Origin of the sequence: Aliikangiella maris, assembly GCF_040719265.1 — a bacterium.
Lineage (GTDB): Bacteria > Pseudomonadota > Gammaproteobacteria > Enterobacterales > Kangiellaceae > Aliikangiella > Aliikangiella maris.
Genome location: NZ_JBFDAH010000008.1, coordinates 173,014 through 225,430, shown reverse-complemented (window position 1 = coordinate 225,430; position 52,417 = coordinate 173,014). Strand labels below are relative to the sequence as shown.

The 52,417-nt window shown below is 38.1% G+C and carries 51 protein-coding genes and 1 CRISPR repeat array; of the genes, 20 read left to right on the top strand and 31 right to left on the bottom strand.

Features of this window, described 5'->3' with window-relative positions; all coding sequences use genetic code 11:
- Positions 1-306 precede the first annotated feature (306 nt).
- Positions 307-874: direct repeats of the CRISPR family, unit length 28 nt; unit sequence TTTCTAAGCTGCCTGTGCGGCAGTGAAC.
- Positions 875-1,004: 130 nt separating this feature from the next.
- The 10 genes from cas6f to cas1f all read right to left on the bottom strand — a co-directional run bounded on the left by cas6f (position 1,005) and on the right by cas1f (position 10,600).
- Positions 1,005-1,586, bottom strand: coding sequence for a type I-F CRISPR-associated endoribonuclease Cas6/Csy4 (gene cas6f, locus ABVT42_RS10070; protein ID WP_353874443.1), 582 nt, complete (start codon positions 1,584-1,586; stop codon positions 1,005-1,007).
- 18 nt (positions 1,587-1,604) lie between these two features.
- Positions 1,605-2,627, bottom strand: coding sequence for a type I-F CRISPR-associated protein Csy3 (gene csy3, locus ABVT42_RS10065; protein WP_353874444.1), 1,023 nt, complete (start codon positions 2,625-2,627; stop codon positions 1,605-1,607).
- A gap of 17 nt (positions 2,628-2,644) precedes the next feature.
- The gene (gene csy2, locus ABVT42_RS10060) at positions 2,645-3,568 is read right to left on the bottom strand and encodes a type I-F CRISPR-associated protein Csy2 (RefSeq protein WP_353874445.1); all 924 of its coding nucleotides are present in this window, start codon (positions 3,566-3,568) and stop codon (positions 2,645-2,647) included.
- Entirely contained in the window at positions 3,568-4,884 is a 1,317-nt protein-coding gene (gene csy1, locus ABVT42_RS10055; protein ID WP_353874446.1) for a type I-F CRISPR-associated protein Csy1, read from the bottom strand. Before csy1 ends, csy2 begins: the two co-directional genes overlap by 1 nt.
- A gap of 55 nt (positions 4,885-4,939) precedes the next feature.
- Complete coding sequence (locus ABVT42_RS10050; protein ID WP_367023742.1) at positions 4,940-5,167, bottom strand: hypothetical protein; 228 nt, start codon at positions 5,165-5,167, stop codon at positions 4,940-4,942.
- 34 nt (positions 5,168-5,201) lie between these two features.
- A complete protein-coding gene (locus ABVT42_RS10045; protein ID WP_353874448.1) occupies positions 5,202-5,513 on the bottom strand; it encodes a nucleotidyltransferase in 312 nt (103 codons plus the stop codon).
- 12 nt (positions 5,514-5,525) lie between these two features.
- Positions 5,526-5,936, bottom strand: coding sequence for a hypothetical protein (locus tag ABVT42_RS10040; protein WP_353874449.1), 411 nt, complete (start codon positions 5,934-5,936; stop codon positions 5,526-5,528).
- Between the two features lie 12 nt (positions 5,937-5,948).
- The gene (locus tag ABVT42_RS10035; protein ID WP_353874450.1) at positions 5,949-6,122 is read right to left on the bottom strand and encodes a hypothetical protein; all 174 of its coding nucleotides are present in this window, start codon (positions 6,120-6,122) and stop codon (positions 5,949-5,951) included.
- Between the two features lie 222 nt (positions 6,123-6,344).
- Positions 6,345-9,629, bottom strand: coding sequence for a type I-F CRISPR-associated helicase Cas3f (cas3f, locus tag ABVT42_RS10030; protein WP_353874451.1), 3,285 nt, complete (start codon positions 9,627-9,629; stop codon positions 6,345-6,347).
- A complete protein-coding gene (gene cas1f / locus ABVT42_RS10025; protein WP_353874452.1) occupies positions 9,626-10,600 on the bottom strand; it encodes a type I-F CRISPR-associated endonuclease Cas1f in 975 nt (324 codons plus the stop codon). The genes cas3f and cas1f overlap by 4 nt, the downstream gene beginning before the upstream one ends.
- Before the next feature lie 518 nt (positions 10,601-11,118).
- Between cas1f and ABVT42_RS10020 the strand changes: the two genes are divergently transcribed.
- Complete coding sequence (locus tag ABVT42_RS10020) at positions 11,119-11,892, top strand: substrate-binding periplasmic protein (protein ID WP_353874453.1); 774 nt, start codon at positions 11,119-11,121, stop codon at positions 11,890-11,892.
- 39 nt (positions 11,893-11,931) lie between these two features.
- Here ABVT42_RS10020 and ABVT42_RS10015 read toward each other — a convergent pair whose 3' ends face one another.
- A complete protein-coding gene (locus ABVT42_RS10015) occupies positions 11,932-13,509 on the bottom strand; it encodes a cation:proton antiporter domain-containing protein (protein WP_353874454.1) in 1,578 nt (525 codons plus the stop codon).
- 380 nt (positions 13,510-13,889) lie between these two features.
- The gene (locus ABVT42_RS10010) at positions 13,890-14,177 is read right to left on the bottom strand and encodes a hypothetical protein (protein WP_353874455.1); all 288 of its coding nucleotides are present in this window, start codon (positions 14,175-14,177) and stop codon (positions 13,890-13,892) included.
- A 279-nt stretch (positions 14,178-14,456) separates the two neighbouring features.
- Between ABVT42_RS10010 and rhlP the strand changes: the two genes are divergently transcribed.
- Together rhlP and ABVT42_RS10000 are read left to right on the top strand one after the other, a co-directional pair.
- Positions 14,457-15,341: a rhombotarget lipoprotein gene (gene rhlP / locus ABVT42_RS10005; RefSeq protein ID WP_353874456.1), complete on the top strand. Its 885-nt coding sequence runs from the start codon at positions 14,457-14,459 to the stop codon at positions 15,339-15,341.
- Between the two features lie 156 nt (positions 15,342-15,497).
- Entirely contained in the window at positions 15,498-15,869 is a 372-nt protein-coding gene (locus ABVT42_RS10000) for a hypothetical protein (protein ID WP_353874457.1), read from the top strand.
- 188 nt (positions 15,870-16,057) lie between these two features.
- Here ABVT42_RS10000 and ABVT42_RS09995 read toward each other — a convergent pair whose 3' ends face one another.
- The 3 genes from ABVT42_RS09995 to ABVT42_RS09985 form a co-directional block, all read right to left on the bottom strand.
- Complete coding sequence (locus ABVT42_RS09995; RefSeq protein WP_353874458.1) at positions 16,058-16,213, bottom strand: hypothetical protein; 156 nt, start codon at positions 16,211-16,213, stop codon at positions 16,058-16,060.
- A gap of 3 nt (positions 16,214-16,216) precedes the next feature.
- On the bottom strand, positions 16,217-16,678 hold the full coding sequence (locus tag ABVT42_RS09990; RefSeq protein ID WP_353874459.1) for a regulatory protein GemA: 462 nt from the start codon (positions 16,676-16,678) through the stop codon (positions 16,217-16,219).
- Between the two features lie 74 nt (positions 16,679-16,752).
- Positions 16,753-17,094 (bottom strand): hypothetical protein, encoded by a 342-nt coding sequence (locus tag ABVT42_RS09985; protein WP_353874460.1) that lies wholly within the window; start codon positions 17,092-17,094, stop codon positions 16,753-16,755.
- 751 nt (positions 17,095-17,845) lie between these two features.
- Here ABVT42_RS09985 and ABVT42_RS09980 point away from each other — a divergent pair.
- The 3 genes from ABVT42_RS09980 to ABVT42_RS09970 are packed head-to-tail and all read left to right on the top strand — an operon-like array spanning position 17,846 to position 21,560.
- A complete protein-coding gene (locus ABVT42_RS09980) occupies positions 17,846-18,298 on the top strand; it encodes a helix-turn-helix domain-containing protein (protein WP_353874461.1) in 453 nt (150 codons plus the stop codon).
- Between the two features lie 18 nt (positions 18,299-18,316).
- Positions 18,317-18,835, top strand: a complete 519-nt coding sequence (locus ABVT42_RS09975) for a hypothetical protein (protein ID WP_353874462.1) — start codon at positions 18,317-18,319, stop codon at positions 18,833-18,835.
- A 28-nt stretch (positions 18,836-18,863) separates the two neighbouring features.
- Positions 18,864-21,560 carry an ATP-binding protein gene (locus ABVT42_RS09970; protein WP_353874463.1) on the top strand — a complete coding sequence of 899 codons (2,697 nt, stop codon included), beginning with the start codon at positions 18,864-18,866 and terminating at the stop codon, positions 21,558-21,560.
- Positions 21,561-21,789: 229 nt separating this feature from the next.
- Here ABVT42_RS09970 and ABVT42_RS09965 read toward each other — a convergent pair whose 3' ends face one another.
- The gene (locus ABVT42_RS09965; RefSeq protein WP_353874464.1) at positions 21,790-22,188 is read right to left on the bottom strand and encodes a hemerythrin domain-containing protein; all 399 of its coding nucleotides are present in this window, start codon (positions 22,186-22,188) and stop codon (positions 21,790-21,792) included.
- Positions 22,189-22,556: 368 nt separating this feature from the next.
- Here ABVT42_RS09965 and ABVT42_RS09960 point away from each other — a divergent pair, with 368 nt between their 5' ends.
- The 3 genes from ABVT42_RS09960 (at position 22,557) to ABVT42_RS09950 (ending at position 25,499) form a co-directional block, all read left to right on the top strand.
- Positions 22,557-23,522 carry a DUF1722 domain-containing protein gene (locus tag ABVT42_RS09960; protein ID WP_353874465.1) on the top strand — a complete coding sequence of 322 codons (966 nt, stop codon included), beginning with the start codon at positions 22,557-22,559 and terminating at the stop codon, positions 23,520-23,522.
- A gap of 59 nt (positions 23,523-23,581) precedes the next feature.
- Entirely contained in the window at positions 23,582-25,015 is a 1,434-nt protein-coding gene (locus tag ABVT42_RS09955; protein ID WP_353874466.1) for a cryptochrome/photolyase family protein, read from the top strand.
- A gap of 196 nt (positions 25,016-25,211) precedes the next feature.
- Positions 25,212-25,499 carry a BlaI/MecI/CopY family transcriptional regulator gene (locus tag ABVT42_RS09950; protein ID WP_353895596.1) on the top strand — a complete coding sequence of 96 codons (288 nt, stop codon included), beginning with the start codon at positions 25,212-25,214 and terminating at the stop codon, positions 25,497-25,499.
- Positions 25,500-25,564: 65 nt separating this feature from the next.
- Here ABVT42_RS09950 and ABVT42_RS09945 read toward each other — a convergent pair whose 3' ends face one another.
- From ABVT42_RS09945 to ABVT42_RS09935, 3 genes are all read right to left on the bottom strand, one after another.
- The gene (locus ABVT42_RS09945) at positions 25,565-26,344 is read right to left on the bottom strand and encodes a ChrR family anti-sigma-E factor (protein WP_353874467.1); all 780 of its coding nucleotides are present in this window, start codon (positions 26,342-26,344) and stop codon (positions 25,565-25,567) included.
- Positions 26,341-26,988: an RNA polymerase sigma factor gene (locus tag ABVT42_RS09940; RefSeq protein ID WP_353874468.1), complete on the bottom strand. Its 648-nt coding sequence runs from the start codon at positions 26,986-26,988 to the stop codon at positions 26,341-26,343. The genes ABVT42_RS09945 and ABVT42_RS09940 overlap by 4 nt, the downstream gene beginning before the upstream one ends.
- A gap of 115 nt (positions 26,989-27,103) precedes the next feature.
- A complete protein-coding gene (locus ABVT42_RS09935; protein ID WP_353874469.1) occupies positions 27,104-28,474 on the bottom strand; it encodes a DUF4397 domain-containing protein in 1,371 nt (456 codons plus the stop codon).
- Positions 28,475-28,782: 308 nt separating this feature from the next.
- On the opposite strand from ABVT42_RS09935, the gene ABVT42_RS09930 reads away from it, so the two are divergent.
- The 11 genes from ABVT42_RS09930 (at position 28,783) to ABVT42_RS09880 (ending at position 41,147) form a co-directional block, all read left to right on the top strand.
- Positions 28,783-29,361 (top strand): DUF3833 family protein, encoded by a 579-nt coding sequence (locus ABVT42_RS09930; protein ID WP_353874470.1) that lies wholly within the window; start codon positions 28,783-28,785, stop codon positions 29,359-29,361.
- A 6-nt stretch (positions 29,362-29,367) separates the two neighbouring features.
- Positions 29,368-30,420: an acyl-CoA desaturase gene (locus tag ABVT42_RS09925; RefSeq protein ID WP_353874471.1), complete on the top strand. Its 1,053-nt coding sequence runs from the start codon at positions 29,368-29,370 to the stop codon at positions 30,418-30,420.
- 13 nt (positions 30,421-30,433) lie between these two features.
- Complete coding sequence (locus ABVT42_RS09920) at positions 30,434-30,847, top strand: nuclear transport factor 2 family protein (protein WP_353874472.1); 414 nt, start codon at positions 30,434-30,436, stop codon at positions 30,845-30,847.
- The gene (locus ABVT42_RS09915; RefSeq protein ID WP_353874473.1) at positions 30,844-31,029 is read left to right on the top strand and encodes an SDR family NAD(P)-dependent oxidoreductase; all 186 of its coding nucleotides are present in this window, start codon (positions 30,844-30,846) and stop codon (positions 31,027-31,029) included. The genes ABVT42_RS09920 and ABVT42_RS09915 overlap by 4 nt, the downstream gene beginning before the upstream one ends.
- Positions 31,014-31,607 carry an SDR family NAD(P)-dependent oxidoreductase gene (locus tag ABVT42_RS09910; protein WP_367023747.1) on the top strand — a complete coding sequence of 198 codons (594 nt, stop codon included), beginning with the start codon at positions 31,014-31,016 and terminating at the stop codon, positions 31,605-31,607. Before ABVT42_RS09915 ends, ABVT42_RS09910 begins: the two co-directional genes overlap by 16 nt.
- Positions 31,604-32,887: an NAD(P)/FAD-dependent oxidoreductase gene (locus ABVT42_RS09905; protein ID WP_353874474.1), complete on the top strand. Its 1,284-nt coding sequence runs from the start codon at positions 31,604-31,606 to the stop codon at positions 32,885-32,887. The genes ABVT42_RS09910 and ABVT42_RS09905 overlap by 4 nt, the downstream gene beginning before the upstream one ends.
- Positions 32,850-33,623, top strand: a complete 774-nt coding sequence (locus tag ABVT42_RS09900; protein ID WP_353874475.1) for a DUF1365 domain-containing protein — start codon at positions 32,850-32,852, stop codon at positions 33,621-33,623. The genes ABVT42_RS09905 and ABVT42_RS09900 overlap by 38 nt, the downstream gene beginning before the upstream one ends.
- A gap of 9 nt (positions 33,624-33,632) precedes the next feature.
- Positions 33,633-34,967, top strand: coding sequence for a class I SAM-dependent methyltransferase (locus tag ABVT42_RS09895; RefSeq protein ID WP_353874476.1), 1,335 nt, complete (start codon positions 33,633-33,635; stop codon positions 34,965-34,967).
- 81 nt (positions 34,968-35,048) lie between these two features.
- Positions 35,049-35,645 carry a DUF2878 family protein gene (locus tag ABVT42_RS09890; protein WP_353874477.1) on the top strand — a complete coding sequence of 199 codons (597 nt, stop codon included), beginning with the start codon at positions 35,049-35,051 and terminating at the stop codon, positions 35,643-35,645.
- Positions 35,646-35,854: 209 nt separating this feature from the next.
- Positions 35,855-40,531, top strand: a complete 4,677-nt coding sequence (locus ABVT42_RS09885) for a Calx-beta domain-containing protein (protein ID WP_353874478.1) — start codon at positions 35,855-35,857, stop codon at positions 40,529-40,531.
- A 28-nt stretch (positions 40,532-40,559) separates the two neighbouring features.
- Positions 40,560-41,147, top strand: coding sequence for a hypothetical protein (locus tag ABVT42_RS09880; RefSeq protein ID WP_353874479.1), 588 nt, complete (start codon positions 40,560-40,562; stop codon positions 41,145-41,147).
- 398 nt (positions 41,148-41,545) lie between these two features.
- Here the strand turns inward: ABVT42_RS09880 and ABVT42_RS09875 are convergent, their stop codons facing one another.
- The 12 genes from ABVT42_RS09875 to ABVT42_RS09820 all read right to left on the bottom strand — a co-directional run bounded on the left by ABVT42_RS09875 (position 41,546) and on the right by ABVT42_RS09820 (position 52,157).
- Complete coding sequence (locus ABVT42_RS09875; protein ID WP_353874480.1) at positions 41,546-41,674, bottom strand: hypothetical protein; 129 nt, start codon at positions 41,672-41,674, stop codon at positions 41,546-41,548.
- Positions 41,675-41,938: 264 nt separating this feature from the next.
- On the bottom strand, positions 41,939-42,295 hold the full coding sequence (locus ABVT42_RS09870) for a hypothetical protein (RefSeq protein WP_353874481.1): 357 nt from the start codon (positions 42,293-42,295) through the stop codon (positions 41,939-41,941).
- Between the two features lie 75 nt (positions 42,296-42,370).
- The gene (locus ABVT42_RS09865) at positions 42,371-42,685 is read right to left on the bottom strand and encodes a hypothetical protein (RefSeq protein ID WP_353874482.1); all 315 of its coding nucleotides are present in this window, start codon (positions 42,683-42,685) and stop codon (positions 42,371-42,373) included.
- A 98-nt stretch (positions 42,686-42,783) separates the two neighbouring features.
- The gene (locus ABVT42_RS09860) at positions 42,784-43,125 is read right to left on the bottom strand and encodes a hypothetical protein (RefSeq protein WP_353874483.1); all 342 of its coding nucleotides are present in this window, start codon (positions 43,123-43,125) and stop codon (positions 42,784-42,786) included.
- Between the two features lie 11 nt (positions 43,126-43,136).
- Entirely contained in the window at positions 43,137-43,688 is a 552-nt protein-coding gene (locus tag ABVT42_RS09855; protein ID WP_353874484.1) for a GNAT family N-acetyltransferase, read from the bottom strand.
- Positions 43,689-44,556: 868 nt separating this feature from the next.
- Positions 44,557-46,677 carry a polyphosphate kinase 1 gene (gene ppk1 / locus ABVT42_RS09850; RefSeq protein WP_353874485.1) on the bottom strand — a complete coding sequence of 707 codons (2,121 nt, stop codon included), beginning with the start codon at positions 46,675-46,677 and terminating at the stop codon, positions 44,557-44,559.
- Between the two features lie 329 nt (positions 46,678-47,006).
- Complete coding sequence (locus ABVT42_RS09845; protein ID WP_353874486.1) at positions 47,007-48,335, bottom strand: tetratricopeptide repeat protein; 1,329 nt, start codon at positions 48,333-48,335, stop codon at positions 47,007-47,009.
- Positions 48,336-48,381: 46 nt separating this feature from the next.
- Positions 48,382-48,990 carry an energy transducer TonB gene (locus tag ABVT42_RS09840; protein ID WP_353874487.1) on the bottom strand — a complete coding sequence of 203 codons (609 nt, stop codon included), beginning with the start codon at positions 48,988-48,990 and terminating at the stop codon, positions 48,382-48,384.
- A 1-nt stretch (position 48,991) separates the two neighbouring features.
- The gene (locus ABVT42_RS09835; RefSeq protein WP_353874488.1) at positions 48,992-49,402 is read right to left on the bottom strand and encodes an ExbD/TolR family protein; all 411 of its coding nucleotides are present in this window, start codon (positions 49,400-49,402) and stop codon (positions 48,992-48,994) included.
- 67 nt (positions 49,403-49,469) lie between these two features.
- Positions 49,470-49,997, bottom strand: coding sequence for a MotA/TolQ/ExbB proton channel family protein (locus tag ABVT42_RS09830; protein WP_353874489.1), 528 nt, complete (start codon positions 49,995-49,997; stop codon positions 49,470-49,472).
- A 2-nt stretch (positions 49,998-49,999) separates the two neighbouring features.
- On the bottom strand, positions 50,000-51,364 hold the full coding sequence (locus tag ABVT42_RS09825; RefSeq protein WP_353874490.1) for a MotA/TolQ/ExbB proton channel family protein: 1,365 nt from the start codon (positions 51,362-51,364) through the stop codon (positions 50,000-50,002).
- A 13-nt stretch (positions 51,365-51,377) separates the two neighbouring features.
- A complete protein-coding gene (locus tag ABVT42_RS09820) occupies positions 51,378-52,157 on the bottom strand; it encodes a DUF3450 domain-containing protein (RefSeq protein WP_353874491.1) in 780 nt (259 codons plus the stop codon).
- Between the last annotated feature and the right edge of the window lie 260 nt (positions 52,158-52,417).

The following is a 52,417-nucleotide window of genomic DNA, read 5'->3' as shown; positions in this document are numbered from 1 at the left end:
AAACTGCTTGATAAAAATATCATCACGAGTTTTACATTCGGTATTAATTTCAAATTCGAGCGGGTTAGCTTCAAAAAAATAAGGGGCAAATAAAAAGCGCCTGCGGCTGCGTGATCTGACATAGAATGGGTCGAATAACATGGAACAAATCCCTTTAATATGTTTTTACTTTTCTTGCTAGCTTTAAATTTAATCGATAGTTTGGTAGAAAGTTGAATAGCTCATTATCGTAACAAGCTGATATTGCCGTGTCGATAAGCAAACTGTGAATCCGGTTGCAAAAATAAGCTTTGAATAACCTGATAATTTTTAAGCTGCCTGCGTGGCAGTGAACGGGGCGCGGATATTTACCGAGCGACCCGGCATTTTCTAAGCTGCCTGCGTGGCAGTGAACTACAGAAGAAATCAAAATCGGATGTAGTCCTATTTCTAAGCTGCCTGCGTGGCAGTGAACAGTTGGCGGCGGTAATATTGGCAATTTGCGCGTTTCTAAGCTGCCTGTGCGGCAGTGAACGATGATTTAAACTCAATTGGTTTGGGTTATGATTTCTAAGCTGCCTGTGCGGCAGTGAACTAGCCCCTATTGCAGATCTAACCCATTTGTTTTTTCTAAGCTGCCTGTGCGGCAGTGAACCAAAACGAGCAGAAGTCTTCTTGCCTTTAGCATTTCTAAGCTGCCTGTGCGGCAGTGAACTTTCTCAGCGAATAAAAATATATGCAGGCTTTTTTCTAAGCTGCCTGTGCGGCAGTGAACATTTGATACGAGCATGGCCGATTGATTCATTCTTTCTAAGCTGCCTGTGCGGCAGTGAACCCTCAGGTGATATAGTAATCAGAGGGACAGGATTTCTAAGCTGCCTGTGCGGCAGTGAACTACAGTATAAACGTAAAAAAATAAGTTACAACAATAACTTAGAATAAAATCAGGCAAAATACCTTCTTTTTTAAGCACTATTGTAACTTATTGATAAATAAGCAAATTTTTAAAGAGCAAAAATAAAGGGTTAAAATAGGGGTAAGCTAGCGTCCTTACTTAGCCCATAGCAATTAAAGCCTCGGCTGGATGAATTAAGTTCACCTTCCTTTTGTTCAATAAACAATGGAAATAGCTCTCCCGTACTACTACTTTTAATCCTTACAAATGGTAACTTCACTCGCTTAACCAAAGACTCAGGATACAACCTTTCTGCCTCTTCATATGTAACATTATGACGAGACATATAACGCCTTCGTAATTTTTCAATATTACTATACTTGTTTTGAGCACGTCGTACTGAAATAAATTTAGATGTATCTGGAACCTTGGTAATCTCACTTTTAAAAATATGATCACTCATTCCTTTTAGCCAGTTTTTATCCATCAAAAGCTCAAGCGATATTTTCTCTCCATGGATTCGCATCACATTACCTAAACATTGATCCTTTTTACCTATTTCATTAATTCCATAATTAGGAAAACTAACCGCAATATTAGAACTTTCAATTTCAACTAGCACTCGATGAAATTTACTAAATAAAGCATTCATCAGCATTGATGTTTTAAATTCAAAATCAGGCAATATTTTTAAATCTATATAATTATCCATTATCGTTTGCCTCTAAAGCTATTCAGATTTCTCTCCGTAAACTCCACCACGAATTAAGTTTGCAATGACATAATGTTGTTGTTCAAGCTCTGGCTTTTTCTCTTTTATAACCCAATTGTCAAGCAATGTATAAAAGTCCATTTTCTGTTTAGGTTGTCGATAAGCTTTTCCCCGATTAGTCACTGAGCCAAAAGGTTCAACAGATATAGGTCCAAGCCCTAACTCAACAGCATCAGGATACCAACTATCAATTGTTCTTAATGCATTACCGATTTTCTGTGAGTGCATTGCAGCGGTATCATTCACCGAATATAACTCTTTGCTTTTTTTACTTTTAGCAGTACTACTATCAAGCACAAGCTCTTGAGATGGAAAAACTTCTTGACCCTCACCTAATTTAACATAAGCTTCAACTTGCAAAAATGAAAAGCTATCACCTGCTAAACCTTTTTCTATTGCTTTAGATAAATCACGCAATTGTTCATTTTGATGATCAAAGTGGCGCAGTTGAAAATCGAAGCCATTAAATAACCAGCTTTTTTCTGTTGATGGTTCAAATATTTTTACTTCTACTTTTTCAGCTCCAACTCGGTTACGCCATAAAAAACGACCACTAGCAATATTAGTTGCATAACGATAAGCTAACTCAGTAAAACCATTTTCTGAAATATAGCTGGTAATCACATTTTGAAGTGCTTGCTGATAATCCTGATTATTACAAGTAGATGGTGTCTGTAAGTCACCTAAAACTCTTAGCGTAAAAGTAACTTTTAAAGTATCGCAATCAAAAGGCAACGCAGAAACATCTACTTTTTGCAAATTAGCTTTCTGGACTTCTGCATCGAGTTTTGTGGGGTCACTTTGAATCGCATTTTTCTGACGATTAGAAATTGTTCCTCTGATCGCTTTTTCAGTCACTTTAATTGCACACCATTTACTGACTTGCTCTCTACTTTCCCATAGCCCCGCAAACATTAATCCGTCAGAGTTGGAAAGTTTACGTTCAAATGCGAGTACAGAAGCTGTTTTTAATGTTGTCATTGTATTTTCCTTGAAAGCTAAATTGACTGTTCTAATTGAGATTGATAGTTGTTTTGGCACAAATATGTGCCTTTTTCCAAATCGGTTTGGTAGTACCACATGATATCTTCAAATTTTTTTATTCGATGAGGACTTAACCACTCCCCTAGTGAATAAATATTTTCAACAAATTGCACAGGGGTCGTTTCATCTCTGCACTTTGCAATCTCTCCTGCTTTGTAAAGTGGCGATATTGCATTAAACCCAATCGCTATTGGCTTTATCCAGCCAGAATAAGGCTTTGTTTTTATTTGATTATCTAAATCAAAGTTCAAACTGGCTGCATCTAACCATGCATCTAATTGCGGTGTTTTTGACTCTGCAAACCGCTTAGAATGCTCAACTAACAAATCTGTACGATTGACTAGAGCAAAACCTGGTAGCAGTGTTCTTAACCAAAAGTTAGCCTGTTGTTCTTGCTTCTCGCTACCGTCTGGTATTTCTTTAATTTTGACGCTGGTTAGTCCAGTAATAGTTCCACCAGCCAAACGCTGAGTCACAGCAAAGCTTTTAACTTTTTGTTCTAACTGCTGAATTTCTAACTCGCTTAAGTCAGGAAACTCATCAATACCAATAACCAAACTTACCGTCATATGCATACGCCCCTCTTCAACAAATGATGGTGATTTCGCTTCCTTGGTTAACGGGTTACGAGTTAAGGAAAAAACGTACTCTGAATAGCCAGAAGCCTGATAGGCATGAACCTGTGATTGATGACAGATAACACCACAACCGTTTAGTTTAAGGTTAGAAAAATCCGACTCAGTCAATGTTGATAGTTTTCTTTGTAGTGCATGAACATAACCTAAAAAGTTAGAAATGGCGGGAAACCCCCAAGTTTGCCCTGCTATCGCATTAGCATTCTCAACCATAATATTTCTAATAACAATAATCCCTTCCATTAGTAAAACTCCTTTCTAGCTCGTTCGGTTAGACGTAACTGTCGAGCGACTAATACAGTCCACTCTTTATGCTCTACATCACCAAGTGCCAGCTTTTTGCTTTCTAACATCGCATTCAACCAAGAAGCAAATCTCGCAGCGACTTTATCGTGCCATTCTTTCTTCTCCATTTCCTCTTTGAAACCTTGATCAAACTCAGCACGCTTGGGGTCAAGCCACAGTTGCTCTTCTAGAGATAGCTGGCATTCTTCACTCATGCTCCAACCTGCTGGTTGAGCATGAATGCTTGCCGCTAATGACAATAAAATTTCAATCAGATCATCAACTCCAGATCTTCGATATTCTCTTATTTCTATAGTGCTATCACGCTCAAACTTTAACTCTAGATATTTTTGTAATTTCTTAACTCTTTTATAAGCTTTATTTCGATAGACACTTAAAAATATTGACTCTGTATTGAACGGTGGTTTTTCAATGGTATTCCATGTTGGCGGCCTGGCATCTAGCAAATAATTTTTACCTCCTCGCTGAGAATTTAACTGAGAAATATTTTGCGGCTTAGTTCCGCCAAAAGTCTGTACAGCCAAGTTTGAAAAAACAGAGAAACCATTATTTTTAACCGTTTCATCTTTATTAAACTGAACTTCTCTTAAATCTTTTCTTTTATCATAAATACTTTGGGCAAAAGAACTAGCAAATAAAGGTGATAACAAATGATAGCAATCATCTATTGGCCAATAGACTTGTTTAGCCAATTTGTGAGAGGCTAATACATCACTAGAAAATACTTGCTTAAAACCCTCAAACCATTGCTCAGCTTGTTGTTGATTTTCTGCAATCGGCATTAATGGTGAAATATCATTGGATAAAATATAATCCACAAGATTTTTACCTTCATGTGTGACCTGCATTAATAGACGCCCAACATCTAAGGCGGCGGCATTACCAACAATATCAATAACAGGATTATTGAGTGAAGCGGTACTCACAAAATTATGTGAAGGCAAAGAATTGTCTGTCTGATAAAAAATATTACTTCCTTTCGCATCACCATGAATATACTTTAATGCATGAGTCACTAATTGAATTTGTTTAGCTCGGCTTGCTGCATCAGTTAGCCAATTAGCCGGTTTAAACTTTTCTTGTTCGTCTTTATATTTTTGTTGAAGATTTTCTAGTTTACTTTGTTCAATATTTTTTTCTGAATTAGTTAATTTATTGATTTCTTTTTCCAGCTTTTCCAGTTTATCACTAGCTCTAATTTGGATGTAGTCCACTATTTTAGTAGATAAACTTTCCTCTAATTGAGTTTGCACTCTCAGTTACCTCCTTATAGTTTATTTTCACTTTAAAAAATTTATTTATTAACTTTTAGTTGAAAGCATCACTCCATGTACGATCAAATCGCTTTATAAACGTTTGATCATCAACAAAGGGAGAGAAATTCCTAAATGACATCGACTTTTTAAGTGTGTCACTTCTATTTTTATCTCCTATCTGTCGTAAAATATGAATAGCATCATGATAATCAGCATCACGCCGCCATGCGCCACTGAGCTTCATACCAAGTAACTCATACCAACTTGCTGTGAAAACCATTAAATTAGCATGAGAAAATATTGGTTTATTACTTTTAGTTTGCAGACCAAAAAAAAGAAACTCCGTCATTAAGCCAGGCGTGTTTACCTTTTGGTAAGTTCTGCTCATCAGCTACTTGGTCAACTAGACTTTCAATCAGATCTTTTTCTTTCTTTGGAATAATGACATCAATATCCCTTGTCATCTGCCTACTTCCAAACATTAAAACACTGATAACGCCACCAGCAGCTACCAGTTCTACACGCTTATTTTTTTCTGTTAATAGTTGCGCTAGTCGATATAGTGCCTTTTCGATCACCGCTTTTGAAAGTGTGCCATTGCCTAGATCATAATATTGTTTTGACATAAATACTCCTTGTTAAATAAAAAACATAAAGTTACTGACAACAAGCAGATTTCTTTTCTGAAATGCTTTACAGTATTGCTCATCCTCTAATAGTCTATCGCTCTGCAATCTGACAGGGTGACTTAAGGCACCAATACCTTTACACCACTGAGGAGTTTTTTGCGAGCCATTATGGGGAGGCGAATTTAAAACTTCTGTTAATCTTTCTAGCAGGCTGGCTTTAATCGCCAAACGCAACTCATCAATATCAACAGGAAGAGAAACAGAGCTACACTCTAGATCCATTCTATACCAATCAAGAATCAAATCAGAAAAGGCAATTTCATCGCCAGACAAAAGGAGATTAGTCATTTCATCCAACAACTTTTCAGCCTGTTGCTGTTTTTCACTCACTTTTGTGTTATTTTTATTTACCTTATCCATTTATATTCCCATTTAACGAATCAATTCATAAATCACTAATAAAGCTGCCGTGATTACACCAACCATTAAAGTAGTCATAGGTACTTTTTTACTGGTTTCATTAGTCACAGAAACATTGATCTGTATATTTTTGTCATGGTTTTGTCGATCGTTCAATTTATCATTACTTTCATCTCTCTTATTCACCCTCTTTCCCCACTATCAAATCATCAGTAGATAAAGCATAAAATAAAAAAACACCCAAGTAAACACCATATTATAGAAACAATTATAAAACAATTCTTATTATCCTCATCATATAGTTTCAGTTATAATGTTTTTACTGCCGCGTAGGCAGCTTAGAAAATATTTTAGAACCAATTAACTAAAATATTCACTGCCGCATAGGCAGCTCCTATCAGGCGCTTATCAAAGCGCCTGATAAACCCCACAAGTACTTGAATAGAGCCAGGTTTTCTCGGAATCTCTTAACCTTATGGCTCCAAACTTGATACTCGTACTGAGCAAGCTTTCACCATTTTGCTCAGCCATATTCTCTAGTAATTCTTGCACCTGATAATCTCCCCAAATAGAAATACCATTATTCAATTCCACCTCAACCGCTTTAAACTGAGCTTGAGCAGACTTATATTCCCCATTTCGATGCCAGCGATAAAACTCGGTCTCGCTACCAGAATCATCAGCTCTTAAGAAGTACTCACTATCAGGTATTGATCGACGAAATGGCGTTTCCCGCTGTAATTCGTAAGTCCAACTAGCAGGTGACCGCCACCAATTATGTGCACCTATCCTAGCCGCTTTATCAAACAGCGCAGCTTGTAAATGCCCATGTTCCAAATCGACTAAATTGTCATGAATATTTAGTGGGTTATTGGGCTTTATTCGTGGAATAGAGCTTATAACGTCATATTGCGACTTATCTAAAATAGCGTTTAAACTATGATTGTTTAACTGAAACTCTCCAGACTCAAACCCTGGTTGAGAAAATGCAAGTTTCTTATTCATTAACCCTTTGTAGTTTGTATCAAGCAAAATGAGATTTTCTGTCTCTGCCGGTTTTTGCCTATGCCGTTGAATACGCCCCGCCAGTTGAATGATTGAGCGCATGGAAGAAGGCTCTGCGATTGCCCAGTCATAATCATGATCACGCCCAACCTCGGCAACCGCACTGGCAATCACAATAAATATATGATGAGTGGCTTCACTTTTTTTCAGCGATTGTTGAATGATCGGTTGTTTCCAAATAGCAGTTTCGTCATTGCGAGTTAATACTTTATCGAGTTGTTTCTCCATTTCTGAACGTACAATAAGCGGATGTTGGCTGTGATAAATACAAAAATGAAGATGATAATTTTCATTAACAGGTGAACTCATTAAATTTTTTGCTACCGCAACTAGCGGATTGATGTTAGCCATTCTGACTAAACCAATACTAATTTTTTTATAACACTCTTTTTTATTAAACTCTGTAGCGCTGATGTAGTGTTTTTGGTGTAATTGGTAAATGTTATCTCGAATAGTTTCACTGAGTACTTCAATAGCGACTTCTGCTTTTTGCTCGCATGTATTAACCGAAGCGATAACAGCTTTATGAATAGGTGTTTTTTTGTTGAGTTCTTGTACTCGTTTATCAGCAAATACAGTTTGCTGCTGCTGAAAGCTTTCCAAATCATAACATTGTTCACTCACTGAGCGATATTCGTCAAACCACGCGCAACTGATAGGTGGCTGAGCGCTCTGCTCACCTCTCGCCTTATGGTAATGTTCTCTACCTTCTCGATAGGCATCGAATAGTGCACTCACAATTGCAGGTGGTAAAGTCGCTGAAGAAAGTAAAACTTTTGAGCCTAATAAACCAGCCCAGTTCACCAATCGAGTCAATGCAGGCAAATCGGCAATATCAAAATCATCTGGCTCATCCAGTACCAGATCAGAAGTCATTAGCCTTAACATGGGCGCAATTTGTCTGCCTCCTCTGGCTGATTCTGTTGCAGGCATCAAATGGTCAATGGTGCTGACAAGAATAGGCGCATTAATTAACTGATTTAATTTAGGCTGCTTTTCTAACCAATTTTTTAACGGGCTATCAGAAATGGCTCCATCATAAAAAATGTGTTGAGTTTCATCAGTGAGTTCATCAGCTGACTCTGAACCAGGTACTTTTTCTTCATCTCGCTCATTGTTATCTTGCTCACTATTATTTCTTTCATGTAACTGTTTGACCGTTTGAGAACCAATTAATACAGCAATATCTTCTTCTGATAACATTAATCGTTCTTTTAAAGCATCCCCAGTTTGTAAAGTCAAAGTTCGCAAGCCAAGTGCGATACTTAGTCGCCACCCATCTTCTGGTTTAGTTAACGCATACATAATACGGACATTAGCAAAAGTTTTTCCTTTGCCTGTTGACGCCATGTTAACGCCGAAGAAGCCACACTTTTCACTGCTTTCTTGCAAAGCTCTTGCAATATCATAGGCTTTATCTTGCCACTGAAAACGCTTTATTGATGTTCGCTTTTTTAAAAGTTGAAGCTTGGTAATTGCAGGAAGCTCATCTTTAAGTGCAGGTAGTGCTCGAACCAGTTTTAATGTATTTTGATAAACACCCACTAAATGTTCATCTAATTTCTGCTTAAGGACTTTTGTTTTCCGATCGCTATTGGCATAAGCTTTATATTTTTGATCAGTTAAAGCTTCATTAGCCGGTAAAGATGAATAATAATGATCAGCTAACATTAGACTCATGCGAGCAACATGCAAAGTATATTTGTCATAAAGCCAATTGTTTTGTTGAAAAAAGCAAGCTCTTTTCAGAGCTCTTTTAGCAACGCTTCTTGCTCTGTAACACCATAATGAACTTTTAAAAGCGGTTCCTTTCGGGAAGGACCATACCTCTTTTAGTTCAGCCGACTTCCACTCTTTGTCTATTTGGGGAGAATTCCAAAGTGCTGACACATGTTTGTTAAGTAACCCCTCAATAAACTTAGCTCTTAGGCCAGATTCGCCGGGCTTCACTTTACGTTGTGGCAGTTTATGATGAGTTAATATAAGCCAGCCGATTGTTTTAGCCAAGGGAGGTAAATCCTGTAAAGGGCAATATGAATGAACTTTTAGGTAAGTCGATTGTTTGATTTTATCTTTTATTTTTTTATCTTCACTCGTTTGAATTTCACTTAATTTTTTTAACCATGCTTCATCATTTAAATCACCAACAAAGGCGCAAAATATAATGAGCGAAATCCATTCATGACGAAAAGGCTCTGATAGTTTACTCTTTTTATCAGGATCAATTTTATTTTGAAAAAGCTGATTAGCTTTGCCAAAATCATGAAATAATGCGGCGATTGCTGCAAGCAGTGTGATATCTTCAGCGGTGTTCCACTGACTTTTAGGGTTGTTTAAAAAGTTTCGCCGAGTACTATTCACCGGCACAACACCCTCAGCATTAAACTTATTCCTATTCCCCACAACCCAAACCAACTCACTCCTCGCCCGACTCCTAATCCAATGACAACTCACAGCCGTACTCCGTGAAGCCGTTCTTTTCAACAACTTCCTCACTGCGTTTAATCCTTCTTGAGTAATCACCGTCTGCCAAACATTATCCCCAATACGATTAGCAAAGGCATCTAACACTCGCCGAGTTTTCTTCAGCGCGTTCTTCTCACACTGGCTGACAAAGGTAACCATCATGGTTGTGCAACACCTTGATTGGCGTCATCCCAATCAGTCTTAAGCGCGATTTGCTTCACCACATCAAACATAAAATCCAACACCTTGTGATCAGTAAAGGCCTGCAAACACTGTTGCCTGAATTCCTGTTCTGTGGCATTCTCTTTGGCACAAATAAAAGCCCAAGGCAGCACCACGGAATCTTTAATTAAATCGGCAATATCGAATACCAACGCACCACGACGAGTTTTCCCATGCATCACCGCAAAGCCATGCGGAATACCTAATACCCACAAAGTCGTTGCTGCTAATCCATAGGCTAGATAATTACCATGATTTAAAAAATCATTGGCTAAATCGGTTGATTCTCGGCTGCGGACAAAGTCGGGAAGTTTGGTATTGGTTGCAGCTAATTTGTAAAGTCGTTTAGTAAACTCAGCTTCGAGTTGCAGTAATTTACCCACGTTAGCGGCTTGTTCAACTCTGTTACTCATTGCGCTAAACGCGGTTTGAATCAATTCATCCTCAAAGTGAAATCCTTCATTTATTAAGTCTCTATCTTTTGACCAAACCCGTTTTAAAAAGGCAATACGCGATTGTTGAATATGTTTTGCCGCAATCAATCGCTTAGCATCATCAAACCAAAACCCCATCCACCCCTGCATATACTCAGTCGGCCGATACTCACTTTGTGGTGTTAACCACTCAATTTCACTCGCCATTAACAATGGCGTTCCACCACCACCGCAAAAACCAACTAACACTCCCGCTTGTGCCAGCATACGCATTGCCGCTTGTGTTATTGACGTTCCTGTTCCTAATAACAGACAAGTGGTATTGGCGATGGGAATATTCCAGAATAAATTTTGATTCTTCTCTTCAGTTAAATACAAAACTCGGCCATCTTTTTGCATTACCCGGCATTTTTCCAAATAATAGATGTTAGCTCTTTTAGAATGCAAAATGGCTTTTAGATCGGTTAACTGTTCCATGTTTTCATGTTCCAGGTGAAAAAAATTCGTTAAAGGTTGATTTTAGTTATTCATAATAAGATAAAAAATTTAGTGTTAAGATTATTTTTTTATTTCAAACATAAAGGTTGGGGTCGCAACCAAAAAATTAAATCATAATTCTTTTTATAATTCATCTTTTTTTAGAAAACTTTTTTCAATAAACCCATAAAATTAAAATGGAATAAAGTTCAAATTAATCATTAACTTATTGAAAAATAAAAGTCATTATGCCAAAACAAATTTCATTGCCCACACTGATTTATTTGGTTCAATGAAATATTGTCGCCATTACCATTTCTGTTGACACGATAAAACCGCCACCTATTCCAATTAGCCATGTGACCCGCAAATTTTGTGTATATCTCAATCAGTGCTATATCCATTTAAATGTCTATACTTAACTTACCTTTTAACTAAAATCTGTTTATTAAAGGACGTAATTAAACAATAACATTGAGTATTAAGCAGTTTTGAAAAAATTTAGGCATGATTTAATTTTGAAAAATAGCATTCGCTACATTGTTACTCTAGTCATTTACCTTGTTTATTGTCAGTCCAGCATTGCTTGTCACATCCGGTTGCGTGTTCCAACAATACCTTACCCACCAACATTTATGCTTAATCAACAAAAGCAATGGACAGGCGTATCAATTGAAGCCGCTCAAATGCTAATGAAACAAGCGAACTGCCGTCTTATTTATGTTGAGCTGCCATTTAAACGAGCCTTGGAACTTATGCGTAGTGGCCAAATCGATATGATGCTCAACTTATCCAAGCAAGCCGATAGAGAAAGTTACATTCATATGATAGGGCCGCAAGGTTTTGAAGATGTTGTGTTAGTCACTTTGCGTAATGATAAAAATCCGGTGAATCAACTCGAAGATATTAAAATTTTTTCAAAACCGGTGGCCATTGAGTTGGGTATGTATTATGGCGAAAACTTTACTACATTATTTCAAAATAATGCTGAGTTTCGAGAAAAAATATTGGTTGTTAAAAATCTTAAACAAAGCATTCAAATTTTACAAGCCAATCGAATTAGTGGCTTTTTAACACATCGCGGTGTTATCGTTCATAAAATTAAGCAAAATCCCGATTTACAATTATTTCAAGTGAACGACCTTATTATTCATCGAGCACCAATTTATTTTGGTTTTTCAAAAATGTCAGTGGCACCGCATACCATTTTACGGCTTGAAAGTGCTTTTGATAAACTGACAAAATCGGGTTTACTCGAACGACATTATCAGCGTTATCATCAAGTTGAATGATTTAATCATTAGCAGATAAATTAATCAGCTAATACCAAATTAAATTGTTTTTTCATCGTTGAGCAATGCCAAACTTTCTCTGGCAAACCCCACACCAACTTCCGTATAAAAGTTATAAATTTTATCAAGCTGACAACCTTGCAGTGATTCAATCTGATCATCATAGCGAGCAACCGCAGCTACTTTACCTTGATAACCAACCACTTTTAATTGCTCATTAATATTTTTAATATCTTGAATATTAGGCAAGGCAACTAAAATTAATTTTAAGTGCTGAAGCGGAATATGGCGCCAAAAATCGGCATCTTCACCATCAGCAAAAAAGATTTGGCAGTTTTGACTTTTTAGCAGGTTTACTCGCTCTAAATCGGCATCCATTCCCCACACCTTAGCATCACTGTTATCGGTTAATGAATGATAAGTACCGCGGCCAACCCGTCCCATCCCAATGACCAGAATTTCAATATTATCAGGAATCACTACGGCTTTTTCATTGAGCAGTGATTCATCTTCAAAGCGACGAATAAAATCATTGTACTTAGTGTATAAATGGTGAGCGTTGCGATAAAACACACTGGTTAAAACAAATGAAAAAGAAACGCTCATCGCTAAAATAACTAACCATTCTTTTTCAATGATATTTTGTGAGATACATAAGGCAATTACAATAAGTCCAAACTCGGAGTAATTGGATAATACTAACGAAGACAAATAAGCCGTTCTGGCTCTCAGTCGCAAGCGAGCAAACACAAAGAAGTAAACCAGACTTTTAATCGGCATTACTAAAGTAAGTAATAGGGCAATAAGGGTCATTTCCATATTGGGTAGTGCAATAAAACCAATCGATAGAAAAAAGCCGATCAAAAACAGATCTTTAAAACTCATTAACGATTTATATAGCTCCGTCGCTTTTGCGTGACCACTTAGCAACACACCGGCAACCAAAGCGCCTAAATCACCTTTAATACCCACCAGATCAAATAATTCGTAAGTTCCCAAGGCGAGAAAAAATCCCATTAATGGCAGCAATTCACCATGCCCCATTTTATCTAATAAATAATTCAGCGCAGGCTTAAAGAAAAACAGTGCAAATAATCCAATTGCCCAGATTGATGGTAATGCACCCGTTGCAATCACCATAAATACCACGGCCACAATATCTTGCATGACCAAAATAGCAATCGCGATTTTACTGTGCTTTAACTTAAGCTCACCAGATTCTTCCAGAATTTTAACCACACACACGGTACTGCTAAAACTTAACGCAAAAGCAATTATGCTGGTTTGACTGAGTGACAGTTGCCATACACTGCTACTCAAATAGCTGGCAAGCGCAACCAACATGACAGAAACCAGAATAATCCATAACAGCATATTGGAAAGCGTACCAATCCATACTTCTTTACGCAGCAATTCACCTAGGTTGAGCTTTAAACCTATAGTAAACAGCATTAAAGTAATTCCCAAATCAGAGAGCAGCTTTAAATTATCACCAGCCTCAATATCAATAACGTGCAACAAGAAGCCTGCCACCAAATATCCAATCAATGGTGGCAACTTGATAAACTTGGCAAAAGCACCAAATACAAATGCAAACAATATCCAGATAAAATCCATAATGATGACAGTGATAGTAGTTACAATGAAAGGCTTTGAGGTATGGACGCTATTTTATGAGAATTTACCGTGGTTTTGTATGTCTTTCTAGTTAATCCGGTGCACCACTACTCATTATCAGGTTTTATATTTTGGGCTTTTTACCCAAAGCCTTAATTTAAGCGCTAATTTTAAACGCCAATTTAAAATCATAAATTTACAGCTTACATTTTAAACCCTAATATTAAACCCCAATATAGCGTTCAAAATTTAAGCAATTTAAGACCCAGCATGTATTATTTCACACGCTCTATTTAACATACACTGTTTAGTATAGGCTATTCAGAACAAGCCATTTGAGAGAAGCCAATTAAGATAAACAATAAACCGTCTTGCAATGTTTATTGTTCAGTTTCAATCGACTCATCTTTTTTGGGGTTTAAATCAATTTCACTACGCGCTTTTTCCTGTTGCTCAATTTTATCTTGTCTGGCGCGCATGGCTTCATAACTTTCATTGGTTCGCTCTATGCAACGGTTTCTATCAATGATTTCACTAATACGATAACAGTCATCTAATGATTGATATTTTATATGCGATTGGTAAGCATTTTTTGTACAAGCAGAAACAACGGTCAACACCGATAACACGATAGAACAACGAAATATATTTATGCAATTGTTTTTCATACGATAAAATCTCTTAATTGAGTCACCTCAAAATGGACCATAAATGTACTAAAAGATTCCATTAAGGTACTAGTTATTGTCGGCACCAAACAGTAGATTCCAATACTTAATACCCCAGATTAACCATTAAAAAGTTCAATTCGGTTTAAAAGTCTCAATAAATAATACTTTTGGTGCTACTCAATATCGCTTTTTAGTAATTTATATAGCTAGTCGACAAACTAAATTAAGCTCGGCCCACTTAATATAATTCATGCCTTAATCGAGGTCGAGACTGTGATGATTAATAAAACCAACTCACGAAATTGTAATCAATCCATAATAACCAATCCATTTCGAGCTTTTCGATTTCGCTACTGCCTACCCATTTTGGGAATACTGTTATTATCTGGCTGTTTGTCACATACCCGTCATGCAACTTCCAGCAATTTAATCGCTTACCTGTATCCCGATGGCAACTACCAAAACCACCAAAACGATACTATCCCCCATTTAAATTTGCCTCTAAAAGTGGGTATTGCCTTTATTCCAGAGTCTAATAAAAGTATTGAATATTCACTCACCGAAGCCGAAAAGCTGACGTTGCTCTCTCAAATAACCGCTCGCTTTAACGATCAACCCTATATTCAATCAATCGAGATTATTCCCGAGCTTTATTTACGTCAAGGCAAAGGATTTCGCAGTATTAATCAAATTGCCAATTTACATAATATCGATGTAATGGCACTGGTTTCCTATGACCATTTAACCGTAAGCGAAGAAAATCGACTGTCTTTAGCTTACTTAACCGTCGTTGGTGCGCTATTTATTCCCGGCGAAACCAGTCATACCCAAACCTTTGTTGATACCGCCGTATTCGATGTGGCGACTCAAAAGTTATTGTTTAGAGCACCAGGCGCAGCGTCAATTACCAAAGATTACACCATGATTGCACAAGTTAAAAAAGCCCGCCAAGACAGACAAGCCTCATTTCAACAAGCTGTCGAGCAAATGATCGTGAATCTTGAACAAAGCCTTGAAAAATTCGAAGAACGGGTAAAAAATAGAGAGCAGGTCGAAGTCAGTTATAGCAAAGGCTATCAGGGCTCGGGGAGTTTTGGCTGGTTAGGCGTGTTGTTTTTAATTGCCCTTATCTGTTTTAGTCGTCATGGAAAGACTCGTTAAAGGGCGAATTGATAAGTTTTAGTGCTAAGTGCTAAGTGCTAAGTGCTAAGTGCTAAGTGCTAAGTGCTAAGTGCTAAGCAAATATAACTTATGACTGATTACTTATGACTAATTACTTATGACTTATAGCTTATAAATTATCCAGGTAGTTTTAGTATGATACAGTTTAAACACTATTTTTTATGGTTAACTATTGCAGCTTGTTTATTGCTAACCGCCTGCCATTCTGCAACCGATCAGCAATCGTCTAACCAAACAGCAACGGATCAGTCTACGACAATGAACAAAGATGATGAAAAATCTAAAACCGCGAAACCACAAGTTGAAGCGTCACAAGCCAAATCATCTAAACCGCTCAGTGATTCAGCGGATAATGCCAAAGATAATCCGCATGAAAAAATGTATGAAGTTCCTAATCGTTTTCCATTATCGGAAAAAAAGCCCAAAACAGAATCCACTGAAAAGCAAGAAATCGATGAATCAATAGAAACTAAAAAGGATGAAACTAAAAAAGAGATCGATCCTTAATCTGCTAACCAATACCTGAATTTGTTAATAGACTTTTTAATATCGTTTTTTAATGCCGCTTTTAATACACCTCATTATTCGCATTATCTAATCGCCTCTTTATGGCGATTCTTTTCAAGGCAAAATATTCTTCGGCACCAATATCTAAAGCGATCATGGTTTCTTTGGCATTGCCATCTTCAATCGCTTTAAAATAAGTCTTCTTCGGTAATTTTGAGTTTAAGACACTTAATCCACAACTCCAGATCGGCAATGCGCCGATCGACTTTTTTAGCAAAAATAAAATAATCCATAGGTTGAAACTTTTGATTGATTAAAATTTCCATTTTTGTTTCGTAGTTCATGCATCATTGCTCCTGAATTTTAAAATAGATTTTTAGCATTTTGTGCCAGTTTTCCAATTCATCAATCAAACCATTAATCACCCAATCAGGAAACCAGGCTAAATGATCAATTTGCAGTGATTCGTCATAAATTTTTAGTTTACGCTGCGACCAGCTTAATAGGCTTTTATCACAACTTTCATTCAAGTAACCTTCCAGAAACATTAAAAACCAAAGCTGACGCAATCGCTTAAGTTGTTTTTTACTGGCACCATTGTTGCGCAAGGATTTCTTTTCTTTCTGAATTTTATACCCCATCCATTGCATTTTATTTAAAACTTGCATCAACTCTGTTGTGTCCATTTGTTCAGCGTTGGTTTTGCCAGTTAGCGATTGCAATAAGCGGGTATAGGCAAAATTATCGAGACTCAATTTTTCTTTGCCTATACCAATCAGCTTGATGTAATAATGTTTTGATAAATACACGATGTTCACCTATATCAACAGAATAAAAAAAGGGCGGGTCCCTGCCCTGTAAAAGTTATGTCAAAATGACTACTTCAAAATTTAATTTTGCCTAATTTTTCAAGGCTACTGAGTGTCGAGTCTTCTTTTATTTTTAAGCTTGAAAGACAATCAGGACATAACAGTTCAAATTTGACACTACAAAATTCTACTTGCCGCCATCCAATATAATCGACTGCATGCAGCCATTCGGCAGGAGTTAAATGGAGAATCATCGGTACGTGCGATGTTTTGCATAAATCGCATGTTACTTGTGGTGGATTACCGATTGCTTGCAAGTCAATCTTTTCAATGATTAAAGACACTTGTTTTTCCCTGCGCTTAAATTGTTTAATTAACGAAGCATTACCCACCTTCAATACTTCAACTGCTTTCATTATTGTTGCTGGCATCCAGCACATTTTTATCTCTATTTAAGATAAATGGATAGCCATTTTTATTAAATTCGTGATACTTTCATAAGCGCTGATGTTGCAATGCAGTTTTTAACCACTTGACTCATCTTTCCACTTCATAACTTAACGCTATTTAGCTGCCTATCAACACGGGTTGTTGATGCCATTGCCAGCGCATGTCTTACTGGCGATCTATTTTTTTCGGGGGATAGTTTGATTTTTAATTATCTCGATAAGAAATATTTATAAATTAAATCACCCCGGTATTTTCTAGTTTTTTATTGTTTTACGTCATAGAATATTTTTTTTTCAATGTATTAGTATGACGTTGTTTTTTATTAGCTTTTAAATTTTTCAACCAAAGTCAAACGATTAATTTTTTTATTGCCCTTTGAAATTAACAAGCCAAAAAATTGTTATCGAGTAAAAAGGTTGTTACTAAAAGCGTATTTATTTTCAAATAAAATTTGAAATGGCTGTTCTTAAAAATCAATTGTTATCGATAACTAACACATTGTGTGATGCGGTTAATAGCGCATTGAATTTTGTCAGTATCCATAAGTGATTGATTTACTCGTTTCAATTTTCGTGTAAACTAAAAATCCCGGAATTGAATTGCCATTTCGATTATAATCTTAATCGTTTTTGCTTTAAAAATGTTAGAATACTAATCACTCTTATGTCAAGTCAATTAAATAAATTATCAATTTAAAAATTGGCGATTTGGATACTTATGAACAACACAGTCATACTTGATTTTGAAGAAGTCATTCAAAGATTGAAAAAGAAACTTGGTGAGAAAAGTGACAGAGCTTTAGCTCGCGCCTTGAGTATGTCAGATTCCGGGGTTGCTGTTGCGCGAAAAAGTCAATCATTGCCTATAATACCTATTGTGAACACTTGTATTGAACAAGAAATTTCACTAGATGAGATATTTTTAGGTAATACCAAACGCGAAAGCTCTAACCTGACCAACACGATGTTTACTCAAGCCGAACTGATTCATGTGAGTAATATGGTTGACGGTGTACTGGAAAGAGTTTTAGAAAATAAAAAATTACCAATCGATCGGCAGTTTAGCATTTTTAAAACTTTACGCCCTCACTTAATTGAAGCCGCATTTGCTAACAATTTGGATGAAATGATAGTAAAGGCCATTGCAGAAGCTACGCTCAGGTTGGTATAACAAATTGGAGTTTTCAAAGTGATATCAAAAAACCAAATGACATCAAAAAATACATTTTTATTGCTTTTTTTAAGTATCAATGCTTTTTTTAGTACCTTGGCTATAGCGCTCGAACCATTAAAAGAAAACCGAGCACGCATTAGTTCAATGCAGGCAACGTTATTATTACCCGATTATTCAACATTAAATGTAAATATGAGTTTTGATTGCGGCAGTAGATATGAAAACACAGGAATGATTGTTAGCAGTTTGGCTGGCGCACAATTATTAGCTGCCGCCTATACCCACTTATGGGGGGATGAAGCAGGAGAAATGGTAATGCAACTTTGGCAAAATAAAGCCGATAAAGATGATCCACGCTTACCAACATTTTTGATAATTTCACCCGAGAGCGGAGCCCAGTTTGATTGGAAGCAAACAATATCAGCAACATCTAGTTTGAATAAGCTACGTTCTAATAACATGGTTACCCAGAGCAGCTCTTCTGGACAAACAATGCCAACACCAACAGCAGGTTGCGGCAGAAAAGATCACTAGCAAAAATTACATTTAGACACGGACAGTAATGAAAAAAAATATTTATATTTTTATATTGGCTATATACACATTCTTCCTTGGCTCAAGTTTTTTTGCTTCAGCAGATCAGCCAACGAATGTCGTATCCATTACAGAAGATAGTAATGGATATATGTATTTTGTTACTCAAATGGGTGTTATTCGCTATGATGGATACAAATATATTAATTTAGCGGAGATTTCCGACTTGCCACAATCTTGGAGTGGATCGGCAGTTTATCAAGAGAAAACCAATACACTATATATAGCCTTTTTTAAAGAGGGAGTTTGGACACTAAATTTAACCACCTACAAAACAAAAAAAATTAGCTCACTAGATGTTGATAAGCTAGCACTTTCAAACACACATCTAATGGCAAGGGTGCATAGAAAACTCTATTTATTCGATTTACACACTCTTTCGCAAAAAAAACATGAGCTTACAGATGTAATTGATATAGCAGCACTTCAAAATCAACATTATGCTATAACTAAAAATGGGCTTTATAAAATTAATGGACAACATTCTTGGCTAGTTCGCTCATTTCAAACAACTACGGCACAATTAGCATTACTTAATCATCGATTAGCTTACAGTACGGATTATGATTTAACTTTACTGTCACTCAGTGATGAAAAAACTTTGACGACTAGAACTTTCACAGATCCGATTACAGCAATGACGCCTTACCAACAAAATTTATTGGCTATTGCTTATGGTAGTAAAGTAGATATTCTAGATACGGCTTTATTAGAAACAGTTAAAGCTTCAGTTAATCAGCTTGAACAAATCAGTTACTTGTTATATGAAGATAAACAAGGGAACTTATGGTCAACAGATAAAATCGAATTTGAGGTAATTGACCAGCATTCAACTGTACTCCGTCTTCCTAAACCTTCTCGCTACAACGAAGTGCAGATGGTTAATAATCAATTATGGCTAGGAACTGAACATGGCTTATATTATTTAGATAAAGGAATTTTCCATCCTTTGGCAGATATCAATGAACAATTTCCAAAGTTAGAACGCAGAATCAATAAAATTCTATATCAAAAAGATAAACCAATAATTTTTGCTACCACCAAAGGGGCCTATAAATTCGAAGACAATAAACTGAGTCAAATTTACGATGGAGGCTATGTAATTTCGGCAAGCTACATTGATGATGAACTCTTATTATCTACAACTTATGATGGTATTGTTGCATTCGATAATAACTTCAACCCCATAGACTATAGCGCTATAAATAATGTACTACCACATTTAGAGGTAGTTAGTATTAAAAAGATTAATAACATACTTTATATTATGAGCTCGGGTGGATTAGTAGAAAAAAACCAAAATGAAATTAAAGTAACATATATATCTCCCTATAATTTGATTGATATTTTTACTATTGATGGAAACCTTTATTTAACTTCATGGGGAGGCGGACTATTTAAACATTCAGGAAATCAGTGGCAACCTATTAAGAGTCCCTCAAACTTAGGCGAAGCAGTTGAATATTTTGATGAAGTTTTGATAAGTTCTGCTAATGGATTATATCGTTTTAAAAATGAAGAGTTTGCTCTAGTACCTAATACTGCTAAACAGTTATTTTATGGGATTACAATCGACGAACACATAGCTTATGCGGCAGGAAGAACCAATCTCATATCTATAGACTTTTTTAATTCCCCCAGTTTAAATGCACCACGATTTACCCAGTTACCCACCGAAGATACCCCCTATAACCAAACAGTTACCATTTCAGCAAACTGCTTTGACTATTTAAATGGCAATATTATTCAATACCAATATCAACTGAACGATGGTAACTGGATTGATATGCACAATGGTAGTGTACAAATTTCTTATTTAAATATTGGTCGACACAATGTTCAGGTTAGAGCCTCTTACAACGGTACAAACTGGTTAACCACGCCGGTAAAATCATTTTATGTGAGCGGCCCCTGGTATTATTCAGACTGGTTTATTATTGTATTAACCATTCTTTCGAGCATTGGTTTGTTGTTTGGTTTAATTGCCTTTGCGGTTATTTTTAAAGTTAACCGTCAAAAAAATAAAGTCTTTAAAGAAGTCAGTCAACAACAAACCAAACAAGGGCTACTTGAGACTTATTCGAACCTGGTTGCCGCTAAAAATATTTTACATTCAAAAAATAAAATGGCGGCTAATAGTGGGTTAATGAAAGTTGATCAGGCGGTTGAAAAAATTGAAAGCTTACTCGATAACTATAGTGTGCTAAGCGCTATGGGCAACTCAAATTTAGATCACAGCCTGCAAGGTTTAGAAGCGCTGATTATTGCGCAAAATGTTTCCCATGAATTTCAGGTTTCGGTGTCTAAACGATGCGGCAAAGAAACCCGTAACACCATTTTTTATATTGCTCACACATTAATTACCAACAGCTTAAAACATGCCAAAGCCAAGTTTATTCAAATGAGCATTAGCTGTGACAACAAACAAATAAAAATTTGTGTACAAGATGATGGTATCGGCATTAAATTTACCGACCACACTTTTAACTTTGGCGTGGGTATCGCAACGCTTAAAAATATTGCTTACGAAAGAAAAGGTAAAATAAAATTTAGAAGCTATCGCCGAGGCAAAAGCAAAGGGACATTTGTTACCATAACACTGCCCTACTTACCATCGGATATTCCGGTTAATAATCCACTCAGTAAGACGTTAAGTTTTAATTAAAATAGCATTCAAAACTGGCATTTAAAAGTAACGTTTAAAAATAATGATTTAATTCACTCAGCGCAAGCGTGTAGCAGCTTATGCTGAGTGCCTCTGTTAATAGATAGTCACTAGAAGTTAATGATAGTGGTTAACGACTGTGGTTAATAATAAGTAGTAATTCATTAATATAGGTTCAGTGCTACTACTAACGGGCACGATTAATCCGCTACAATGCACTACAATACGACTAAGCAATTTCATTAAACCGTTTATAAATCACGCTCTCTTCTTTTTGAATGCGCTGATTTAAAGTCGCTATCAGTGAACCAAAGTCTTTAGCAAATTCAATACCCGAACCGCCATTAGAATACTTATGAAAAAAAGCTTCGGCATTGCGTGAAATTTCATCCATATCCTTCGCAAAAATTTCCAACGTCCTTTTCAATTCGGGGCTGCTTTGGGCCGCTTTGTTCAGCAAAGGGTATAGGCGTTCATCTTCTTTTTTTAAGTGAGCGAGTAATCCTTTTCTGGCTAATTGGAGTTTCGACTGCCCTTCTGGTGAAGTTACGCCAGCCACTCGTATAGCATCTAAATATCCGATGATCACTTGGTGTTCTTGCTGTAATTCATCAACTAGTTTTGCCATTCACATCTCCTCAGATTGTCTAGTTAAAACGATATAAAAATTACGAAGAAATCCTTAAAAAAATGGGTGTATTGGTTAAAAGTAGCACAATCAAAAATGAAACAAGCTTTTATTCACTTATTATGTTAATTATTTACTATTTAATATCTCATTAAAAAATAACATAGAATCGAGTAACCACTAAAAAACCGCTCTAGTCAATGTTTCCATTTCAGGCGTAAATTTAAGGATAATGAATCAGGCCAAAAATAAGGTAAAAACTTTTCAATAAAACCATGAAAAGTGATCTGGAAATACATAATTCACGTAAATCTTAAGTAGCAGTGTTCGAATTAAACCAGTTGACTGATTGTTTTGGAGAAAAGTTTATGATTGAAGTGGGTATTAGCCAGTGTTTGCTTGGTCAAAATGTCAGATTTGACGGTGGACATCGAAAAAATAATTTTTGTACACAATCCCTTACTGAAAAATTCAAGTTTGTGTCTTTTTGCCCCGAAGTAGGTATTGGTTTACCAGTACCACGTAAGCCAATCCGCTTGATAGGAAGCAAAGATAACACCAAAGCAGTTTACAGTCATGACTATACACAAGATTTTACCGATGACTTACAACACTATGCGCGAAAGAACCGCGACAAGCTCAGCCAGCTTTCTGGCTTTATATTTTGTAAAGGTTCGCCAAGCTGCGGCGTCGAGCGCATAAAAATTTATAATGATTCTGATGATTCGGCAAACAAAAAATCAGCCCAGGCTGAGAAAAATGGCACAGGTATTTTCGCTGCCGAAGTGATGAAGTACGTTCCACTTCTGCCGGTTGAAGAAGATGGTCGGCTAAATGATCCGCTCATTCGCGACAGCTTTATTAAACGTGTTTATTTATACCGTGAATGGCAAGATATGATGGAAACCGGATTGACGGTGCATAACCTGTTGTCGTTTCACGCACGTCACAAAATGACATTACTTGCACACTGCCAAAAAACCTATCGTCAAATTGGTCCCAAGTTGGCTAAAGTGAACAAAGAAAATATTCATGAAATTGCCCAAGCTTATATTACCGACTTAATGGCGGGTCTTAAAATTCCGGCTACTCGTGCCAACAATGCAAATGTGTTAATGCATTTGCAAGGTTTTTTAAAGCAAAAACTCGATTCAGTAGATCGCCGTGAACTGGCGTATACCATTCTCGAATACCGTCGAGGTTTATTACCAATATTGGCGCCAATTACCTTGCTTAAGCATCACTTTAAACATCATCCCGATCAGTATATTAAGCAATTGTCTTATTTTGAACCCTATCCAGGTGATTTAGCCATCAGGGTAAAAACTTTGTAGGCAAACATTTATAATAGGGTCTAAATTGTAAAATTTAAACTTTAGAGTAAAAACAACAAGTGAAAAAAGTCAATCTGGTTTGGTTGAGAAATGATTTGCGGATCGATGACAACTCTGCACTCTATCATGCGGCACAAGATAAAAATTGTGCCGTTTTTGCATTGTATTTCGTCTGTCAAAAACAGTGGCAAGAACATTGGGTGGGTAGTAACCAGCAAGCCTTAATATTTGCTGCGCTCTCAGAGTTAAAACAACAATTGCGCAAATTGAATATTCCGTTGTTAATTCTAGATGCAGGACACTTTTCCCAAGTGCCCGAATTAATGCAGCAGGTTGTTACCCAATTAAAAGTTGATGATTGTTACTTTAATCGAGAAATATTGCTCAATGAACGTGAGCGAGATAAACAGGTTTATAACCGATTAAAAGACCAAGTGAAGTTTCATTCATATAACGATCAAACGCTGATATCTCCACATAAAATTGTGACTAAAGAACAGCAAGGCTATAAAGTGTTTAGCGATTTTGCACGCGCGGTAAAAAGTTATTTGGCCGATTATCCACTGCAAAATTTTTCTTCGCCAAAAGCAAAAGAAAAATCTAACTTCAACTTTTTTGATTTTACGCAATTAGCCGAACAGCAATTTGTTATTGATAAAGCTTCTATTATTAAAAAAGAGCACACCGTCTTTTCAGCCCCATCTTTACCCGAGATTAATGAGAAAAAAATTCATCAACAACTAGAGCGGTTTTGTAAAAGCGCGCTATCTGATTATGCTGAGCAGCGAGATTATCCTGCTATTAGCGGTACATCAGCGTTGTCAGCCGCTTTAGCAGTGGGCAGTTTATCGATAAAGCGCTGCTATACCCTAGCGAAGCAAAGCGTTAACGAGCGCCAATCGCAAACCTGGATTAATGAATTAATTTGGCGCGACTTTTATCGCTCAGTCGCTTGGCATTTTCCGCATGTGGTTAAAGGTCATGCTTTTAATCCAGTCGACAAGCAATTAACCTGGAGCAACAATACTGAACATTTTGCTGCCTGGAAAAATGCCCAAACGGGCATTCCGATTATTGATGCAGCAATAACGCAGCTACGCCAAACCGGATGGATGCATAATCGATTACGCATGATTGTAGCCAGCTATTTGACCAAAAACTTATGGATTGATTGGCGTGAAGGAGAACGCTTTTTTGCTGAACATTTATTTGACTATGATTTTGCCAGCAACAATGGCGGCTGGCAATGGTGTGCTTCGGTTGGTACCGATGCCGCGCCCTATTTTCGTGTTTTTAACCCGGCCTCACAGCAGCAAAAATTTGATCCCGACACCTCATTTATCAAACAATGGCTGCCCGCTTTAAAAGCACAACCCGCTAAAAACATTCACAAGTTTGAAACACTGTCTTTACCCAACTATCCCTCACCACAGGTCAATTTAAAAGCCACAAGACAGCAAGCTATTGAGGCATTTAAGCAGGCGAAAGGCTAATAATTTTTTGCCAATTGTCATCGTCCAGTTCATTCATTACTTAAAATCATTCATTTTATCTTAACAGATGTAGATATAACCTCTACATTTGTCATTATTGATATCTGCAAACGTCGAGATAAAAATGAAACTATCGGAATTTGAACTTGAAGTCATGCAATACTTTTGGGAAGCAGATTAGTTATCTGCGCCTCAAATACATGAGAAAATCATGGAAAAACGTGATGTAACTTACTCTACTGTAAAAACAATTATTGATCGACTAGAAAAAAAACAAGCCATTCAGCGGGTTGATCAATCTGGCAGAACAATTTTTTATGGTGCGCTCATTCAGCCAGCCAGAACGAAAAAGTTCCTCATTCAATCTTTTATTCAGCGAGTTTTTGGTGGTCAAAATCGACCTTTATTTAACCATCTTCTTAATGAAGAAGCACTTTCAATTGACGATATTAAATATCTGGAAAAACTAATCGCCAATTTTTAAGTCACTACAGCCAAGGAAATATCAATTGCCAGGCAAACTACACAAACCGCTCTTAAAGCATTCGCTTATCGATTCAACCAATTAATAAAGGGTCCTAGCGCACCGGTAAATTTAAGTGGTGCATCAGTTACCGCTAAACAAATGCAACCCTGTTCACCCGCCACCGGTTGATGTTCGTTGTGTTGGTTTTTTTCAATAAATTCACCACTGGCATAATTGCCATCTTGATCGCTAAAATCACCTTCCAGAACCAAAGTAAATTCACGCCCACAATGGGTATGTTTTGGAATTTTGGCATGTGGAGAAAATTTAAATATTTCTATACATAAATCTGCATCTTGTAGTTCAATTTGACTACGCCAGATTTTGCGGGTGACTTTTTTCCAAGGCAACTCATCAAACTGACGATTATTGAGCTGAGAAAATATTGGTCGATCAATTTGCGCAATGGGCAAGTCGGCCCACGCCATTTGCGCGTTATTTTCATATTCCGAATCAGCTATTTGCGAGCAAGAAGAATCACCTTCAAGATGTTGTAGCAGTTTTTCAAAACCGGAGTCAAGTAATTCACCCGTGGATACTTCGGCAACGCACTCATCCACGCCAGATGCCATAGTCTCGGTAGTTCCTTTGGTATGAAATGGCGTCATGCCCTGTGGACTATTTATCACAGGCCAACCTTGTAAATTTTCCAGTGTATCGCCACCAAACATTTCAAAGGTTTCAATTTGTTCTCGACAAAATTGACATTCAAGTTGATGTAAGCCGACAGCAATGCTAAGTGCCGGTTCAAGTTGACCACTGGCAAATTTTAGCAATAAATCTATATCTGGATGGTGTTTCATACTGATTCTCCTCCCAAGTGGGAGCGTAACACTCGTAACGCGCTGCGTACCCTGGATTTCAGAGTACCCAGTGTCATATTTAATTCTTCAGCCGCCAGTTGGTGGCTTTTATCTTCAAAGTAAACTTTTTGCAGTGCATTGCGCTGCTCTTCGGTTAATTGTTTAAATAACTCATTGAGTTGTTGTTTATTACGCAGTGCTTGCACATGAGCCAAGCTACGATCTTCTTGCACAGGCTCTGGCGCATTTTCATCAGAACACTCATCTATTTTTTTACGTCGCAAAAAGTCGATTCGCAAATTTCGTACAATTGTAAATAACCAGGTTGAGACACTCGCCTTATCAGATTGATAGGTGAATGCCTTTTGCCAGACTTTGATAAATACTTCATGAGCCAACTCATCAGCATGTGCAGCAAGTCCCTGCTGATAATAAAATGATTTAATTTTTGGGAAAAAATGCAGATACAATGCTTTATAGGCATTTCTATCGGCACGGGTTGCAATGGCGTGAAGATGCTCGCTCCACGCTTTGCAATCACCTGACTGTGAATTGGAAAGACTGGTCATATTGGCCTTGAGTTGCTGCGAACTTGCTACCGGCCAATATACTAGATTTCCTGTCTTTTGTCTGTTTGCTTGCATTTTTATCCCAATTGAAGTCTTTATATCAATATTCGAATGAATAGGTTGAGCATTGGTCAGACCAAACCTGTACAGTGCTCAACATTGAACAACATCTTACTCAACCTACTCGACCTTAAAGAAAATCGTCTAATAAAATTAGCCCTGCAGGTAATCCCCCACCGGCAGCATCTCGCGCAATTGCGGTATAAATACCAGCACCATTTAGAGTCACAGACACAGGACCAAGTGCAATGTCTTTACTACCAGCAACCGTTAATATCACATCGTAGTCACCTGGCAATAAAGATACAAAACCACTATCAGCAGTCAGTGCTACATCGCTCAGCGCAGGGGTTAAATCAGTGATGTCAGCACCGGGAGCAACAATATAAATATCAACATTACCGGCGGCTGGGCTGGCATGTACCAGACGCAGCTTAGCCTCGGTCGCTATGCGACGATTATCAGCAGTCAACACTAGCGGCTCTATCGATGCCAAGACATTTGCCGCAATCACATTGTAACTTTCGCCCGCCATCAGTGATAAATCTGCATCAATAACTACCGGGGCCTGCGCACCTGTCGGCGTCACTTTAATGTTGTAATCTGCAGCAGGCAGCATTACGTATCCTGCAAACTCGGTATACGCCAGATTTTCAATTAACGGCGCATCAAAATTGTCGTTGGCAACTACATCAACAGCTGGCGCATCGGGTGATGCATGAACCACTCTGACAGCAGCTGGCGTTTCGCTATGTAACCAGGGTAGGGTCTGACCTTGTGGATTAACAGCAATCAGATTAACCGGATGGCTACCAGGTCCAACATTAGTCACTGCCGCAACTAGATAATCACCACCAGCATTGAGCATTTTGCTACCCGAATCGTAAACGATAGTTTGTGCATCGCCTGCGGGGGTAATTCTGACCTGATATTCACCGGGATCAATTTCGGTTGCATCTAAACTTTGCTTAAACTCGGCGGTTACCAGCGGAGATTGCTGCGTTAAATCGGCACCAGGAGTTGTCAAATAAATATCTACCATTGGCGCATTGGCAGCAGCATGTACCAGCTGTAATCTAACTTTGCCTGTCGTTACGCCAGTATCGGGACGGGTGAGCACAAGCGGCTCAATTGCTGCTACATTGTTAACCGCTAGTACGGTGTAGATAGTCTCAGCAGCCAAATCGACACTCACTGGCGCAAAAGCGTCTATTTGAGTTTCATCTGCTAACAGCGCTTTCACCGCTAGGGTATGTGACCCAACAGTGATTGAGTTATAGGGTGTTGCTTGCAAATAATCGACATTTTCTGCAACGACAGAATCATCTGCCAGTATGTTAACTAACGGGGCATCAGGTGATGCATGAACAATTTGCAACCTAGTGCTAGGCGATGGTTGCTCGTTTTGCTTCACACTATCATTGTCACTGCTACAAGCGGTTAAACCGATGATTGCTAACAGTGCAAGCGCATTGACCAGTTTTTGCGTTAATTTTTTCATGGTTAAGCTATCTCGCGTTGATTAAGTAAGTATAAAGTATCAATTTCTTGGGCAATTGAGTCACTCGTTTTGCCCTGTACTAAATTCGGTAATATCGGGCCCCGAAAATGCCGGAGCCCAAAAGTTTAGAACCTGCAAAATGTTATACGCAGAGATTTTAAATTGGATCACATGCAGGCATGTTGCGATGTTTAAAACCTGCTGGTTTCGGAAATAAGCTGATCTAATGACATCACCAAACCGTAAAAGTCAGTAAATCAAACGAAATCTTTCCTATTATTTAATGACTAGGCTTAGCGGATCAATATATGTCACATTATTTGTTAACGGTTTGTTTTAAGAAGGCTTTGTTACTTGCTGGCAGCATATTTTTGATGTCTTGCTCATCAAATTATCAGGATTATGCGACTCGTCAGCCTGCCTTTAATTTTACTGAATTCTTCGACGGACAATTATGCGCCTGGGGACTGGTGAGAAAACGCGATGACTGGGTTAATCGAAAATTTATTGCATCAATAACGGCTTATCGACAAAACGATACACTCATTTTAGATGAAATTTTTCAGTTTGATGATGGCGAACAACAAACGCGTGTTTGGCAATTTATTCAACAAGGCAATCAGTGGATTGGCCGTGCAGGTGATGTTGAAGGCCGGGCAACCGGTATCGAGATAGGTGACTCGCTGCATTTAACTTATGCGCTCAATATTCCGCTCGATGATTCAACCCTGACCATTGCCATGGATGACTGGCTACACCGGGTTGATGCCAATACAGTGATGGGAAGTACGCAAATGACTAAGTGGGGTTTTGAGGTTGGCAGTATCGATATTGTGATCCAGAAGCAAACCCCAAACGTAAATTATTGTAAGTTTACTCAAAGATAATAATCAATGAACAGCGAGCCACTGCGCAATTCAAAAATTCAGGCAATTTTTAGCTGGTTTGACAATAACAGCCTGCCTCCATCCTCTGCTGCGAATCGATTATCGAATCAATCGCAAGTTGGATCTAAAACAGCCTCTCAAGTCGCATCAAATAATGACGCTGCATTGGCAATAGCCAAACAAGGGTTAATACCCAACCAGGGTATGCAAACAATCAACTGGCTGCGCATTGTTCCATTTATTCTGATTCATCTCTTTCCTTTATTAATTTTTGTAGTCGGTTTCAGTTGGACCGCATTGTGGTTTGCAGTGGCGTTTTATGTACTCAGAATGTTTGCTATTACAGGCTTTTATCATCGCTATTTTTCCCACCGCAACTTTAAAACCAGCCGAACAATACAGTTTATATTTGCTTTCATTGGTGCAACATCAGCACAACGCGGCCCGCTTTGGTGGGCATCTCATCACCGAGAACACCATCGCCATTCTGATACAACCGCCGACCCCCATTCGCCAGAACACAAAGGCTTTTGGTGGAGCCATATGTTCTGGTTTTTAGCCGATGAAAATTTACCAACGCAAACCCAGCGAATCAAAGACTTTACTAAATATCGTGAGCTACAGTGGCTCGATCGATTTGATATGTTTGCACCACTGATATTAATTATCGGTTTGTTTTTAACTGGTGAAATACTCGCAGTCTATGCCCCTTCACTTGACACAAATGGTTTGCAATTAGTTGTGTGGGGATTTTTTGTATCAACATTGTGCTTGTACCATGCAACTTACACGATTAATTCACTGGCACATCGATTTGGCAAACGACGTTTCGAAACGCCCGATAACAGTCGCAATAATTTTTGGCTGGCGCTTATTACACTTGGTGAAGGTTGGCATAATAATCATCATTATTTTAGTGGGACAGCCCGACAAGGATTTTATTGGTGGGAAATAGATATTACTTATTACCTGCTAAAAATAATGAACAAATTGGGATTGGTTTGGGAGTTAAAACCTTTGCCCGAGCGAATCAAGCAACAATTATCAAAAGACCATTAATGAGTAATCATGTATGATGATTGAACGATTTAAATCACTGTATCAGCAACTGGATGCCGAGAATGTTACTCAACTCGATACCGTCTACGCTGACAATATTTGTTTTGTCGATCCTTTCCATCGAGTTGAAGGAATCGATAATCTGAAAAATTATTTTGCTCGTTTATACAAAAATGTACAAACTATTGAGTTTGTTTTTGACCGTTATCAGATTAATCAAGACAGCTTTTTTATTCAGTGGACCATGCGTTTGCAGCATCCTAAATTAAATAAAAATGAGTTATTTGAAGTGCCCGGTATCACTTATTGTCGATATGCAGATGGAAAAATCACTTTTCATCGAGATTATTTCGACGCAGGTTTAATGTTTTACGAAAAACTGCCTATGATTGGCAGAGTAGTTCGTTGGTTAAAAAAGCAATTATGATGAAATATAATTTTACTGATAAACGCATATGGCTCACAGGCGCATCCAGCGGAATTGGATTGGCGCTGGCTCATCTATTGCTCAACAATAATGCCAAAGTTGCCTTGAGCGCTAGAAATGAACAACGTTTAAATGAGCACTTTAAACATCATACTAATGCACTAATATTACCCGTGATTTAACCGCGTTATCGACTAATCAAAAAATTGTTGAGCAAATTGAAAGTCATTGGGGTGGACTGGATTGCGCTATTTTAAACGCAGGTAACGCAGAATATGTGGATATACAAAATTTTGATTCCGTAATATTTGAGCGAATGATGACAACCAATTACTTATCAGTAGTAAAAGGTATTGAAGCTTGTCTGCCAATTCTGCGTCAATCACCCGATCCGTATTTGGTAGGCATGAGCAGCAGCGTCGCTTGGCAGGGCTTACCCAAAGGGCAAGCTTATTCGGCCAGTAAAGCCGCGATTCGTAATTTATTTCAAGGGCTTTACATTGAACTGGCCGCGCAAAATATTGCGGTTAGCTGGATTTGTCCAGGTTTTGTGAAAACACCACTAACCGATAAAAATGATTTTCCAATGCCCGCCCGAATTAGCGCAGAGCAATCGGCTAAAATTATTTTTCAGCAACTGTGCCGTAAAAAAGTTGAAATTCATTTTCCCAAACGGTTTACATTACTTTTAAAATTGATTTCAATGCTGCCGGCTAGTTTTAGTTCGACTTTACTTAAAGGAACCGTATCTCAATCATGAAAATCGCAATCGTAGGAAGTGGCATCGCAGGTAACACTGTTGCTTATCATTTACACAAAGAACATGATATTACGCTTTTTGAAGCGAATGATTATATTGGCGGGCATACTCACACACATCAGTTAAATCTGCATGGTGAGCAGCAAAATGTCGACTCAGGGTTTATTGTATTTAATCAACAGACTTATCCCAATTTTTTAAACTTGATTAATGAGTTGGGCGTTGCTTATCAGGAAAGTACGATGAGCTTTAGTGTGCAATGTGAAAAAACGGGATTAGTTTATAATGGTTCTAGTTTTGATCAATTATTTACCCAGCGTCGTAACTTTTTTAAACCTTCATTTTACCGAATGGTATTTGACATTTTACGTTTCAACAAAGAATCTTTGTCCATATTAGAAAAAGATAATTTTGAGCAAACATTGGGCGAATATTTAGCCGAGAACCGTTATTCCCAATCGTTTATTCACCAGTATATTGTTCCAATGGGCGCGGCAATCTGGTCTACCGGACATAACACTATGCTGGATTTTCCTGCCCAGTTTTTTGTGCGATTTTTTAATAATCACGGTATGTTGCAAATCGCTAACAGACCACAATGGTATGTGATTAAAAATGGTTCAGCCGAATATACCAAGCCATTAACCGAGCCATTTAAAGATAAAATTCGCTTGTCGTGTAAAGTACAAAATATCCGGCGACAAAACAATAAGGTTTTTATTAAGGCCCGAGGTTGTGAGGAAGAGTCGTTTGATTATGTTTTTTTAGCTTGTCATAGTAATCAGGCGCTGGCAATGCTGGAAAATCCTTCCCCAGAAGAAATACGTACACTCTCCGCCATACCTTATACCAATAATAAAGCGATCATACATTATGATGACAGTATTTTACCCGTCCGTAAAAAAGCCTGGGCTGCATGGAACTATCATTTGACAAAAAATACAGATTGTCCGGTTATGATTACTTATAATATGAATATTTTACAGTCACTTAAAAGTCAGCATACTTTTTGTGTGACTTTAAATCCGACCGATGAAATTGATGAGTCAAAAATTCTTAAGGAAATTAATTACAGCCATCCACTATTTACTTTAGATGGTATCAAAGCACAAAAAAATCAGCCGCTAATCAATGGCCACTTAAATACTTACTATTGTGGTGCCTACTGGCGATATGGGTTTCACGAAGATGGCGTGGTCAGTGCATTAAACGCAATCAAAAAATATAATCAGGATATTGGCAATGAACAGCAAAATTTACTCTGGTCACCTGCAGCATAGACGCTTTTTACCCAGTCAGCATGAATTTCAGTATAAAATTTTCATGCTGTATATTGATATCGATGAGTTAGACAACTTATTTAAACCCTTTTGGTTTTGGTCAAAAGACAAGTTTAACCTGGGTCAATTTAAAACCGCAGATTACTTTCATCACCAAGGTTCAATTCGCGATGCCATTACCAACGAAATTCGCGAGCGATATGCGATTGATTTCAACGGTTCAATCAGAATGCTTACGCATTTACGCTACTGGGGTTATTGTTTTAATCCGGTAACGTTTTATTACTGTTTTAATCAACACGAACCAGACAAGGTTGACTTTATTATTTCTGAGGTTAATAACACTCCCTGGAATGAGCGCTATCGTTATGTCATGGATAATCGAGACGGTTCACTAATGCAACGTAATGTACGTTTTTTAAATGAGCAGTTTCATAAAACTTTTCATGTATCGCCATTTATGCCTATGGATATTCGATATGAATGGCGTTTTTCTCAACCGGCTGAACGTTTGTCGGTTGTCATGCAAAACTTTAGTGATGATAAAAAAGTCTTTGATGCAACACTTGCTTTAAAACAGCAACCAATGACACAAAAAAATATGGCAAAGATACTGCTCCATTTTCCACCAATGACCGTAAAAGTTATTACAGGCATTTATTGGCAAGCACTAAAATTGTGGCTCAAGAAAACACCATTTTATGAAAACAAATCGCCTAAAAAAATTTCCCACTAAGGAACGATTATGAACTCTGTTGTCTCTATTAAAAATTATGTGTCCCAGCTGGCCAAAAAGCCGGCAATTAACAGCGATTTTGTTTCTCGCCAGCTAAAGCAACAAATACTAAAAAAGTTGCGCCATATTGAGTTTGGACAACTGACACTGACTGATGGAGATGAAACTCACTTTTTTATCGGCAAACAACATCGTAACAATAATGTTGTAGACCAACCAGCCAATAAAGATGAAATCATTAAAGCTGACTTAGAAATCTGCGATCCACAGTTTTACCAATTTATTGCATTTGGCGGTAGCCTTGGCGCAGGAGAAGCTTATATTAATGGCTTTTGGCGTTCAAAAAATCTTACCCGTCTCATTCAACTATTTGCCCTGAATCAATCAGTTATTGACAATGTAGATGGCGGACTGGCTCATTTGAGTGCGCCTTTAAAGCGCCTGTTTCATTGGCTTAACAAAAATACCTTAAGCGGTAGCAAAAAAAATATTGTTGCCCATTATGATTTAGGTAATGACTTTTTTAAATTGTTTTTAGATCCCAGCATGATGTATTCATCTGGTATTTTCACTCACCCAGATGAAACAATGGCACAGGCCTCACACAATAAATTACAGCGCATTGCTCAACAATTAAATCTGAGTGCCGCCGACCATATTGTAGAAATTGGTACAGGCTGGGGAGGTTTTGCTGTTTTTGCAGCTAAAAACTATGGTTGCAAGGTAACAACTACAACTATCTCTGAAGAACAGTATCAATATACCCGGGCGCTAATCCAATCGCACGGACTGACCGATAAAATCACTTTACTCAAACAAGATTATCGAGAACTAACTGGCCAGTTCGACAAACTGGTTTCAATAGAAATGATTGAAGCCGTTGGTCATCATTATTTTGCGACTTTTTTTGAAAAATGTAATCAACTACTCAAGCCTGATGGCCAAATGTTAATTCAGGCGATCACCATTTTGGATCAAAAGTTCGATCGTTCCAAAGACACAATTGACTATATTAAACGCTATGTTTTTCCCGGCAGTTGCATTCCTTCAGTTCAGGTTATGAATCAATGTATTCAGAGTGTTACCGATATGCGAGTCCACCAACTCTTCGATATTGGTTTAAGTTATGCGTTAACACTGCAAAAATGGCGTGAGCAGTTTTTTGAGAATATCGCTCAGGTCAAAGCGCTGGGATTCGATGATTCTTTCATTCGACTATGGGAATTTTACTTGTGTTACTGTGAGGGGGGATTCAGAGAACGTGTTATCAGTAATGTGCAATTACATGCAGTTAAACCTTTGGCAAGACCACCGCTTGAGTCAGGTGTAAAGTCAAATCTATAGTCAAATCTATAGTCATCAGGGCAATTTAATTGCTCAAGTCAATGATATCAACTGATCAATTAAAGCGACTTAAGCAGGCTCATGTCTTTGAAACTTTTAACAGCCCCAGGATTGGTTCAGCACCCACCACTTTGGCTCGCCATGTTGATCTTTCAAGGCGGCTGGTGGCTGATTATTCTGGGTAGCCACAGCCAATGGTTTTGGCTGGGTGCCTTACTCATGATATTGCTGCTAAGTACTGACTATCGCGCCGGTTATTTAACAGCTACCCGATTCGTCTCACAGATATCGCTAATTACCCTTGGGATTCTATTTGATTCTTTATTAACCCAATTAGCCATTATCCGGTTTGATTTATCCGAAGTGTCATTATTAGCTGAGACGCCGAACTCATCGGGCCAACATCTGCTTAGTTTGCCAATACCCGACTGGCTTGTTATTTTATGGTGCTGGTTTGCAATCACATTTGAGCGCTGTTTTACTTGGCTAGAAAGTAAGTTAGCACTTGCGTTGATGTTAGGTGCTATCACTGGTCCACTCACTTATTGGGGTGCCTCTTATTTAACCCCAATTACGATTAGTCATCCGTTAGTATTCTTTTTGGTCAGTAGTTTATTTTGGGGCCTGATATTTGGTATCAGTAGTGTCAGTCAGTGGTTATTTAAGAATCCCGAGTGATAGATATTTTTGATATAATTCCAAGTTCTTAACAAAAGTACTAGTCGAGTTTAAAGATCGTGAATTTTGCCGCTCTTTTATCCCCTTTGCAGTGTTAAACTCGTGGGTCAAAGCGCATTTAAACCAATAATAATAACACTAACAATTAATAAGACTTGGGTTGTAGAGCAACAGCACAAGCCGAGCAGATAATATTAAGGTCGTTTGGCATGAAGAAAATTATGTATTTTGGTGAAATGAAAATAAAGTTTAAATTATTCAACTTAATCTGCCTCACTGGCTTATTAGCAATAACGGGCTTTACAACCCAGGCAACGGAAGACAATGCACAATCGCAGCCACCTTTGGTACTCAATGATGCTAAAATTACTACCGCCAAACCTCGATTAAGCCGCCCAGTTTCACAAATCAGCAATCCTTTACCCAAACTTACCAAGGCACGTATTAACAAGATGCAGCAATCAGGTGAAAAAGTACCTGGCCGGGATTTTATTCGTGAGGTGCCTAATAAAAACCACCCTTTTGCCGCTCGACATATTCAGCAAAATAAAAAATTCAAGCAAGATAGCGTACTGCAATCTAAAGCCTATCCCATGCAGCCCGGTAAATTTACTCCGGTCGTTGGGGTTGGATTTAACGGTATGGATAACGTCCAAGGTTCGGTGCCTCCCGATACCAATGCCGATGTTGGCCCCAATCATATTGTCCAAATGGTCAATACCGCCATCGCCATTTGGGACAAATCAGGTAATCAGTTGCTAGCACCTGTTGCGATTAACAGTATCTGGGAAGGGTTTGGTGGCATCTGTGAAACCAACAATCAGGGCGATCCTATTGTACTTTATGATAGTCAAGCCGATCGCTGGTTAATCAGTCAGTTTGCCTTTAACGAATCGTTTACCGATAACCACCAGTGTATTGCCATTTCGCAAACTCCCGATCCAACCGGCGCATATTATTTATACGACTTTTTGTGGAGCACCACCAAATTTAATGATTATCCTCACTATGGCGTATGGCACGATGGCTATTATGCAGGGATAAATCAATTTACAGGTGATAAATACACCGGCGCCGCCGTCGTCGTTTATGAACGCGATAAAATGCTACTGGGTGAAACAGCTCGTCAAATCAAGTTTGATTTAGAAAATCAAACACCCGATGCCTTTACCCCCATGCCAGCGGATATAGATGGGCTTTATCTACCGCCGGACACCATGCCGCAATATTTTGTTTCTGCTGGTGGTGACGCCAACACTATCGATGTTTGGACTTTTGATGCTAACTGGGCTGACCCCGAGCGTTCGGTGTTCAAGCTCCAACAAACCCTCAATGTTGCGCCTTACAATGGCGGGGTTTGTGAATTTAATCGAAACTGTATCAGACAGCCTAATTCACAGCGGCTCGACGCCATTGGCCAACGCATGATGTTTAGACTGGCTTATCGTAACCTTTATGGCGAACAGCATAAGCTAGTGGGTAATCACACGGTTGTAGGTTCATCCAGCAGTAATACGATTGCCGGAGTTCGCTGGTATGAAATGAATATTGATGCAACCAGTGAAGATGTGTCGATCGCCAATCAAGGTACCTATAACCTGAATGATGGTAATTCACGCTGGATGGGAAGTGCGGCCATGGATGCCGTTGGCAATATTGGTGTTGCCTATAGTGTATCGGGGCCTAACTTAAACCCTTCTATTCGTTTTTCAGGTCGTTATGCGACAGACACCGCTAACGTGTTATCCGTGCCTGAAGACTCATTAAAAGAAGGAGAAGGCGCACAATCAGGCAGCGAACGCTGGGGTGACTATTCCAGCTTAAGCGTCGATCCGGTAGATGATTGTACCATGTGGTATACCACTGAATATTATAAAGCGACCAACAATAACACCAGTTCCTGGTCAACCTATATTGGCAGCTTTCGTTTTGATGACTGTGTTGCTGGTCCATCGGGTCGTATTACGGGTGTAATTACTAACAGCGAAACCAACGAGCCAATTCCTGGCGTCGAAGTTTCAAGTGGTAACTTCCGCGTTTACTCCAATGAAGATGGTGAATACCGATTAGTCTTACCCGTTGATACAGGCTATCCGGTTAAGTTTTATAAATACGGCTGGGTCAATGGCCAAATTGCATCAATTGATATTGCCGAAGACGATGTACTAAACCGAGACATTCAATTAACGCCTGCAACCCCTATAAAGGTCAGTGGCACCGTAAGAGATGGTTCTGGTTTAAATACGCCGTTATACAGCGAAATCATTGTAGACATTCCTGGCGGTTCAGTTTCTACCTTTACCGACCCGATTACCGGCCAGTATGAGATTAATTTATATGGCGGTAACCTGCTAAAAATGCATACTAAAGTTCATACCCAAGGTTATCAGGATGAGTCACGGGATATTGATCCCGTCACCACACAAACGGCTAATTTTGCATTAACAATTTTCGAATCATGCATTGCCGCCGGTTATAAAGTCAGCGGACTAATCGAAGGCTTTGAAGCCGGCGTCCCCCCCCTCGACTGGACTGTTGAAGATAAAGCAGGATCAGGTTCAATCTGGCAAAGTACCGCCAATACGCGTGGCAATCTGATTGGTACCAGCGGACATGCAGCCATTGCCGATAGCGATCTGGCAGGACAAGATGTTAATACAGATACATCATTAATCAGTCCGGTGATTTCTGTTGCCAGTATGCCAAGTACCCAAATAGAATTCGATACACTCTATCGTGCACTTGGTGATGAATTTGATTTTGATATTAAAGTCGATGGTGGCAACTGGGTTAACCTGCTAAAAATTAAAGGGGATGGTTTACCTGAACATGTCACGCTGGATTTAGCCCCCTCAATAAGTGGCGCGTCAAGCTTTCAGCTCCGTTGGCACTATTATAGAGCTAACTGGAACTGGTGGGCGTTGGTCGATAATGTCAAAATTACCGGCAGCCAATGTAATCCAGCAACTGGCAGCTTTGTACAAGGCAATGTGATTGATGCCAACACCGGAGAAGCACTAAATGATGTGCTAATTACGAATGGACAATCAAAAACAATCTCGCGTGCAACGCAAGACGATGACAGTGTTGGTGATGGTTATTTCAGACTATTTTTAGAAAATGGCGCCAGTCAAAATGTGAATTTTACTTTTGCCCAATATGTAGTCAAACAAGTTGCAGCAAATCAAATTTCATTAGCTTCACCTGTTGCGCTGGATGCCGGTAAAATTGAAATCGCTAGTGCACCATCGGCGTTTGAAGTGCCGCTGGATACGATCCGCGAAGATAGCTTAACTATTAAAAATGTGGGTAATGTTGCGACGAATGTTGAATATCTGGTAACGGCAGTACCAACCAACAAGAAAATGCCAAGCGAAATTCATGGACCATATCATCCATCAACCAGACATTTTGGCCCTAAAGCGCTCAAGCAATTAACCACTAAAAAAATCCGCTATTCTGCTGACTTTAACAGTTTAAACATTGCAACATCAGCAGTTGATTATATCCGTCACTTCGATATTCAACTGACTTATCCCTATGGTATTGCCATTAATCAGAGCAACGGCAATTTTTGGATTGGTGATGTTAAAGCGGGTGGCGCAGCGAAAGATATTGCCCATCAATTTAATTCAGACGGTGTGGCAACACAAAACACTATTGATACCACCAGCATATCAGGCGATTTTGCGGCTGACATGACCTTTAACAATCGTACCGGCAAACTGTGGCAGGTAGAAGTGGGTCGCGAAAACTGTATTCACGAATTAAACCCTGAATCATTCAGTGTAACCGGCAACAAGATTTGTCCCGAGTTCGGTACTTCTCAACGAGGACTGGCCTATGACCCGGTTTCTGATACTTATTACGCCGGTTCTTGGAACGACAGCGTTATTCATCAGTTCACAGCCGATGGCACAATACTGCGTTCAGTCAATGTGCAGCTAAAAGTTGGTGGTTTGGCAATTAACCCGATGACTGGCAGTCTGTTTGTGTTGCTTAATGATGAAGAGCCATCAAAAGATGTGGTGGTACTAGATACCAACACCGACGAACTGACACCAATTACCAGCTTCGATATGCCCAAAGATATTGACCTGGATGGCGATAAAGTGCCCGATGATTCACTCGGCGACCTTAAACAGGGCGGCATTGCGATTGATTGTAATGGGACTTTATGGTTCCCCAGTCGAGAATTAGGTGTTGTTGTTGGTGTCAGTTCTGGCGAAGTCGGTATTTGTGCCTGGGCTGGTGTGCCGTGGTTAATCTTATCTAATGGATATAGTGAAGCGATTGATGCCTCAGCCGAGAAGTCCATTGACCTTGCTTTTAATACAACTGAGTTAGAACTTGGTACATATAAAGCACAACTTAACACTATCACCAATACGCCTTATGGTAATTCAACAACCTTGATTACGCTCAATGTTATTGAGCCGCAAAAAGGCAAAGTGAAATTTGAAGTAGCAACAGCAGAAGCAACTGAAGAGCAGGAAGCCTCTTTTACCATTAATCGAGTTGATGGTTCAGATTCGGCCATCAGCATTAACTATAAAACGGTTGACGGCACCGCCAAAGCGGGTACGGATTACACCGCAGTTGAAGGCCAACTAAACTGGGCCGATTTCGATACTGAGCCTAAAACAATTAAAGTACCGCTGTTAACCGTCCATCAAAATAAAAGTTTTACTATTAAATTATTCAGTGATAGTCCGGAGCAAGAAGTATTGCTCACTGACAACAGCGAAATAACAATTACCATTAAAGATCAGCCAAAAGGCAGTGGTTCAGTCAGTTATATTTTAATATTATTGATGCTTTTAGGCGTGGTTGGTGCACGAAGTGCAAACCAATCATCAGCCTTCAAACCATCACTGACAAAATAAACCGCAAGTATTGGGCAGGGGAAGTAAAATGATAAAAAAGATATTTTTCACAACAACACTGCTAGCTATGTCAAACTTGGCACTGGCAGAAAGACCTTCGTTTAGTTATTTCGAGGCAGGAGCAACCGAACTCGAACATGATTTAGTCGTCGGAGATTTTACCGGATTTGAATTAACTGGTAGCTATGAATTACCTGATAACTTTTACATTGTTGGTAAAGCGGTTATTACCAGTGATAAAGATCTCGATCTTGATATGGAAACCAAAACCATTGGCATTGGTTATCATGAAAAAATTTTTTCGAATACCGTTTTATTTGCCCAAGCAGATGCCGTTGCCGTGGTATTTTCACGCCCTGAATCAGGCCAGTTTGACGAGCAAGGTTATCAATTTAGTGTAGGTATCAAAAGTCAAATTATTGATAATCTGGAAGTTGAATTAACTTATAAACGATTGAGTACCGGTGAAGTGGATGAAGACTTTGGTGATTACCGGGTCGATTATGCGTTGCTTGGACTGCATTATATTGTTGCCAGCGGCGTTGGTATTTATGCCGACTATGAAAAGGAAGATGATAGTGAGCGCACGGTTGTTGGTATACGCTATGAATTTTAATTTCAGCGGCTGATAATATTCATTGGTATTTTCAAACTGAGTGCTTGATTAAAGAGTCAACCTATCAAGCATTCATGACCTTGTTAACCGCTTCTGCAACATCTTTTGATATTTTAATCAATGAGTGAAATCCAGCTGAAATTTAGTCACATAAAAATTTAAATCAGTATTCAATGCTTCTACCACTCAGACAGAGACGTTAAAAAAATAATAGCTGTCAGAATTCGTTTTTTAAACTTTTGCCGCGCTGAACTAGTTGCTATGCGCATCCATTCTAGTAATTATAAAAGCGATATTTTCGCCGATAACTCTCTTATCATGAGTACAAATTAGCGCTTCTAATTCGGTTAGAGCATTTGTTTTAATGGTTCTAGGTGAAGTAATCAACTTTTTTGGAACTACTTGTTAGCTAGTGCTTTTCTCTCTTCCTCAAATGCCTTCATCTTTTTGACCTCATCAAACTCTGGAATATCTTTGCTTTTCAAATAAATTAAGCATAACTGTAAAAACTCTTCATCATCTTCCATTAAGGCCCAAGACGTACCACTTTTATCAAAATAATGAACAAGACTGCGTCCTGACTGCTCAATATTGTGAAGGTAGAAGTCTCAAATTTCTCCGAGAATTTTTAAATAAAGCTTCACTTCTTGCTCTTCAGATTTGCTTAACTGGGCCATCACATTACCTCTTCAAAGGAATCTTTTTAGGAGTTGGATCTATTCCTGTCGCATGGAATAAAATTGGTCTTCTAAATTACTCCTCTATAAATTATTGATACTAACTTAAATGCTCTAGAAAGTAGAGATTTCAACTTTATCCCCAACCAGCTTAAGTTCTATACCATATATACTACATAAAAAAGATGAATTAAAAATGATGTTTATTGAATTTGGCATCAGTAAAAAAATCAGAAATGGAAATAAATACCGTTTTTTCTTAATTAGTTTTATTTTATTCTTTTCCACTTCAACCAGACTATAACCATCTTCAATATGTCGAGCGATTTCATTTTGAAACTGAAAAGGAATACTATCCAGGTCTATTTTTGAATACCGAGTTAGTTTCTTCCTCATTTTAAGTGTGTTAAAAAAATTCCAAATAACAGCGAATAATATAAGAACCGATACAAGTTGTTTTAGTTCTTGCAAAATATTTACCTAACAATTTTAAAATTAGTGCTTTTAAGCTCTGACATTTTCGCTCTCGCTTTTTTAAACAGATTGTTAATCTTTCTTTTTTTGTTCACAGGTTTCGAATTCATAATTGAATTCACCGCCAGAGTCCAAACAACTATCAATCACCATTTGGAGTTGTAAAAATTCATAAATAAAGAAAATCAAAAGCCCAATCAAACTAAGAAAGCTTAAACCAACGACAACAACCAATACACCATCGGGATCCACTCGCTTGGAAAATATTTGACAAATAGCATATCCAGTACTCTTAGTTAATATTTCAAATATTATCTCTACGAAAAAGCGACCAATGAGCCTAAATAATCCGCTAAGCAACTCTCCCGCAACTTCACCGACTGGCATATATTTCCTTCGAGTAATTAATATTCAAATTAAATGCTGATATTACTAATTGCAGCTAATAATATTATACATATTTTTTCTACTATCATATTAGTTAATTATTTATTACTTCTAACATGTTTAATTCTTGAAATACCTTGAACACAGTCAGCAACTGACAGCTCTAGCGGCTGGCTTGCAATGTGTGCAGATAATATTAATGAATAAATTTCTTTAAAATATGGATGTTGATCATCGAGCATATAATAATCTGATCTTCCGCACCCACCTAAGTCAGACATATTTTCTTGTCGAATAAGTACGCCAACATGCCCTTCATACCATAAAACAGTTGTTATTTTACCGATACTTGAACCTGATGCAGCATGTGCAGAACCTAAGTGTAAAGCACATACTAAGAATAAAACGCAGTAACAAATATTTTTTAACTTATGATACATCCTATAGTTCCTCAAATTTTGGATAACGCTGTTAATACATTCCTTTGCCAGGCTTCTCGTAGCAAAGCATATAAATTCATATCAACATTTTGACCATTAACAAAATTAGCACCACAAGAAACACCTTCTTTTTCATAACCGCATTTTATTGCAACTTTTTCAGATGCAATATTGCGGGTATCCATGCGAATTTCTAGTCGATTAATAGATAAGCCGTTAAATAAGTAGTTAGACAAAAGTGAAACAGCTTCACTCATTATTCCTTTACGTCGTTGTTGTGAGTCAAACAAAGTAAAGCCTATTTCCCTGGCATTAAAATAGGGCACAGATTTAAAATGCCAGATGGTACCAATGATATTATCATCCAGATCAACAATCAGCAGTCTTTCAAAATCTTCACCAGATAGTCCATTTTGATTATATTGCTGACGTAATTTTTGTGGGGAAATCATTAAGCTCGGAAGAAACTCACCTCTAATCACTAAATCATTCATTAATGAAGTCAGTGAATCTAGATCCTTTTCGATAACATGGCGTATGTTAAACTTACTTCCTATTAGCATATAATCTCCTGAGAAAAAATAGCTGTGTACTAAGCAGCTGAGTCTAATTATTTTACAAGATATCGACAAAGCATTACAATATGTTGTCATTAATATTCGCCATATTTACATTATGCTAAAATTAAAATTTTCCCTTTGCAAAATTGTCAAGCAACCTTAAAAAGCAACCTTAAAAAGCAACCTTAAAAAGCAATATTAAAAAGCGTTATATCAATAATAAAATTAATTATATTATCCAAGTTATTAAAGGTTAGAATGCGGGGGAAATTACAGTTCTGCTCTTCATATTTAAAGACAAGGAAAGCTAAAATTAAATTTCAAAAAAATACTTTGTTTTTTTATCTTTACTTTTATCTTTCAATACTTTTATCTTTCAATACTTTTGCTGAGGGTTGGTGTGATTTTTCAAGTGGCAACTTTGAGGTCATGACAAACGGCAATAAGACAGATAATGTATACATTTATGGTCAGCTAGATAGGACACCTACAGCGAAATTTTTGTCATTGCTAACGCTACAGTAGGTAAATCTAATATTTCACTGGCTTTAGCAGCACAATTGGCTGGTAAGCGTCTATCAATTTATATTGACTCAGCAGACTATAACTACAATACATTTCCTTCTTGGAGTAACAGCCCAATTCGTCATCTTAGAATAATAATGTAATTCCAAATTAAATAAGTCGAAATCAATTTAAGCTCAAATTATATTTAAATGGCTACATAAGCTATAAAGCTATTAGACCATTGTAGAGAGTGTTATTTTATATTTAAGTAACAAATTGATTAGACATGCAGCTAACACTTTATGAAGTATTAGCTGCAAAAAATAAGAGCGGAAATAATATAATTTTAAATTAAAAAAATCGATTACTCGCTAACAGCAGACTCACAATGTCGATCTAGCAATATTTGCTGAACCAACTCTTGATTAGGTTTATCATTAATCAAGGTATATTCACCATCAACATCCAACATCCAAGACTGTCCTTCGTCATTTAAAAATAATTTTAAATCATTAATGACTCTTTGTTGTAATTTATTATCGAGAATAGGAAAACAAATTTCAATACGGCGTGATAGATTACGCTCCATTAAATCAGCACTGGAGCAATACACCTGATGTTCTGCATTCTTGAAATAATAAGCACGATTATGTTCTAAAAAACGACCAATAATTGATTTAACGCGAATATTTTCAGAGACACCAGGCATTTGTGGTCGTAATGCACATATACCACGAACAATCAGATCAATTTTTACACCGACTTGTGAAGCTTCGTAGAGTTTAGTAATAATACCTTTATCACAAAGACTGTTAACTTTTATAATAATATAAGCCGACTTACCTTTGTTACTGGCCGCGATTTCATTATCAATTAACTCGATAATGCTATTTCTCAGCGTAAATGGCGCATTGTAAAGCGACTTCATTGGCAATGTTTTGCCCATTCCCGTTAGCTGTTGAAAAATTTTATGCACATCTTCGCACAACTCTTCGTTACTGGTGAATAAGCTGTAATCAGTATATACCTTAGCATTTTTGACGTGATAATTCCCCGTACCTAAATGCACATAGCGATAATATTTGCCAGATTCCTTACGCAGTATCAACATCATTTTGGCATGGGTTTTATAACCTACAACACCATAACAAACAACGGCGCCAGCTTCTTGCAAACGGCTAGCCAATGCCAGATTTTCTTGTTCATCAAAACGCGCTTTTAATTCAACAACAACAGTGACCTCTTTACCTTTACGCGCAGCCTCAACCAAAATATCGACCACCTCGGAGTGATATCCTGCGCGATATAGCGTTTGCTTAATTGACATTACGGAGGGGTCAGATGCCGCCTGGCGCAATAGCTCTAATACCGGTTTAAACGAACAGTATGGATGAAGTAATAAGTAATCTTTATGGTGTATGGCATCGAAGTAATTTCTTCCCGCGGCTAACTGATCAGGAATTTCAGGAGAAAACTCTGGATATTCAAGTGCGGGTTTATCAAGCATATCAAACAGCGAAAAAATACGTTGCAAGTTTACCGGGCCTTCAGTTTCGTACAGATCAAATTCAGTTAAATCAAACTCATCTAGCAAAAATTGCTTTATTTGATCAGGGCAATTACTCACAACTTCAAGGCGCACGGCATGACCAAATCTCCGATTAAACAGCTTACCTTTAACTTCTGCAGCAATATCCTGAATTTCTTCTTCATTGACATTTAAGTCTGAATTTCGAGTCACCCGAAACTGGTAACAGCCGGTTGCTTTCATACCATGAAAAAAGCTATCGATATTTTCATGAATAACCGCTGAAAGAAATATAAACTCATCTCTATCACTATCGGACTCTTTCGGTAATTTAATGAGGCGGGGCAAAGAGCGCGGTGCAGGAACAATGGCCAAACGACTTTCGCGTCCAAATGCATCTTTGCCTTTCAGTGTAACAATGAAGTTTAAACTTTTATTAACCAACTTGGGAAACGGATGTGCCGGATCGAGCGCTATTGGACTAATTACAGGAGCAACTTCACTTTCAAAGTACCGCTTAACCCACTCACGATGTTCATCTGTCCAATTTTCGCGACGTAAGAAATAGATTCCTTCACTTTCCAATTCTGGCAACAAAATATCATTGAGTATTTCATACTGTCTCTTGGCGTAAATATGGCACAGCTCATTTAAGCGCTTAAGGGTACTTTTAGATGATAAGCCATCAGGCCCAAACATCTCCCGCCCCAGCAATACTTGTAATTTTAATTTAGCCACTCGAACTTCGAAAAACTCATCAAGATTACGACTAAAGATAAGCAAGAACTTAAGTCTTTCTAAAAGGGGATGTCTGGTATCTAGAGATTGCTCGAGCACCCTGACATTAAACTGAAGCTGACTAACTTCGCGGTTTATGAAACAGTTATAGTCAAAGGTAGGAACACTAACCAACTCCTGCGTAAACTGCTTTTCTTGCTTTATCAAATTATTGCCCATAACCTTTATCCAACATATTGATTTTCAACATATTAGTTTGCAATTATTGAATCGTCATTACGGAAAACACAAACTTTGGGATATCCCATAAATCAACGAAAAAATGAGTGGCAGGTGCCAAGATATTTTGCAATGCTCGATAATCGTCCAAAACATCTACTGGCGACCAAGGGTATGCCTGCTAGATGGTCATTTTGTAATATAAATAACCATCTAGTAAATAGTTTTACTATAGCATAATAAGATCCGGCAGCGATTGATACAGATTAATATAAAATATGAATAAACTGATTAATAACTATCCGTTACTCAATCAACTGACTAACCGACTAGTAACCGATTGCCGCAACAGACTGTTTCAGACGCTCTTGGTTGAGCTTTTCGCTGGTAACAAACTGTAGCCATTTTTGAGCCATTTTGTTCACTTTGTCATCTTTTGCTGCCAGTTTAAAATGATCAATCGCCTGATTGTAATTTTTCAAATTATAGTGTGCCATCCCTAGCGCAACATCCACATGTCCAGGATTTTTCAGCTCTCCTTTTTCCTTTGCGCGATTAGCCACTTCAATAGCTTGCTCATATTTCGACTGGTTAACCAACACTTCCGCTAATTGTGCATCGATATTTCCATCACTGCTTTGCTTGGCGGCATCGAGTAATACCGGTATAGCTTTATCACCTTCTTTGGCAGCAGACCAGGCTTGTGCTAAAAATTGTAGAGTTTTGATATCCCCTTCAATATTGCCTTTTGCCAACTGTTCACTCATTAATTTTGCTGCTTTATATGGTGCACCCGAAAAGAAATATTGTTGTGCCAATGAGCGAATATCTGATTTATTGGTGACAAAACCTTGCTGATAGGCTGCTTCTAGTACGGCTAGTTGCTTAGTTGCTTCACCAACTTCGCCGTACATATTTGAAAGTTCAATCCAGTATTTGGGTTTAGAATAGTGACGTACCAGTTTTTCAGAAACTTGCGTCACTTGTCGTGGCTGTTTCAATTCGTAATGTAAAGCGCGCTTTAACACTAACCAGTTTTCTTTAGCAACTTTACCCTCGGCTTCAACTTTACTGATAGCACTTGAAATGGCTTTCTCAGCCGCAGCATAATCTTTTAAGGCGTAGTAAGCATTGGCTTTTAATACCAAGCCCTTGTCGATTGCCTCTCCTTCTTTAAGTGCTTCCCATTTTGATAAGTAGGTTAATGATTGCTCATATTTTTCAGCCTGCATTGAAAGCTGAGCTAAACTGAACAGTGTTGATAGCTCCAGTGATTCAGGAATATTTTCTTGCTTAACCACCTGCTCGAATGCAGCAACGGCTTGATTAATTTTGTCATTACTATAGTAAATAAATCCTAGAGCATTCCAAACCATCGCCTGCTCATAAGAATTAAGTTGATCGGCGCGCTTATTGAGTGACTCTAATATTTCGAGCCCTTCTGCCACATTTTTTTCGTCGGCCAGTTTTTGTGCTCGGGCTAACTGGCTATAAATTTTTTCACGCATTGCAGGCGTGCGACGCGTTTTCTTTTTAGTCGACTCAGCAGCCTTAGCAGTAAATCCAATATCAAGGGAGTCAACTTTTAAAACAATAGCCGGCTGAAAAAGAAAAATTGCAATCACAATTTTAGTTAGCCATTGAAAACTGTTTTTCATCATTTGTCTCCTACTCAAGAACAACTTTAATATCTCTCAAACAAGTTTATTGATCGAGTTTAAAGGTAATTTTATTTTGTACACCTGCCACTTCACTGGCAACACCATCAATAACGCGCGGTTTGTACTTAAACTTTTTGGCCGCTTCGACAGCGGCTTGGTTAAAAATACCTTCTGGCTCAGCTTCGACAACAACCGGATCTCTCACCGAACCTTGTTTAGTCACAGTAAATTCTACTATTACATAGCCTTCTATCCCGCGCGATAATGCTCGGCGCGGATATATTGGAGCGACTTTAACAATAGGCAAATATTCACCATCGCCAGAACCTAACGCTAACCCACCTTCTAAACCTGTGTCCACATCAAGGTCGGCAGAAAACCCAATAGTATTTTGTGTATTTGCCAAATTATTCATTTGCGCTGGTGGCTGGTTTATATCGGGCGGTGGTTCTTCAGGCTTAGGTGGTTTTTTAGGTTTTCGCTGTTTCTTCTGTACCGTCTCATCAGGTTTTAAACGCACAAAATCTAAAACTTTTCCTTTAACCGGATCTGTCAGCACACTTTTACTACCAGTAATCAGCGATTGCATTCCCCAGAATAATGCTGCGGTAATTAAAAATGCAAAAATAGAGGCATTAAGAAACCGAGCCATATCAGATCTCTTGTGCCGCAATTGAAACATCAAATACGCCAGCAGCGCGCGCAGAATCCATCACTTTAATTAATACATCAGTAGTCGCTTTCTGATCAGCTTGAATAACTACCGTACCTTGTGGGTTTTCTGCTTTTAAACGTTCAATATTTGCCTGCACCGCACGTACATCAACTCGTCTTTTATTTATCCAGATTTCGCCCTTATCACTAATTGCGACTAGAATGTTGGCTCTTTCTTTTTTTACCGCAGTAGCCGCTTCAGGACGATTAACGTCTATACCTGCTTCTTTTACAAAAGATGCAGTAACAATGAAGAAAATCAGCATAATAAATACAACATCTAGCATTGGTGTCATATTAATTTCTGAATCGTCATCTTCTTCCAAAATTCTCGAAAGTGGTGCACGCATGACACATACCTCTTACTTTACTTCTCGATAATAAAAACAATAATTTAAAAAAGATAACTTATCCGAATCAGTGATCTAGGGTAAGTTTATCTTCTAACAGTTCAACTTCTTTTTTAGCGGTTCGTTTTAACCAGGTTGAAGCAAAAACGCCCGATAGCGCGCCCACCATTCCAGCCATTGTTGGAATGGTTGCTTTAGAAACCCCAGATGCCATAGAACGGGCATTACCACTACCAGAAATCGCCATCACATCAAATACCACAATCATTCCAGTCACGGTTCCCAGTAATCCCAATAGAGGACACAAGGCAACAAATGCTTGAATGGTTGGTAGTGAGCGATTCAATTGCATTTTCATGCGGGAAATCATTGCCTCACGAATTTGTTCAGCATTCCATGAGTTTCTTTCTGAGCGACTTTTCCATTGCTGAATAATATTTTTGCGTTCGCCTTTATACACAAAAAACAGATAAAAAATTCGCTCTAAAATCAGCACCCACATTAAAAAAATTAAAATACCAATGTAGTTGAGCACCTGACCGCCCGTATCCAGGAACTCACGAATGACATCAAAAAATTCAGTAATACCAGACACGTTTATTGTCCTTGCTCAGCTCGCTCTGCAATAATGCCAGCACTTTGCTCTTGCAAAATGTGCAGAATATTTTTGCTGCGTGTATTTAACCAGGTAAACAATAAAACAGTCGGTATTGCGACTACCAAACCTAATACAGTCGTTACTAATGCCGTAGAAATACCACCGGCCATTAATTTTGGATCACCGGTTCCAAATAGTGTTATTGCCTGAAAGGTGTTAATCATTCCAGTTACCGTTCCTAATAGTCCAAGTAAAGGAGCAACCACCGAAATAATTTTTATAAAAGTAATGCTGCGAGTTAACCGAGGTATTTCTTTTAGAATAGCTTCACTGAGTTTCAACTCGAGGGTATCCGACGCAACATTGGCATACTTTTCTTTCACCTTAAGAACGCGTCCCAGCGGGTTATTGTCTTTCAACTCATTACTTTTAAGTTGACGTTTTACCTTTTGCTCGGTTAAAAACAGAACAATATATCTTTCCGCTGCAATTAATAACGCAATTAAACCGAGAGCTAAAATGACATAACCAACAACTCCACCTTGTTCAATATATTCCTGTGTATTCGGTGCTTGAATTAATAATCCCAAAATACTGCCACCCGTCGGATCAAGCGCAAATCCCGTGTAACCGTCCTTTAACTGATAAAGATCGGCTGCGGTACTTTGAAAACGATCAGTCGGTTGGCGAGTTAACTGGGCAACCGTTTGCGTTTCATCAATCCATTCCAGATACTGGCCATCGTCTATCAGGTTAAAGCTACCCACTCGAACAATTGAGCGTTTTTCTTTCTGCCCGTCAGCCAAAGTAATTTCTTTTTCAAATCGACTGATTTTGCCAGACTCGGTCATTTCGCGTTGTAATTCAAACCAAACACGTTCTATTTCTTCAATAGAAGCCAGTTCAGATGAAGATCCCATTTTTTCTGCCAGGCTTGATAAAAACTCACCTCTGTCTGGATATTCGGCAGAAATAATCGAAGTTGAGAACTTACTTTTAGTATCACCTGAAACCTGCTGTAAAACACCAAATAGTTCTTTAAGTGACCCTAATCGTTTATTCAGAGCTTCATTTAAATTGGCAATTTTAATTTCATTTTCTTCAAAATTAGTTTCTAGCGTTTCAGAACGTTTAACTTGCTCTTCTCGTTTATTAACTGCTTCGTTTAATAAGCGGTCACGCTCAGATCGTTGCTGTATGAATGTTTTCTCACGCTGCTTATTTTGTTGCGACTGTTGATATTGACCTTGCTCGAGCTTTTTTAACAATGCATCAAGGTTAACGGCATTTTCAGCAGCAAAAAGACTGGTACTCAACGTCATTGAAATCGCAGTCAAGGTACGAATAAGATTTTTAAACTTCATGATATTATTCCTGTTATTGCGCGGCTGAAATCGGGGCAATGATCATATCTGGCGCCATTTGCTTTTTCGCCATTCGAATACCTTTAGTCACTTGTGTTCGGTATTCGCCATCTAGCTCTTCCCACTGCTGCTTTTGAATATTCCAAATTCCCATGCGATTTTGATCGCGAGTCTGATAAATGAGTGCAACACGACCAATTCGTAAAAAATTAACTTCCTGGTCATTACCATCAACCTTGGCAACACCAGTGTAAGATTCGATAGTACGCCCGTAATCAACTTCGACTTGATAGGCTTCTAATACTCGGCGAAATTTTTCTGAAACAGCAACATCAGCGCGATCCATCATTTCAGCCAAGCTAGCTAGTCGATTTTGGCGCTCTTCCGTTAAAAATGGTACATCTAATTGAACAAACTCTTTTAAACCATCTATCATTCGCAGCATTAATGGCGCAATTTGACGCTCAATAACACTGACTTTATCCATTGATAATCCTAAGCGCTGCATTTCTAATAGTTGGTTTTCGATTTGGCGCTCCATTTGCGCATTATAAATTTCCAGACCATCAATTTCTTTATTAACAGCCTTAAATTGCTGTACTTTATCTTCTATCTGTTCAGCAAGCCGATCGATTTTTTTTTGTGACGATGCAGCCAGCTCATTAATGGTTTTACTTTTTTCAACAACCGGACCTAACGATGTCGCCTGTGTAACAGTTGATACCACTAATAAAATTAATGTGCCTGCCGAAATGATTGATGTAATCAACCATGAGGACATCTTTATATTCATGTAATACTTCCTCTAGATTTAAAGATTTAAATAACATCCGTGTTCAACTATCGAGCAGTTAACTTATCGGAGAAACTATTTACTCGACTTTCCAAACCCGTGCATTTAACTTACGAAAAAGCCTGTTGAAACAGTTGTCTGAATAAATCAAGTACTGCTCTGGTTAAATCGCACATTTTTGTAATTATTAAAAGAACAAGAACAAAATGTCATATTTGTTGATTACTGCTTTATTTTTTAATGGCCAGATTAACATTAAT

Excerpts from the sequence above, each read along its gene's own strand:
- cas6f (WP_353874443.1), bottom strand. The coding sequence starts at position 1,586 with ATGGATAATTATATAGATTTAAAAATATTGCCTGATTTTGAATTTAAA.
- csy3 (WP_353874444.1), bottom strand. The coding sequence starts at position 2,627 with ATGACAACATTAAAAACAGCTTCTGTACTCGCATTTGAACGTAAACTT.
- csy2 (WP_353874445.1), bottom strand. The coding sequence starts at position 3,568 with ATGGAAGGGATTATTGTTATTAGAAATATTATGGTTGAGAATGCTAAT.
- ABVT42_RS10050 (WP_367023742.1), bottom strand. The coding sequence starts at position 5,167 with ATGGTTTTCACAGCAAGTTGGTATGAGTTACTTGGTATGAAGCTCAGT.
- ABVT42_RS10045 (WP_353874448.1), bottom strand. The coding sequence starts at position 5,513 with ATGTCAAAACAATATTATGATCTAGGCAATGGCACACTTTCAAAAGCG.
- ABVT42_RS10040 (WP_353874449.1), bottom strand. The coding sequence starts at position 5,936 with ATGGATAAGGTAAATAAAAATAACACAAAAGTGAGTGAAAAACAGCAA.
- cas3f (WP_353874451.1), bottom strand. The coding sequence starts at position 9,629 with ATGATGGTTACCTTTGTCAGCCAGTGTGAGAAGAACGCGCTGAAGAAA.
- cas1f (WP_353874452.1), bottom strand. The coding sequence starts at position 10,600 with ATGGAACAGTTAACCGATCTAAAAGCCATTTTGCATTCTAAAAGAGCT.
- ABVT42_RS10015 (WP_353874454.1), bottom strand. The coding sequence starts at position 13,509 with ATGGATTTTATCTGGATATTGTTTGCATTTGTATTTGGTGCTTTTGCC.
- ABVT42_RS10010 (WP_353874455.1), bottom strand. The coding sequence starts at position 14,177 with ATGAAAAACAATTGCATAAATATATTTCGTTGTTCTATCGTGTTATCG.
- rhlP (WP_353874456.1), top strand. The coding sequence starts at position 14,457 with ATGATTAATAAAACCAACTCACGAAATTGTAATCAATCCATAATAACC.
- ABVT42_RS10000 (WP_353874457.1), top strand. The coding sequence starts at position 15,498 with ATGATACAGTTTAAACACTATTTTTTATGGTTAACTATTGCAGCTTGT.
- ABVT42_RS09995 (WP_353874458.1), bottom strand. The coding sequence starts at position 16,213 with ATGAACTACGAAACAAAAATGGAAATTTTAATCAATCAAAAGTTTCAA.
- ABVT42_RS09985 (WP_353874460.1), bottom strand. The coding sequence starts at position 17,094 with ATGAAAGCAGTTGAAGTATTGAAGGTGGGTAATGCTTCGTTAATTAAA.
- ABVT42_RS09980 (WP_353874461.1), top strand. The coding sequence starts at position 17,846 with ATGAACAACACAGTCATACTTGATTTTGAAGAAGTCATTCAAAGATTG.
- ABVT42_RS09970 (WP_353874463.1), top strand. The coding sequence starts at position 18,864 with ATGAAAAAAAATATTTATATTTTTATATTGGCTATATACACATTCTTC.
- ABVT42_RS09965 (WP_353874464.1), bottom strand. The coding sequence starts at position 22,188 with ATGGCAAAACTAGTTGATGAATTACAGCAAGAACACCAAGTGATCATC.
- ABVT42_RS09960 (WP_353874465.1), top strand. The coding sequence starts at position 22,557 with ATGATTGAAGTGGGTATTAGCCAGTGTTTGCTTGGTCAAAATGTCAGA.
- ABVT42_RS09945 (WP_353874467.1), bottom strand. The coding sequence starts at position 26,344 with ATGAAACACCATCCAGATATAGATTTATTGCTAAAATTTGCCAGTGGT.
- ABVT42_RS09940 (WP_353874468.1), bottom strand. The coding sequence starts at position 26,988 with ATGCAAGCAAACAGACAAAAGACAGGAAATCTAGTATATTGGCCGGTA.
- ABVT42_RS09935 (WP_353874469.1), bottom strand. The coding sequence starts at position 28,474 with ATGAAAAAATTAACGCAAAAACTGGTCAATGCGCTTGCACTGTTAGCA.
- ABVT42_RS09930 (WP_353874470.1), top strand. The coding sequence starts at position 28,783 with ATGTCACATTATTTGTTAACGGTTTGTTTTAAGAAGGCTTTGTTACTT.
- ABVT42_RS09925 (WP_353874471.1), top strand. The coding sequence starts at position 29,368 with ATGAACAGCGAGCCACTGCGCAATTCAAAAATTCAGGCAATTTTTAGC.
- ABVT42_RS09920 (WP_353874472.1), top strand. The coding sequence starts at position 30,434 with ATGATGATTGAACGATTTAAATCACTGTATCAGCAACTGGATGCCGAG.
- ABVT42_RS09915 (WP_353874473.1), top strand. The coding sequence starts at position 30,844 with ATGATGAAATATAATTTTACTGATAAACGCATATGGCTCACAGGCGCA.
- ABVT42_RS09905 (WP_353874474.1), top strand. The coding sequence starts at position 31,604 with ATGAAAATCGCAATCGTAGGAAGTGGCATCGCAGGTAACACTGTTGCT.
- ABVT42_RS09900 (WP_353874475.1), top strand. The coding sequence starts at position 32,850 with ATGAACAGCAAAATTTACTCTGGTCACCTGCAGCATAGACGCTTTTTA.
- ABVT42_RS09895 (WP_353874476.1), top strand. The coding sequence starts at position 33,633 with ATGAACTCTGTTGTCTCTATTAAAAATTATGTGTCCCAGCTGGCCAAA.
- ABVT42_RS09890 (WP_353874477.1), top strand. The coding sequence starts at position 35,049 with ATGTCTTTGAAACTTTTAACAGCCCCAGGATTGGTTCAGCACCCACCA.
- ABVT42_RS09885 (WP_353874478.1), top strand. The coding sequence starts at position 35,855 with ATGAAGAAAATTATGTATTTTGGTGAAATGAAAATAAAGTTTAAATTA.
- ABVT42_RS09880 (WP_353874479.1), top strand. The coding sequence starts at position 40,560 with ATGATAAAAAAGATATTTTTCACAACAACACTGCTAGCTATGTCAAAC.
- ABVT42_RS09875 (WP_353874480.1), bottom strand. The coding sequence starts at position 41,674 with ATGGAAGATGATGAAGAGTTTTTACAGTTATGCTTAATTTATTTGAAA.
- ABVT42_RS09865 (WP_353874482.1), bottom strand. The coding sequence starts at position 42,685 with ATGCCAGTCGGTGAAGTTGCGGGAGAGTTGCTTAGCGGATTATTTAGG.
- ABVT42_RS09860 (WP_353874483.1), bottom strand. The coding sequence starts at position 43,125 with ATGTATCATAAGTTAAAAAATATTTGTTACTGCGTTTTATTCTTAGTA.
- ABVT42_RS09855 (WP_353874484.1), bottom strand. The coding sequence starts at position 43,688 with ATGCTAATAGGAAGTAAGTTTAACATACGCCATGTTATCGAAAAGGAT.
- ppk1 (WP_353874485.1), bottom strand. The coding sequence starts at position 46,677 with ATGGGCAATAATTTGATAAAGCAAGAAAAGCAGTTTACGCAGGAGTTG.
- ABVT42_RS09845 (WP_353874486.1), bottom strand. The coding sequence starts at position 48,335 with ATGAAAAACAGTTTTCAATGGCTAACTAAAATTGTGATTGCAATTTTT.
- ABVT42_RS09840 (WP_353874487.1), bottom strand. The coding sequence starts at position 48,990 with ATGGCTCGGTTTCTTAATGCCTCTATTTTTGCATTTTTAATTACCGCA.
- ABVT42_RS09835 (WP_353874488.1), bottom strand. The coding sequence starts at position 49,402 with ATGCGTGCACCACTTTCGAGAATTTTGGAAGAAGATGACGATTCAGAA.
- ABVT42_RS09825 (WP_353874490.1), bottom strand. The coding sequence starts at position 51,364 with ATGAAGTTTAAAAATCTTATTCGTACCTTGACTGCGATTTCAATGACG.
- ABVT42_RS09820 (WP_353874491.1), bottom strand. The coding sequence starts at position 52,157 with ATGAATATAAAGATGTCCTCATGGTTGATTACATCAATCATTTCGGCA.